The 57,671-nt window shown below is 32.9% G+C and carries 51 protein-coding genes (2 of these 51 cut by a window edge); 33 read left to right on the top strand and 18 right to left on the bottom strand.

Features of this window, described 5'->3' with window-relative positions; all coding sequences use genetic code 11:
* The 12 genes from AAFN75_RS14440 to AAFN75_RS14385 form a co-directional block, all read left to right on the top strand.
* Positions 1-856, top strand: the 3' portion of a protein-coding gene (locus tag AAFN75_RS14440) for a serine hydrolase domain-containing protein (protein WP_411806995.1). It extends 176 nt beyond the left edge of the window; only the last 856 of its 1,032 coding nucleotides appear in the window; its start codon lies off the left edge, out of view; it ends in the stop codon at positions 854-856.
* Position 857: 1 nt separating this feature from the next.
* Positions 858-1,598, top strand: a complete 741-nt coding sequence (locus AAFN75_RS14435; RefSeq protein ID WP_411806994.1) for an NAD(P)-dependent oxidoreductase — start codon at positions 858-860, stop codon at positions 1,596-1,598.
* Between the two features lie 327 nt (positions 1,599-1,925).
* Complete coding sequence (locus AAFN75_RS14430) at positions 1,926-2,300, top strand: hypothetical protein (RefSeq protein ID WP_411806993.1); 375 nt, start codon at positions 1,926-1,928, stop codon at positions 2,298-2,300.
* 61 nt (positions 2,301-2,361) lie between these two features.
* Positions 2,362-2,979 (top strand): hypothetical protein, encoded by a 618-nt coding sequence (locus AAFN75_RS14425; RefSeq protein WP_411806992.1) that lies wholly within the window; start codon positions 2,362-2,364, stop codon positions 2,977-2,979.
* Between the two features lie 178 nt (positions 2,980-3,157).
* The gene (locus AAFN75_RS14420; protein ID WP_411806991.1) at positions 3,158-3,727 is read left to right on the top strand and encodes a hypothetical protein; all 570 of its coding nucleotides are present in this window, start codon (positions 3,158-3,160) and stop codon (positions 3,725-3,727) included.
* Between the two features lie 732 nt (positions 3,728-4,459).
* Complete coding sequence (locus AAFN75_RS14415; protein ID WP_411806990.1) at positions 4,460-5,317, top strand: alpha/beta fold hydrolase; 858 nt, start codon at positions 4,460-4,462, stop codon at positions 5,315-5,317.
* Positions 5,318-5,321: 4 nt separating this feature from the next.
* A complete protein-coding gene (locus AAFN75_RS14410) occupies positions 5,322-6,272 on the top strand; it encodes an alpha/beta fold hydrolase (RefSeq protein WP_411806989.1) in 951 nt (316 codons plus the stop codon).
* Positions 6,273-6,362: 90 nt separating this feature from the next.
* The gene (locus AAFN75_RS14405) at positions 6,363-7,274 is read left to right on the top strand and encodes a hypothetical protein (protein WP_411806988.1); all 912 of its coding nucleotides are present in this window, start codon (positions 6,363-6,365) and stop codon (positions 7,272-7,274) included.
* Between the two features lie 32 nt (positions 7,275-7,306).
* Positions 7,307-8,560: an alpha/beta hydrolase-fold protein gene (locus tag AAFN75_RS14400; protein WP_411806987.1), complete on the top strand. Its 1,254-nt coding sequence runs from the start codon at positions 7,307-7,309 to the stop codon at positions 8,558-8,560.
* Positions 8,561-8,668: 108 nt separating this feature from the next.
* A complete protein-coding gene (locus AAFN75_RS14395) occupies positions 8,669-9,247 on the top strand; it encodes a hypothetical protein (RefSeq protein WP_411806986.1) in 579 nt (192 codons plus the stop codon).
* Positions 9,248-9,316: 69 nt separating this feature from the next.
* Entirely contained in the window at positions 9,317-10,216 is a 900-nt protein-coding gene (locus AAFN75_RS14390) for an MBL fold metallo-hydrolase (protein WP_411806985.1), read from the top strand.
* A gap of 13 nt (positions 10,217-10,229) precedes the next feature.
* On the top strand, positions 10,230-10,499 hold the full coding sequence (locus AAFN75_RS14385) for a hypothetical protein (protein ID WP_411806984.1): 270 nt from the start codon (positions 10,230-10,232) through the stop codon (positions 10,497-10,499).
* Between the two features lie 58 nt (positions 10,500-10,557).
* Here the strand turns inward: AAFN75_RS14385 and mnmE are convergent, their stop codons facing one another.
* The gene (mnmE, locus tag AAFN75_RS14380) at positions 10,558-11,949 is read right to left on the bottom strand and encodes a tRNA uridine-5-carboxymethylaminomethyl(34) synthesis GTPase MnmE (RefSeq protein WP_411806983.1); all 1,392 of its coding nucleotides are present in this window, start codon (positions 11,947-11,949) and stop codon (positions 10,558-10,560) included.
* Positions 11,950-12,369: 420 nt separating this feature from the next.
* Between mnmE and AAFN75_RS14375 the strand changes: the two genes are divergently transcribed.
* Positions 12,370-12,798, top strand: a complete 429-nt coding sequence (locus AAFN75_RS14375; protein ID WP_144116068.1) for a hypothetical protein — start codon at positions 12,370-12,372, stop codon at positions 12,796-12,798.
* On the opposite strand, the gene AAFN75_RS14370 is transcribed toward AAFN75_RS14375, so the two are convergent.
* The 5 genes from AAFN75_RS14370 to AAFN75_RS14350 form a co-directional block, all read right to left on the bottom strand.
* The gene (locus AAFN75_RS14370; RefSeq protein ID WP_411806982.1) at positions 12,783-13,616 is read right to left on the bottom strand and encodes a S1 RNA-binding domain-containing protein; all 834 of its coding nucleotides are present in this window, start codon (positions 13,614-13,616) and stop codon (positions 12,783-12,785) included. The genes AAFN75_RS14375 and AAFN75_RS14370 overlap by 16 nt on opposite strands.
* Before the next feature lie 305 nt (positions 13,617-13,921).
* Complete coding sequence (locus tag AAFN75_RS14365; RefSeq protein WP_411806981.1) at positions 13,922-14,260, bottom strand: DUF2853 family protein; 339 nt, start codon at positions 14,258-14,260, stop codon at positions 13,922-13,924.
* 96 nt (positions 14,261-14,356) lie between these two features.
* Positions 14,357-16,117, bottom strand: coding sequence for a 2-succinyl-5-enolpyruvyl-6-hydroxy-3-cyclohexene-1-carboxylate synthase (gene menD / locus AAFN75_RS14360; protein ID WP_411806980.1), 1,761 nt, complete (start codon positions 16,115-16,117; stop codon positions 14,357-14,359).
* A gap of 210 nt (positions 16,118-16,327) precedes the next feature.
* Positions 16,328-17,443 carry a chorismate-binding protein gene (locus tag AAFN75_RS14355; RefSeq protein WP_411806978.1) on the bottom strand — a complete coding sequence of 372 codons (1,116 nt, stop codon included), beginning with the start codon at positions 17,441-17,443 and terminating at the stop codon, positions 16,328-16,330.
* A 2-nt stretch (positions 17,444-17,445) separates the two neighbouring features.
* Positions 17,446-17,868 (bottom strand): PaaI family thioesterase, encoded by a 423-nt coding sequence (locus tag AAFN75_RS14350; RefSeq protein WP_411806977.1) that lies wholly within the window; start codon positions 17,866-17,868, stop codon positions 17,446-17,448.
* A 119-nt stretch (positions 17,869-17,987) separates the two neighbouring features.
* Between AAFN75_RS14350 and AAFN75_RS14345 the strand changes: the two genes are divergently transcribed.
* Entirely contained in the window at positions 17,988-18,560 is a 573-nt protein-coding gene (locus tag AAFN75_RS14345; RefSeq protein ID WP_411806976.1) for a GNAT family N-acetyltransferase, read from the top strand.
* A 248-nt stretch (positions 18,561-18,808) separates the two neighbouring features.
* Positions 18,809-20,869, top strand: a complete 2,061-nt coding sequence (locus AAFN75_RS14340) for a DUF3857 domain-containing transglutaminase family protein (protein WP_411806975.1) — start codon at positions 18,809-18,811, stop codon at positions 20,867-20,869.
* 24 nt (positions 20,870-20,893) lie between these two features.
* Here AAFN75_RS14340 and AAFN75_RS14335 read toward each other — a convergent pair whose 3' ends face one another.
* The 3 genes from AAFN75_RS14335 to dnaK all read right to left on the bottom strand — a co-directional run bounded on the left by AAFN75_RS14335 (position 20,894) and on the right by dnaK (position 25,430).
* On the bottom strand, positions 20,894-21,841 hold the full coding sequence (locus AAFN75_RS14335) for an NAD(P)H-dependent flavin oxidoreductase (RefSeq protein ID WP_411806974.1): 948 nt from the start codon (positions 21,839-21,841) through the stop codon (positions 20,894-20,896).
* Between the two features lie 71 nt (positions 21,842-21,912).
* On the bottom strand, positions 21,913-23,142 hold the full coding sequence (locus AAFN75_RS14330) for a class I SAM-dependent rRNA methyltransferase (protein ID WP_411806973.1): 1,230 nt from the start codon (positions 23,140-23,142) through the stop codon (positions 21,913-21,915).
* Positions 23,143-23,525: 383 nt separating this feature from the next.
* Positions 23,526-25,430 carry a molecular chaperone DnaK gene (gene dnaK, locus AAFN75_RS14325; RefSeq protein WP_144116077.1) on the bottom strand — a complete coding sequence of 635 codons (1,905 nt, stop codon included), beginning with the start codon at positions 25,428-25,430 and terminating at the stop codon, positions 23,526-23,528.
* A gap of 495 nt (positions 25,431-25,925) precedes the next feature.
* On the opposite strand from dnaK, the gene AAFN75_RS14320 reads away from it, so the two are divergent.
* The 5 genes from AAFN75_RS14320 to AAFN75_RS14300 all read left to right on the top strand — a co-directional run bounded on the left by AAFN75_RS14320 (position 25,926) and on the right by AAFN75_RS14300 (position 31,681).
* A complete protein-coding gene (locus AAFN75_RS14320; RefSeq protein WP_411806972.1) occupies positions 25,926-26,879 on the top strand; it encodes a T9SS type A sorting domain-containing protein in 954 nt (317 codons plus the stop codon).
* Between the two features lie 80 nt (positions 26,880-26,959).
* Positions 26,960-28,381 (top strand): L-serine ammonia-lyase, encoded by a 1,422-nt coding sequence (locus AAFN75_RS14315; RefSeq protein WP_411806971.1) that lies wholly within the window; start codon positions 26,960-26,962, stop codon positions 28,379-28,381.
* 252 nt (positions 28,382-28,633) lie between these two features.
* Positions 28,634-29,452: a 3-methyl-2-oxobutanoate hydroxymethyltransferase gene (gene panB / locus AAFN75_RS14310; RefSeq protein WP_411806970.1), complete on the top strand. Its 819-nt coding sequence runs from the start codon at positions 28,634-28,636 to the stop codon at positions 29,450-29,452.
* A gap of 103 nt (positions 29,453-29,555) precedes the next feature.
* On the top strand, positions 29,556-30,251 hold the full coding sequence (locus tag AAFN75_RS14305) for an RluA family pseudouridine synthase (RefSeq protein WP_411806969.1): 696 nt from the start codon (positions 29,556-29,558) through the stop codon (positions 30,249-30,251).
* A gap of 59 nt (positions 30,252-30,310) precedes the next feature.
* Positions 30,311-31,681, top strand: coding sequence for an aldehyde dehydrogenase (locus tag AAFN75_RS14300; protein WP_411809287.1), 1,371 nt, complete (start codon positions 30,311-30,313; stop codon positions 31,679-31,681).
* Positions 31,682-31,779: 98 nt separating this feature from the next.
* On the opposite strand, the gene AAFN75_RS14295 is transcribed toward AAFN75_RS14300, so the two are convergent.
* The 5 genes from AAFN75_RS14295 to AAFN75_RS14275 all read right to left on the bottom strand — a co-directional run bounded on the left by AAFN75_RS14295 (position 31,780) and on the right by AAFN75_RS14275 (position 35,718).
* Entirely contained in the window at positions 31,780-32,598 is an 819-nt protein-coding gene (locus AAFN75_RS14295; RefSeq protein WP_411806968.1) for a sensor histidine kinase, read from the bottom strand.
* Positions 32,591-33,292, bottom strand: a complete 702-nt coding sequence (locus AAFN75_RS14290; RefSeq protein ID WP_411806967.1) for a hypothetical protein — start codon at positions 33,290-33,292, stop codon at positions 32,591-32,593. Before AAFN75_RS14290 ends, AAFN75_RS14295 begins: the two co-directional genes overlap by 8 nt.
* A 727-nt stretch (positions 33,293-34,019) precedes the next feature.
* Positions 34,020-34,538, bottom strand: coding sequence for a hypothetical protein (locus AAFN75_RS14285; RefSeq protein ID WP_411806966.1), 519 nt, complete (start codon positions 34,536-34,538; stop codon positions 34,020-34,022).
* Positions 34,539-34,632: 94 nt separating this feature from the next.
* Positions 34,633-35,259, bottom strand: a complete 627-nt coding sequence (locus AAFN75_RS14280; protein WP_411806965.1) for a CPBP family intramembrane glutamic endopeptidase — start codon at positions 35,257-35,259, stop codon at positions 34,633-34,635.
* On the bottom strand, positions 35,260-35,718 hold the full coding sequence (locus AAFN75_RS14275) for an Lrp/AsnC family transcriptional regulator (protein WP_411809286.1): 459 nt from the start codon (positions 35,716-35,718) through the stop codon (positions 35,260-35,262). It abuts the gene before it with no gap.
* Between the two features lie 189 nt (positions 35,719-35,907).
* On the opposite strand from AAFN75_RS14275, the gene AAFN75_RS14270 reads away from it, so the two are divergent.
* Positions 35,908-37,122 (top strand): aminotransferase class I/II-fold pyridoxal phosphate-dependent enzyme, encoded by a 1,215-nt coding sequence (locus AAFN75_RS14270; protein WP_411806964.1) that lies wholly within the window; start codon positions 35,908-35,910, stop codon positions 37,120-37,122.
* A gap of 34 nt (positions 37,123-37,156) precedes the next feature.
* Here the strand turns inward: AAFN75_RS14270 and AAFN75_RS14265 are convergent, their stop codons facing one another.
* Positions 37,157-39,229 carry a hypothetical protein gene (locus AAFN75_RS14265; RefSeq protein ID WP_411806963.1) on the bottom strand — a complete coding sequence of 691 codons (2,073 nt, stop codon included), beginning with the start codon at positions 39,227-39,229 and terminating at the stop codon, positions 37,157-37,159.
* 506 nt (positions 39,230-39,735) lie between these two features.
* Here AAFN75_RS14265 and nhaC point away from each other — a divergent pair.
* The 6 genes from nhaC (at position 39,736) to AAFN75_RS14235 (ending at position 47,132) form a co-directional block, all read left to right on the top strand.
* Complete coding sequence (nhaC, locus tag AAFN75_RS14260) at positions 39,736-41,205, top strand: Na+/H+ antiporter NhaC (RefSeq protein ID WP_411806962.1); 1,470 nt, start codon at positions 39,736-39,738, stop codon at positions 41,203-41,205.
* A 144-nt stretch (positions 41,206-41,349) separates the two neighbouring features.
* Positions 41,350-41,994, top strand: coding sequence for a peroxiredoxin (locus AAFN75_RS14255; protein WP_144116091.1), 645 nt, complete (start codon positions 41,350-41,352; stop codon positions 41,992-41,994).
* Positions 41,995-42,086: 92 nt separating this feature from the next.
* Positions 42,087-42,395 (top strand): thioredoxin family protein, encoded by a 309-nt coding sequence (locus tag AAFN75_RS14250; protein WP_411806961.1) that lies wholly within the window; start codon positions 42,087-42,089, stop codon positions 42,393-42,395.
* Between the two features lie 73 nt (positions 42,396-42,468).
* Positions 42,469-42,726 carry a DUF6952 family protein gene (locus tag AAFN75_RS14245; protein ID WP_092853337.1) on the top strand — a complete coding sequence of 86 codons (258 nt, stop codon included), beginning with the start codon at positions 42,469-42,471 and terminating at the stop codon, positions 42,724-42,726.
* A 209-nt stretch (positions 42,727-42,935) separates the two neighbouring features.
* Positions 42,936-45,140: an AAA family ATPase gene (locus tag AAFN75_RS14240; RefSeq protein ID WP_411806960.1), complete on the top strand. Its 2,205-nt coding sequence runs from the start codon at positions 42,936-42,938 to the stop codon at positions 45,138-45,140.
* Positions 45,141-45,413: 273 nt separating this feature from the next.
* Entirely contained in the window at positions 45,414-47,132 is a 1,719-nt protein-coding gene (locus AAFN75_RS14235) for a hypothetical protein (RefSeq protein WP_411806959.1), read from the top strand.
* 305 nt (positions 47,133-47,437) lie between these two features.
* Here AAFN75_RS14235 and AAFN75_RS14230 read toward each other — a convergent pair whose 3' ends face one another.
* The 3 genes from AAFN75_RS14230 to AAFN75_RS14220 form a co-directional block, all read right to left on the bottom strand.
* Positions 47,438-47,908 carry an ankyrin repeat domain-containing protein gene (locus AAFN75_RS14230; RefSeq protein WP_144117347.1) on the bottom strand — a complete coding sequence of 157 codons (471 nt, stop codon included), beginning with the start codon at positions 47,906-47,908 and terminating at the stop codon, positions 47,438-47,440.
* A gap of 244 nt (positions 47,909-48,152) precedes the next feature.
* Entirely contained in the window at positions 48,153-50,327 is a 2,175-nt protein-coding gene (gene katG / locus AAFN75_RS14225; protein ID WP_411806958.1) for a catalase/peroxidase HPI, read from the bottom strand.
* A gap of 219 nt (positions 50,328-50,546) precedes the next feature.
* Entirely contained in the window at positions 50,547-51,143 is a 597-nt protein-coding gene (locus AAFN75_RS14220) for a fasciclin domain-containing protein (protein WP_411806957.1), read from the bottom strand.
* Positions 51,144-51,384: 241 nt separating this feature from the next.
* Between AAFN75_RS14220 and tpx the strand changes: the two genes are divergently transcribed.
* The 6 genes from tpx to ribB all read left to right on the top strand — a co-directional run.
* Complete coding sequence (gene tpx, locus AAFN75_RS14215) at positions 51,385-51,891, top strand: thiol peroxidase (RefSeq protein ID WP_411806956.1); 507 nt, start codon at positions 51,385-51,387, stop codon at positions 51,889-51,891.
* Complete coding sequence (locus AAFN75_RS14210) at positions 51,884-52,252, top strand: diacylglycerol kinase (RefSeq protein ID WP_411806955.1); 369 nt, start codon at positions 51,884-51,886, stop codon at positions 52,250-52,252. Before tpx ends, AAFN75_RS14210 begins: the two co-directional genes overlap by 8 nt.
* Before the next feature lie 160 nt (positions 52,253-52,412).
* The gene (locus AAFN75_RS14205; RefSeq protein ID WP_411806954.1) at positions 52,413-54,827 is read left to right on the top strand and encodes a DNA translocase FtsK; all 2,415 of its coding nucleotides are present in this window, start codon (positions 52,413-52,415) and stop codon (positions 54,825-54,827) included.
* Between the two features lie 47 nt (positions 54,828-54,874).
* Positions 54,875-55,510 carry a LolA family protein gene (locus tag AAFN75_RS14200; protein WP_411806953.1) on the top strand — a complete coding sequence of 212 codons (636 nt, stop codon included), beginning with the start codon at positions 54,875-54,877 and terminating at the stop codon, positions 55,508-55,510.
* A 10-nt stretch (positions 55,511-55,520) separates the two neighbouring features.
* Positions 55,521-57,512, top strand: coding sequence for an LptF/LptG family permease (locus AAFN75_RS14195; protein ID WP_411806952.1), 1,992 nt, complete (start codon positions 55,521-55,523; stop codon positions 57,510-57,512).
* 31 nt (positions 57,513-57,543) lie between these two features.
* Positions 57,544-57,671 carry the 5' end (the start) of a 3,4-dihydroxy-2-butanone-4-phosphate synthase gene (gene ribB / locus AAFN75_RS14190; RefSeq protein WP_411806951.1) on the top strand. It continues 1,018 nt past the right edge of the window, so only the first 128 of its 1,146 coding nucleotides appear in the window; its start codon is at positions 57,544-57,546; its stop codon lies beyond the right edge, outside the window.

The raw sequence follows: 57,671 nt of genomic DNA, 5'->3' as shown, positions 1-57,671 counted from the left end.
CGTCGACCAAGCAGATCAACAACCTCAATATTATGCTTCTGGCTGGCATAATCGAGAAAATAAAATACCTGCCAAACCTAATGCCATGTTCAAAATAGCCAGTATTAGCAAACTATACGATGCAGTTGCTGTAACTAAATTGGTAAGTCAAGGACGACTTTCTTTAGATAAAACTTTAGCTGAGTATTTGCCTGATATTATTGGAGACATCGAAAATGCAGATAAAATCACTTTAAGGCAAATGATTCAGCATAGAAGTGGCATTCCTAATTTTACTGACACTCCTAAATTCTGGGAAGATCCAATAAAAACCTATGAAGAAAACCTAGCATTGATCCAAGGCAAGCCTGCCAATTTTGCCCCTGGTAAGGACTACGAATATTGCAATACCAATTATCTTTTAATTAATAAAATAATGGATGATGAATTAGGTTTTAACAATTTTCAATTCATTCAAAAAGAAATTTTAAATCCTTTAGGTCTAAAAAACACATTCAGTTCGCTCAATGAAGTAAACATAGATAATGTAATGAGTGGCTATCATATTGGATATCCGTATGATATAAAGGAAAATGATTATGGTATGCATGCCACAGCAGAAGATGTTGGTGTTTTTCTTAGAGCTTTAAACAATGGATCCTTATTTAACGAAGGTGAGCAAGACATATATTCCTCAATTTATGAGTATGAACATTCGGGCTGGGTTCCTGGTTACCAAAGTTTTGCAAAATATTATAAGAATAATGATACTGTAATAATTGCATTCTACAGCACAACAGATCCGAAACTGTATAATTGGAACTTATCAGAAATTATTAATAAAAGAATTTATAGAATAGTCAAAAAGCAACAATAAAATGACAGTATTAGTCGTCGGTGCCAGTGGTGCCACAGGTAGCAAGTTAGTAGAACAACTTTTAATGAAAGAATACGAGGTTAAAGTGATTGTAAGATCGCCAGAAAAAATACCAGAATCGTGGAAAACTAATGAAAACTTACAAATTATCTCTGCAAGTATATTAGAGTTAAGCAATACAGAAATGAGTGCTATTACAAGTGGTTGCAATGCTGTAGTATCTTGTCTTGGTCACAATTTAACATGGAAAGGTGTATATGGGAAACCAAGAAGATTAGTAACAGATGCTACGAAACGCTTATGTGATGCCATAAAATCAAACAATGCTCAAAGTCCAACAAAGTTTGTTTTAATGAACACTACAGGAAATCGTAATAGTGACTTAAACGAAACAATTTCATTTGCTGAAAAATGTGTCGTCGGTTTACTTCGCTTAGTATTACCACCTCATGTAGACAATGAAAAAGCAGCCGATTATTTACGAACCCAAATAGGACAAAATAATAAACAAATTGAATGGGTAGTAGTGAGACCAGATGGTTTAATTAATGATGATAAAGTATCAGACTATAAAATTTATCCTTCTCCAATAAGAAGTGCAATTTTTAATGCAGGTAAAACAAGTAGAATAAATGTTGGGCATTTTATGGCAAATCTAGTAAGTAATGACGGTATATGGGAAAAATGGAAAGAACAAATGCCAGTTATTTATAATAAATCATCTTTAAGTAAAGAAGCGTAATAAATTACGCTGTTGGAAAATTAGCGAAAACAAAATTTCTTGAAATGCTTCTTAACTTTTAATTAAAATAGAAAACATCAATCAAAAAAACGAATAATTATAAAATCAATTAAAATGAAAAATCAATTTATTATACTATTTGCTCTGGTAATCCTTAGCGCCTGTAATGACAAAACTAAATCTAGTATAACCCAACAACCAACCTTATCTAATTATACAGTTGGTGAGAAATGGGTCTGGAAATACAAAGGTGTGACTACTGAAGGAGAAGTTCGCTCAGATGGAACAGACACAAGAGAAATAATCAGTGCAAACGGAGTGTTAAGTATGACAATCGGTAAGGATACAATTCCAGTTACTGACATTGTTAAACCAGAAATAAGCGAAACACCAAAGTATGACTGGCCTCTAGAAGTAGGTAAAACGTGGAAGTATGAAAACAATTGGACTAGTCAGGACGGAACTACAGGAAATCAAAGTCAGGATGCCATAGTGCTATCCTACCAGGAAGAAACAGTGGAAGCCGGAACATTTATGGCCTATACAATAAAATATACGGGTAAAACTACCAATTCCAGAGGATATAGTGCAAATGAAACAGAAGTTTGGTTATATGCGCCATCTGTAAAAAATTTCATAAAACTCACTCAACATCAAGGTGATTTTCGATATGTGGAGGAATTAATCGCATATTCAAAATAAAAAAATACCATTTAAATAAAAATAGAAATCATTAATCAAAACAATCAAAAAACGAACAATTATGAAATCAATTAAAATGAAAACAATCAAAAAACAAATCTTATCAAAAATGGCTTGCGTAGCCTTTGCATTAGTATCAAGTATGACATACGCTCAAAACACAAATTCAGAAACCTCAACACAGCGAGATGGCTTTATTATTGAATTTTCAGTAGGTGGAGGTCTAATCAGTTTAGAAGATAGTGAAGGTATTCAAACGTTCGACAAATCTCAGGGAACCTTTGTATTTCCAGATTTAAAGTTTGGCTATATGTTGAACGAAAGACTTGCTGTTACTGCCTCTCTACCAGGAATTATATACGAATTTCAGGATAATGACAGAAATTTTGGAGCGTTTATTCCATCTGTACAATATTGGGTAAAAGACCGTTGGTGGATTCATGGCGGAATTGGTTTAGCAATAGATTCTCCTGCACTATACGATATCAAAGACGATGTAAATGACGATTGGAACTTTGGTTGTGCTGTTATGGCAAGTACAGGTTACGAAATTTACAAAAAGAAAAACTTTGCGCTTAATGTTCAGTCTAAATTAGTTATTGGTCGTGCGTCTTTAGATGGGGATGCACACAGAGATGCAGTCCTTTTTAATGTAGGGTTAGCGTTTAGCTGGTTATAAACTTTAATATATAGCGAATTTATCTATTGACAAAATATAAAAATTTAGCTCTGAACTAAAGTGAAATATAGTGTGTATTTATACACTACGTTTCATAAACAGGAAGTTCTGGGTAATGAGAAAAAATTGGACATAAATCATATTTATAAGTTCAATTATATCTAAAATAAATATTATCATGAAAAAAACTTTAATGACCGTAATTTTATGCGGACTAACTCTAATCGCCAAAGCTCAAAACACAAGTGTAGAAAAATCAACATTCGGATTACAAACTGGAGTTTTAGGAATCTGGGCATATAATGAAGTAAAACTATCAAATAACGTAGCACTGAGAACAGAGCTTGGTTTTGATTTTGGTATTTGGGAAACTACTTTCTACGATGATTATGATTCACCATTTCTACTAACACCTGTTATAGTTGTGGAGCCAAGATTCTATTACAACCTCAAAAAACGATCAGAGAACTCAAAACCAATTGATGGAAATAGTGGCAATTTTATTGCTTTAAAAATGGGTTATCATCCAGATTGGTTCGTCTTATTTAATACAGACAATGCTCCTGTAGTAAGTGATTTCTCCATTATACCCACTTGGGGAATTAGGCGAAATTTAAGTAAACACTTTAATTATGAAGCAGGTCTTGGTGCAGGATTTAGTTACACATTTGCTAAACGCGCTGGTTATTTAAAGAACAAAAGTGAAATAGAATTAAATATGCACCTGCGAATAGGGTATAGATTTTAGCAAAAACCCTAAACAGATACATCCTATGAGATAGGTTCAACTTACGTTCTTTTATGCACTGCTCAAGCTCAGGACGCTGCATTAGTCCATTTAATAATTGGAGTTACGCTTCCAGGGTTTTCTATTCATAAAGAACTGGCCTTTTATAAAGAAGCTAGCCTTTCTAACTATGAAGTTCCAAAAACAGCTACTGTAAACACTTCTAAAACGCATTCAAGAATGAATCAACTTGGGACTATTACAGAAGGCAAAATTGCTAATATATTATTATGAATGAAAACCCGATTGTTAAGTTGTCTTCGCTCAAAAATCCCACCTATGTTTTTGTGAAGGGCCGAACATTGAATAGAGAGACTTTGGATTGTTTTAATGAAAAAGCAAAAAATCGAAAGAATTTAATAGCTACTCCTCTAAGGTATTTGGAAAACTTAATTGTTGAAAAATAATCTGTAGCCAAAAATGTTTATTAAACCAAAAAAAAGGATACGAGATTTAATGGAAAGGCTTGTTTGCATCATAATTTATATAGTTGCGCCATAATTTTCAATTAATCATCAAACTTTATGCATAAGGCTTCATGAAGGTTAAGAGGTATAATGCTTCTTTATAGATATTTGTAAAAAAAATTGTGTTATTAACAATAAAAAATAAAGTTTAATAAAGATCTCTCATCGCTCATCATAAAGTTTTAAATACATCAATCATAATCATCAATCAAATAACGAACAGTATATGTTTTTCAAATCAAAAGAAGGAAAAGACAAAATTATCACCCTTTATAATCAAAAGTTAAATGAGCTGAATATTAACTTTTCCGAAAAAACTCTAGAAACAAAGTTTGGAGTTACAAATGTTATTATTACAGGAAACGTAAAAAACCCACCACTTCTCCTTATTCATGGCACAGGGGGTTGCGCACCTCTAATTTTAAAATCATTCCCCAATTTATCTTTGACATATTGTGTTTATACAATAGACGTACTTGCCCAACCTAATAAAAGTGCTGAAAACAGATTAGATATGAAGTCCTTAGATTACGGAGAATGGTTAACGGAAGTCATAATTTTACTAGGGTTAAAAGCAGTTACTTTAGTAGGATTTTCATTTGGAGGCTTTATTTCTCTTAAGACTTTAGAATTTAACCAAAGACTCATAAAACACGTTTTCTTAATAGCACCTGTATATATTGTAAATGGTAATCCAATAAAGAATTTAATCAATGTTTTTATACCGTTAAAACGTTTTATAAAAAACGGAAAGGAAAAATGCATCAAAAAAGTAATGCATTCGCTTTTCTCAGAATATGACGATTTCGGATTAACATTTATGGCTATGACTTTTCAAAATTGCAATATGGATTTTTCTCCTTTGCCAACTATCTCTAAGCAGTCGGCAAAACATATAACAACCCCACTTACCATTATAGCTGCGGAAAAAGACATTATGTTTCCTGGTGAAAAAATGCTTAAAAGAGCCAAACGAATATTCCCATCCATAGAAGAAGTTGTTTTATTAAAAGTATCTAAACACGTACCTAATTCAAAAAATTTTAAAAAAATAGAAGATTTAATAATAGCTAAAAACAAATAGTAAGATGGAAGCAGAAATAAAATCTTTAAAATTCCCTAATCCAAATTTAATTTCTATAAACGGGATTGAGTTAGAAGTATATGAAGCAGGTAAAGAAAATATTGGCAATCCAATTGTACTTTGTCATGGTTTTCCTGAACACGCTTTTTCATGGCGTTATCAAGTCCCAGTTCTTGCTAAAGCTGGTTATCATGTCATAGTTCCAAATCAAAGAGGATATGGTAATTCATCATGCCCTAAAGAAGTAACAGCATATGGTATCACCCATTTAACAGATGATTTGGTGGCTTTACTTGATTATTACAAGTACAAAGATGCTGTTTTTGTGGGTCATGATTGGGGTGCAAATGTAGTTTGGAACCTTGCACTCTTACATCCAGAGCGTGTCAATAAAGTCATAAATCTTGCACTACCTTATCAAGAACGCGGCAAAAAACCATGGATTGAGTTTTTGGATGAAGTTTTTGGAGACGATTTCTATTTTGTTCATTTTAATAAACACCCAGGAGTTGCAGACGCTGTATTAGAGAACCATGCAGAAAATTTTCTTCGTAATTTATTTCGTAAGCATGTGCATCTTGCACCACCAGAACCAGGAATGTTTATGATGAATCTTGCAAAAGCAGAAAAACCCCTTGGTGAGCCTATTATGAACGACGATGATTTATCTGTGTTTGTAAAGGCCTTTAAAAATTCTGGATTTAATGGAGCCATTAATTGGTATAGAAACCTTGACCAAAACTGGCATTTATTTGCAGATATAGACCCAATTATCAACCAACCTACACTTATGATCTATAGTAATCTAGACATGATACCTAAATTTGAAAGGCTACAGGATTTTGTTCCAAATTTGGATGTGATTAGTTTAGATTGTGGCCATCACATTCAACAAGAGTTACCAAAAGAAACAAACCTATCGATTTTAAAATGGTTGGAACAATTAAATGGTTAAAATAAATGGAAACAAGAATGGTAATTTATAGAGAGGGAGCAGAATTTATTGGAGACTACAGACAAGCTTTAATTTTTAAAACAATTGAACATGAAAAAATCAACTCAAACATCACTAATACATTTCTGCATAATTGTACTTATAGGTATTATAGTTTCGTGCTCTAGTGATATTAACACTTTAGAGTTGCCTAATATTTATTTAAATATTCCTGATGAAAATTTTGAAGCGATACTTATAGAAAAAGGTATTGATTCTGATGGAATTGTAAACCAGCAGATGTTAAAAAGTGATGCACAAAAAATAACTAACCTAGACTTAAGCAATCTAGAATATGGAGTAATTAACGATTTAACTGGAATAGAAGGATTCACTAGTTTAAGAACATTAATTGCTGCTCAGCATGATATAACACAAATTGATGTAAGCAACAATATAAATTTAGATACTTTAAATCTAGCAGGTAACAATTTATCTAGTATTGATCTTAGTTCTAATAATAAACTAGTTTTACTTGATTTAATAGCCAATCAACTAAACTCAATCACTGGCTTATCAGAATTAAGTGAATTAAAAGAATTGGATTTGTCTTGGAATTATTTCGAGAATTTTAGTATTTCTAGTGAGTCGTTGGAGGTATTACACGTGAGTAATAATGATTTGAATGCACTTGATATTAGTGCAGCACCCAATCTAAAAAACATGCTATTAACATCGAATAAACTGCAAAGTTTAGAGGTGTTATCAAATATAAATTTGGAAACATTACTGGTTTCTGATAACGAATTGCAAACTATTAATCTCTCAGCAAATCAAAATTTAACCCATCTTTATATCACCAGTAATTTACTAATAAACTTAGATGTAAGTTCAAATCAATATCTTTTAGATTTAAAAGTAGACAGAAATCCAAACTTATCTTGTATTAAAATTCTTGATGGACAAAATATTCCACTAATTTCTAAATCAGATCATCAAGAACTAAATACTAATTGCAATTAAAAACATAAACAACAACTAATAAAAATAATAAAATGAAAAATCGATTAAAAATAGTATTGACAATAGGACTCATTATTGTCTTTCAAGAAATATCGGCACAATCAAAGTTGATTCAATCGAGTGAATTTCAAACAGAAATTATTGATACCGTATATTCAGAGACATTGAAAGAATATCGAGAGTTTTGGGTTAAACTCCCTGAGAATTATAACCCAAATGGTAATGTAAAATATCCTGTTGTTTATTTGTTAGATGGATTTTCTTTGAAAGAAAATTTAGAAGCAGTTTATGACAATTATTGGGGACATTATTTGCCTCATATAATTCTAATTGGAATTTCTAACAAAACTGACAGGATACGGGACTTAACTACTTCACAAATTAAAATGAGGCGTGGGCAGGCAATGGATAATGAAACTGGTGGTGCTGAAAACTTTAGCCACTTTATTGAAAAAGAACTAATCCCATACATTGAAAATAAATATCCCTCTTCACCTTACCGTACATTAATTGGCCATTCATATGCAGGACTGTTTACGATAAATATGCTGATTAATCATAAGCATCTCTTTCAAAACTATATAGCCATAGATCCAAGTTTGGATTGGGACGACCAAAAATTATTGAAGCAAGCAAAAGAAAAGCTAAGTTCAGAAAATTATGAAGGCAAATCTCTTTATGTGTCTTTAGCAGCAGAACAGCTACATATGTGGGATGAAGAAATAACCATGGAGAATATTATGGACGACGCTTCAGAATTCACTTTGTTTGCACGTTCAATCATTGACTTTTCAACTTTTGCAACCTCTAAAAAACAGAGTGGACTAAATGTCTCATGGAATGTGTACAATGAAGATTTACATGGTACCGTTCCTCTCCCATCGATGAGAGATGGATTGATTTTTCTTTTTAAATGGTACCAGTTTAAATCTCCGCAAAAATATAATAATCCTGAAACGACAGTAGAAGAATTGGTTGAGCTATTGGAAAAACAAGAAGAAATCTATTCAACGCATTTCGGTTATCCCTTCCCTCCAATGATTGAGGAAATGTTTAGTGGCTATGGCTATATGAATTTACAAATGGGGCAACCTGAAAAGGCATTAATGTTCTTCAAATTGAATATTGATTATTATCCCAACAGCGCAAGTGCCTATAATTCAATGGCAGACTACTATGAAGCTCAAGGCGACTTCGCTAATGCAATTAAATATGTAACTAAAGCTTTTGAAATAGGTGGTGACGATGGCTACAAGAAAAGAATCGAGGAGCTTGAAAGAAAATAACTAAATCTGATTTTATCTGAATAGTTGTAGATTATAGGTCTTAAAGGAAACCATCAAGCAATCTAACGCTAACAGACAATTTATGAATAGTATCTATTTGAGAAAAAAATGAAACGATTAAGAAAATTCATAGAAAAGAATATTTCGGGCAAAAAGGTTTTAGGACTTTTTATCTTGACCAATCTAGTTTACACCTTTATGCTGACTGTTACAGTTCCCAAAACAATGGAATTCTCTAACGGTATGAAATTATTGGATATGATGCCCACAGGATATGATTTGAATTATGTAAGTGAATTATTCAACTCGCTCGGAGAAATTGGGCGTGAGACTTATTTAACTAACCAGATACCTGTGGATATGATTTATCCACTACTTTTCGCACTGACATACAGCTTACTTTTAGCATATTTTCTAAAAAAACTGAACAAACTAAACTCTCCATTTACTTATTTATGTTTTATACCAATATTTGCGGGAATAGCAGATTACTTGGAGAATTCAGGAATTATCACAATGTTAAAAAGCTACCCTGATTTGACAGAGATTTCAGTAAAAACGACTAGCATATTTTCACTGATCAAAAGTATTTCGACAACTGCTTTTTTTATTATCCTAATTATCGTTTTAATGAAACTTGCGCTAAAAACCATAAATAAAAAAAAATCAAGTGCTCACAAGATATAAAATGCATAGCCACCCTACGGAATTCTACGACATCTTATACAGACCGTTAAAGCCAATATAGACCAACATATGAGAATAAAAATCGCAATCTTACTATCAATACTAATTCTGATGTCGTCATGCCAACCATCAATAGAAGACACCGTTGATTTAAATGTTCAAAATTGGATTCATGGTTCTGAATACTGTGAAGATAATAATGACCCACCTATTCAGGTCGTTAAGTATAACAGCAATACTTATATTTTACGTCAAAACAAGTGTACAAATTACGAAGCACCATTTATGTTCCTTTTTATTGGTGAGAACAAAGCGCTACTAATGGATACTGGAGCTACTCAAGAAGATGATATATTCCCTCTTTTTGAAACTGTAAATAAAATTATTAACGATTGGTCTGAAAAGAATGGAGCCGTCGAATTAATTGTTGCTCATACTCATAAGCATGGAGACCACTATGCTGGCGATGGACAATTCAAAGGAAAACCGAACACTTCTGTAATCGGTCTTGAGGTTAACGATGTACAAGATTTTTTTAAGATAGCCAACTGGCCCACAGAAGTTGTAGAATATGATTTAGGAAATCGTATGTTAAAGATAATACCAATTCCTGGACACCAAGCTTCTTCAATTGCGGTTTATGATACTTCGACGAAAATTCTCTTGACTGGAGACACCTTTTATCCTGGTAGACTATACATAAATGATTGGAATGCTTTTAAAATGAGTATTGAACGACTTGTAAAATTCACCAACATTTATGAGGTTTCAACCATACTTGGAAATCACATTGAAATGACTCAATCAGCTGGAGTTGATTATCCCATGGGAACTATCTACCAGCCTAAAGAACATCAACTTCCGTTAAGTGTGCTCACATTAAAAGAACTTTCAATTGCTCTAACAAAATTGGGAGATACACCGACAAAAAAAATTCATGATAGATTCATAATATATCCAGTCAATTAAAATAAACTAAGACATGATAAACCTCATAATTAAGCTCTCAGTATTACTAACAATAATATTCTTAAGTGCTTATAAAACTGATAATTCGAATGCAATAGAAAATGATTCTCTGACCATAGAAAACCCTTATCTTGCTCAAAAGCCACCAGGATTAACTCCTATACCATTTGCTCCAGGTCTTGCATCTACAGAAATTTATGAATCCAATAGTGCTTTTACCCCAGATATGAAGGCGTTTTATTTTATTAGAAGAGGAGAAGAAAATAGAATTAATTTTAAATAACTGTTTTTAAGTGTTTTGATATCAATTCAATTCAAATGACATCAAATAAAATGCTTATTTACTTTCCAATACAGAAATTAGCAAAAATATTACCCAACAAATCATCGTTAGTAATTTCTCCGGTAATTTCACCAAAGTGGTACAAAGCCTGACGAATATCAATGGCTAATAAATCGCCAGATAATCCGGAATCTAAACCGTACTTAACCTTATCAATTTCTTCAAAAGCTTTTAAAAGAGAATCGTAATGACGCGAATTGGTAACTATGGTATCATTATTTCTTAAGGCACCCGTGTTAATAAAACTGAGTAACTGATTTTTAAGCGTATCAACACCATCTCCACTTTTAGCAGAAATTAAGGTTAAGCCTTCTATTTGCGACTGAATAACCTGCATAGCATCCGCAGAAAGTTTATCCATCTTATTAGCAATGACAATAAGCGGTTTTAAAGGATACTTGTTTTTTATTTTTTCTATTTCAACTTTAAAGGTTGCACTAGCCGATTTAAACTCTGTAGAATCAAACAAGTAAATAACCACTTGTGCTTGGTCTATTTTCTCGAAGGTTTTTTTTATACCTATACTTTCAACCACATCTTTAGTTTCTCTAATACCTGCGGTATCAATAAATCGAAAACCAATACCACCTATAGAAATTTCATCTTCAATAGTATCTCTAGTCGTTCCTGCAATGTCCGATACTATAGCACGTTCTTCATTTAATAGCGCGTTTAAAAGCGTAGATTTTCCCACATTTGGTTCGCCAACAATAGCCACAGGAATACCGTTTTTAATAACATTACCCACAGCAAACGAATCTATTAAGCGTTTTAAAACAAAACGAATACGCTCCACCAATTCCTTAAACTGCGTTCTATCTGCAAACTCGACATCCTCTTCTGCAAAATCAAGTTCCAACTCTATTAACGATGCAAAATTTAAAAGTTCCTCTCTAAGTTTAGCTATTTCACTAGAAAAGCCACCACGCATTTGCTGCATGGCTATTTGATGAGACGCCTCATTATCACTAGAAATTAAATCGGCAACAGCTTCAGCTTGACTCAAATCTAACTTAGCATTTAAAAATGCTCGAAGTGTAAACTCACCAGCGGTAGCCATTCGGCATCCTTTTCTAACAAATAACTGAATAATTTCCTGTTGGATGTAATTAGAACCATGACAAGAAACCTCTACAACATCCTCACCAGTATAAGAATTCGGGTTTTTAAAAATAGATACTAAAACTTCATCTATAGTTCTGTCGCCTTCAATAATATGTCCTAAATGAATGGTATGCGTTTTTTGAGAGAATAGCGACTTATTAGCCTTAACAGATTTAAAACAGGAGTCTGCTAGTTGTATAGCCTCGTTACCAGAAAGTCTTATTACAGCGATAGCACCAGCGCCAGATGGCGTTGCTAAAGCTACTATAGTGTCTTGATTTATCATGTGGTAAAAATACTAAATTTGAAATGCTATTAATAGCAAATTATTTTTAAAATCATCCTAGCCTTATTTCAAAGTTTAAAAATAAATTAATGAGGCTACTCTCTTATTTTCTACACCCAACAAAAAAAAGTTTAATGTTTTTTAATATAAAATTTTAAGGCTGAGTACAATTATTGAGTTCTTATAGAAAATCTCTAAATGGTAAAAAGAATTCAAAAATAAAAAAATAAAGATAATTTTTTAGAAGAATCTTAACAGATAAATACTACATAACAATAACTATTGGTCTTAAAAATTATAGTTTATTTAACACTTTATTCTACTTATAATGTGACCTGCTAAGTATTTATGTGTCACATAAACAATTAATTACCTCATATTAATCCACCTAGTGCAACGAGGAAAAGATTTGCAAACAAAATGAAAATATTAGAATCTGAATTTTCTGAACAAATTACAAAGTTCGTCGAAAACGAAGTTGGCTATATTTATTTCTTTAACCATATAGCCGTAGTTGAAATAAATGAAGGCGTACATTTAGACATTAATAATGCACCAAAAATTATAAATGAACTAAACAAATATTTTAAAGAAACTATGCCTTATGGTGTAGTTGCAAACCGTATTAATTCGTACTCCGTAAACCTAGTGCACGTACCCTTAATTAGAAAAATGGCTAAAAATCTATATGCTTATGGTGTTGTTGGTCATGATTTAGCAGGAAAAATGAATGCTGCTATAGAAAACGATTTCTGTAAAGCAGATAAAGTAGAATACGACAGTTTATTCGATGCCGTAAATTCCATCTACAATAAAGTACAAAGTAATTCCTTTTATTCTACTAAATAAATCCCATCACTTTTAATCTCTATTAAGCGCTTTTTATATAACGTTCCAATAGCCTTTTTAAAGTTCTTTTTACTCATTTGTAAGGTATCCTTAATAGCTTCCGGACTCGATTTATCTGTTAAGTTTAAAAACCCATTATCATCCTGTAACGCTTTCATAATACGATCGGCGTTAGGTTCAATATTCCTATACCCTACTTGGCCTAAAGTAATATCTAGTTTATTTCCTGGTCTAATCTTTTTAACAATTCCTTTAAGCTTATCACCTACACTTAAATCCCTAAAAATACTATCCTTATAAATTAAACCAATATGTTTTTTGTTTACAATAACATTAACACCAATGTCCGATGGATGCGAAACAATTAAATCAACCTCCTCAAACTCACTAACCGTTAACTCGTTATTATCTAAAAAGCGGTTTGTTTTACTAGACGCCACTAACCTATCGGTTTTTTCATCTATATAGCAATGTACCAAATACCAACCACCTTGCTTCATTTTAAAAGCCTGCTCGCTAAATGGGCAAAACAATTCTTTTACCAATCCCCAATCTAAAAAAGCACCATAATCTGAAACTTGGTTACAACGTAATAATGCAAATTCGTTAATTTTAATATAAGGCATATCGGTAGTAGCAACAGGACGCTGCTCATTATCCAAATACACAAATACATCAAGCTTTTCCCAAATCTTAAATTCTTCAGGAACGTATCGATTAGGCAATAACACTTGGTTATCCTCATCATCAATTAAATAAACTCCATGTTCAGATTCACGAAGTATTTCAAGCGTATTTATTTCCCCTAATTTTATCATGCCACAAAGGTAATAAATTTTAAATCTTACACGATATTAATAAGCACTCAAGTTATACTAATTATACAGCAAAATTTAATTAATTTTTTGGGCGCAACACCTCCTAAGGTCGGTGTCGGGCTATCCGCTACAAGTCCTCGCACCTCCTACGTCGGGCTGTGGGCTTTCCACTACTATCCCTTGCGCATGTCATGGCAGCAACAAAGTACAAACAACAAAAATTCTTAATTACGATATCCATAAAATTAAAAACAAAAAAAAACGCTACAGCAATGTAACGTTTTAAATATTTTATAAACTAGGTTCTAGTAAATAGACTCTTTACCAAAATGCTTAGTAAGCATGTAGTATACAACAGCTCTATATTTGTTACGGTTAGATTTTCCATAAGTTTCCATTACAGATGCAATAGCGTCATCCAACTTAGGTCCATCACTTAATCCTAATTTTTTAATTAAGAAGTTATTTTTAACAGTAGCTAATTCAGAGTCATCCGATCCTGAAACCGTTGCAGCATCCTTATTATAAATAGATGGTCCACAACCAATAGTTACTTTAGTTAATAAATCCATGTCTGGGTTAACACCGCATTTGTCTTTTAAATCGGCAGCATATTTTACAATAAGCTCGTCTCTTTTACTCATAATAATAAAGTTTAAATATGTTAGAAAAAAATTAAATAGTTATCCGTTTTAAAGGTACTAATTTTTTGACACAATAATTATCTAACGGTCACATTATTATCTTACAAACTCGAAGTAATTTAGCAGTATTTCATCATTAATATCCTTCGGTGTAAAAATTTCTAAAAGTTTAGGATGCTCACTTTCAATGTAAAACGATTCCAAGCTTGTTTTAAGGGCTGCTTCATCTGTTGCTACCTCGTAATTTAAACCATACATTTTACATAAGTGTTCGGCAGTTAAATTATGATTGGTCTCAAAATACGTATCAAAATTCTCAGTGTTTTTATGTCCAGGTAAAATTCTAAAAATACCTCCGCCTTTATTATTAACAACAATAATTCTAAGGCTTCTAGGTATGTAATTATTCCAAAGCGCATTGCTATCATAAAAGAAACTTAAATCGCCAGTAATAAAAACGGTTGGTTTCATGCTAGCAACCGCACAACCAATAGCTGTAGATGTGCTTCCATCAATACCACTCGTACCTCTATTACAAAACACATCAATACTTTTATGTATTTTAAATAGTTGTGTATATCTAATGGTCGAGCTATTTCCAGATTGTAATATATAATTATCTGGAATCGATTTTAAAACACTATTAAACACTTTAAAATCCGAAAACGGAATTTCTGCCATATAGGCTTTATGTCTCTTACTTCTATGTTGTTTTACCGCTGTCCAAGTAGCTTTATAATTACTCTTTACGTAATGCGTAACTCTAGGCAAAAACAATTCAAAAAACGCGTTTGGCGACTTTTTAATATGCGTATCCAAACAGAAAAACGTATCGTTGGCCATTTTAGCATCAATATGCCAATGGTGTTTAGGCTGGTATTGTCGTAAAAACTGCTTAATTTTTTTAGAGATAATTAAACCTCCAAATGTTACTAGAATATCTGGTTGCAACTGCTTTTTTTCCTCCGGATTTAGCGGTGCAATTAACTTATCAATACTAGGGAAAAAACTTGGGTGATGTAGGTTTGATGTGCTTTCGGTTAAAACAATTACACTATCATCTTCGGCTATTTCGTCTAACCATTTCTTCTCTATTTCATTCGGTCCGTTTACACCTACCAATATCATTTTTTTCGATGCCGAATTCCAATCTTCAAAACAAGATTTTAAAACATAATCTTCAACATCCTCTTCCTTAGCTACAGCTTCAATTATTTTTGGCGAAACGCTCAAGGTTTCAACCATATCATATAAAGGCTCATCAAAAGGCACATTAATATGTACGGGACCTTTTTTTATGTTTGCCGCATTTATGGCTGTATTTATTTCTTCTTCATTATTAGTTTGAATATCTTTTTGCAGTCCTAATAAACGTTCAAATTTATCTTCTAGGTTTTTAAAAATAGGCAGTTCTTCGTGACTTGGCACCTGTTTTTCATCTTTTAAATCTAGCTTTAAATTAGCCGAATATAAAATATGATTTTCAAAAACATTTTTCTGATTAATGGTTTGTCCATCGCCAATACCTACTAAATGTTTAGGTCTATCTGCCGAAATAACTATTAACGGAATATTACTAAAAAAAGCTTCAGAAACTGCCGGATAATAATTTAGTAATGCGCTACCCGAAGTACAAACTACAGCCGTAGGTTCCTTTAATTGTTGCGCTATTCCTAGTGCAAAAAAAGCTGCACAGCGCTCATCAACAATACTATAACATTTAAAAAAAGGATCGTTAGTAAAACCAATAGTTAAAGGTGCATTTCTACTTCCTGGTGAAATAATAATGTGCTTAGCACCTTTAGTTTTACAAAGTTGAATAACGGTTTGGGCAAGCGGAATTTTAGGGTAAATCATGTAGCAATTTTATAAAAGAACTCTTCTTGATTTTTTAAACTCCATAAAAACTGGCTATAATCCGCCCATATTTTGTCTATTTCATTATACTTAGCGATGCTTTGCCTAAAAAAACAGTTTTATATAAACATATTTTAACTCCTTTCTGGATATAATAAAAAAGTCAAGATGAGTGCTGCAAAAATACAAAATAGCCCTTTAAATTACCATTTATAAAACAGATTTAATAACTACCGATTTTGATACCGTTTCTTCCAACTCGCTAACCGCATTGGAGCTTTCGGTTACACCACCACCAACATAAATTATGGCTGCTTCATTTTTTAGCTGCATACAGCGTAAATTAACATATAACTGTGTGCTTTTGCGCTTTACAGCATAGGCTCTATTTTCTATATTACGTTTACTTGATCTTGGTGCGATAATGGTTTCGCAATTTAACTCACCTAAAAAACCTGTGTAAAATTCGCGGTTATAATTTTCGTTTTCTAATATAAATTGTTTCGCCATTTGCTTTGGCAATCCACAAACTGCAGGTGTTGGATGCAAGGCTTCAATAACTTGTTTTAATGGCGTATTTGCTTTTAACTGCGCCATAATCATTGTTTTTAAATGCACTAAATTTCCGGCTTTTACGGTTTCGACTTTCGAAACTTTAAAATCCTCCACCAATGGTTTAAGGTTATCAATTATAAAATCGGTTACAAATTGCTGTTCTTGTTTTTCTTTGTTTTGCCAAACTACATCCAAACTACCATTATACTCTTGCGTGCCTGCTAACGCCATAATTGAAAACCGTTGGCCTTCAATTTTAATTAAAGTTTCTGGCGTTGCACCTAACCACAACCCTACTTTTGGATGATACCAGCAATATACAAATGCCGATTTATAGGTATTTAAAAGCCGTTTAAAAATCTTAAACGGGTTATCTTCTTTTAGTTTTACCGTTTCTTGTCGCGATAACACCACTTTCTTTAAATCTGAATTTAAAATCGCTTCTACGCCTTTATTAACCAAATTAATATGAAAATGCTCCGCTTCGCTTGATGCGCCTGGCAACGATTTAGAAGCTTCATCGGATTGTTGAATGACATAAGACGTTGAAATAATTTCGGATGAAGCACTGGGTATTAACACTGTTTTTGTTATATCATCGAACGGCGAAAACACAAAACCCTCTTCTGTAAAATCTGCAGTAAAATGTAAACTCGAATCATTTTGTAATCGTACCGAAACTTTATCTTGGTTAGGTTTCCTGTAGCTTACAAATGGTAATTTATTTTGAAAATGCGATTCAATACGCTCAAAAAAATCGTTTGAAATCATTCTTATTTTTTAGGTAAAGCAATAGTTGAAAGCTTGCAAAAAGAAATTAAATTATCGGCTTCATCCGTTATACGAATTTCTAATAATTGGGTGGTTCTGCCTTTGTGAATAAACGTTGCTTTTGCATAAACAAATCCCTCCTTAACACTTTTTAAGTGATTTGCCGAAATTTCTATTCCGCGAACAAAAAACTTATCGGTATCAATAAAAATATGAGAAGCAAAACTACCAACACTTTCTGCTAAAGCTGCTGTAGCACCGCCATGCAAAACACCATCTGGCTGATATACTCTAGAGTTAACGGGCATTCTTGCAATTAGAAAGTCCTCACCAAAGTCAATCATTTCAATTTGTAATGTTTCCATTAAAGTGTTTTTACACGCCAATTTAGCGCGCTCCAGCGTATCTTTTTTAGATAATTGCATATAATAGTTTATTTTTATTCGCAGTTGTAAAAGTACAAAATGCTAGAACAATCATTCATAAATTTAAGTTCAATTTAAGAGATTCATTCCCTTTAGGGCATGCTAAAAAAGACCTATTAATGAAAACACCAATCTTAGAAAATAACCGCGTAAAACTACTACCCTTAAGTTTAGAAAATTACACGCAGTTAATAGACATTGCCAAACAAGATAAATTGGTGCAATATTCCCCTAGTAAAATTGATTCGCCTCAAGATTTAGAAATTTATGTAAAAACAGCTCTAGAAAGAGCCGAAGCAAATAAAGCTATGCCGTTTATTATTTTCGATAAAGAAAAACAAACCTATGCTGGCTGCACGCGGTATGGATTTATAAATACCGCTAACAAAGTTTTATACATTGGTTGGACTTGGATTGGACGAGAGTTTCAAAGTACAGGATTAAACATGAATATGAAGTTTTTAATGCTACGATATGCCTTTGAAACCTTAAAATTTGATAAAGTTGGATTTACAATAGATGAACGAAATATAAGATCTAGAAAGGCTGTTGAAAAAATTGGTGGTACTCTGGAAGGTATTTTGAGGAACGATGTATTAATGCCCGATGGATTTAAACGCAGTACGTGTTGTTACAGTATTTTAATAGAAGAATGGGACACTATAAAAACAACTATTTTTAAGGGTTTTTAATCATTAAAACTTAAACACAGCTCTTAAAATATTGAATTAATTAAGCTGAATAATTTTAGTAATCCCTTATAAAAAGAGACTTAATTTTCCATTTGTTTGGAACACTAATCAGTCTTTTTTCCAAATTCTTAAGGCTGTAATAATTAGCTTTTTATCGAAAATAAGAAAATTTATACATCGATTTTCCTAAAAACAAATATAAAGTTTACATAAAAAATTAACTTTACCACTTATAAGACCAACCTTTTATGAGATCATTTTTTATTGCACTACTAGTAATTACTATATCCACAACTAAACTTTTTTCGCAAGTATTAAAAGAAAAAACACCCAATTGGGTTGATACTATTAATTACACTGAAGATGTAATGCATATAGATGATGTTTCAGATGGTTCATTTATTTTATTATATGACAATCAAATACATGCATCGAAAAAAATAGAATACTCACGATTGGTAATGAAAATTACAGACAATGTAGGTATTCAAAATGCATCAACAGTAAGTGTATCTTACGATCCAGCGTATCAATCTTTAAAATTCCATAGCATTAATGTTATAAGAGACGGTAAGATTATTGATAAACTAGACCTATCAAACTTTCAAGTTATGCGCCGCGAACTTAATGCAGAGATTTACTTGTATGATGGATCGCTATCGGCAGTTATGAATATTTCGGATGTAAGAACGGGCGATATTATTGATTACTCCTATTCCATTTATGGTTTTAACCCGCTTAGTAAAAAGTACTCTCAATCGTTTTATTTAAACGATATCGATCCTATTGGGAAAATAAATGTTTCTATTTTATCAAATAACGAGCTAAATCATAAAGCATTTAATACGAGTCCTGTACTTGAACTTACTAAAGTTAATAACCTTTATAAATACAACTGGGTCGTTTCTAATACTTCAAAATTGGATTACGAAGATAATATACCTTCTTGGAAATTTATATATAACACACTGTTTGTTAGTGAGTATAAATCTTGGGCAGAGGTTGTTGATTGGGGAATAAAATTATACGAGGTTAACACAAAAATTGACAACAAATTACAATTAAAAATTAATGAAATTAATAAGGCTTACACCTCTAAAGGTGAAAAAATAAAAGCCACACTCGATTTTGTGCAAAATGATGTTAGATACCTTGGGTTTGAATTTGGCATAGGTGGCTACAAACCATTTACACCAAACCTTGTATTTGAAAGACGCTTTGGAGATTGCAAAGATAAAAGTCTATTAATGATAACGATGCTGAAAGAAATGGGAATTGAAGCTTATCCCATGTTAGTGAATACTACTTTAAAACACTCTATAAAAGAGCTATTACCATCTCCTAAATTTTTTGATCATTGTGTGGTAAAGGTCGTTGATAATAAAAGCAAATATTATTACGACCCTACTATAACGAACCAAGGAGGTGATTATGATAGTACTCATTTTCCTGACTATAGATTTGGTTTAGTTTTACAAAAAGGTAATACGGAGTTTGATGAAATTAAACCCAAATCTGAAAATAAAGTTGAAGTTTTAGAAGAGTTTACTATTGATACTATAGGCAAAGGTGCAATACTTAAAGTTGTTAGTACGTATTATGAATCTGAAGCAGATAATATGCGTAATTACTTTAAAAACAATGGTAAAAACGCAATTAAAAAAGAATACGAAAACTTCTATTCTAATTACTATTTTAACGTGTCTTCACCTAATGCTCCTACTTTCAAGGATCGAAAAATCAGCAATATTTTTAAAGTTTTTGAAACCTATAAAATTGATAGTATTTGGGAGCCTATGGTTGAAAAGGAAAACCACATAGCGGCTTCATTTACAGCAACCAATCTTTTGAATTCGCTGTATATGCCCAACAAGCAAAAAAGAACATCTGAAATAGCTATAGTGTACCCAATAATTAGAAAACATAAAATTAAAGTAAACTTGCCTACAGCTTGGGACATAACAAATAATAAACTATTTGTTAACTCTCCTGGTTTCTATTACGAATGGAAAGTAAATTATGATAGATCGCAAAAAGCTATAAATTTATACTATTATTTAGAAACCAAAAAAGACCACATTACTAAAGGTGAGTTTAAACAATATTTAAATGATGTAAAAAAGGTAGACCAAAGTTCAGGCTATTTGCTTTTTATACCTAAAAACTTCTCCAGTTCTTCAACCATTTTTGATAGTAACACCAATAATTTTGCAGGAATAATTGATATAGTAAAACTTATACTGGTATTAGGTTTTATAGTAATTATAGGGTTATTAGTTTTTATGTACTTTCAAAATAAGAAAAGGTAAGTCTACACGAATATAAGTCCTCTTTTAACTTACCAAACGCTCTATTATCGCTTTAGTTGGTAAAATTTTATCGGTATGCTCTATACTTGGTCCTGCAACCCAAACGGTTTTATATGTGGCTTTGGTTGCTGCATTTTTAGTCGCATTCATACCAATTGAAAAGCGAATCATTTTAACCCACTTTTTAAGTTTTTTGTTCTTGTTTAAAACAGACTCTAACCACGTTTGTTTAGTGCCAATTTTTTGAACATAATCTGTATTTATTACTGTACATGGTGTTCCAGAAATACGCTCGGTCATAACAATATCTTCAGCACCATAATCAACACACGCTTGTTTATACTCGTCTGTTACGCCTGCTTCAATAGATGCAATAAACGGACTTCCAACGGATACGCCTTCTGCACCATAACTTAACATCTTATCAATATCGGCTTTACATCCTACACCACCCGCAGAAATAACAGGAATATTACAATTTGCACTTAAATCTTTTATTAAAACTTCTGGCGATATGTTTCCTCGATGTCCGCCAGCTAAATTATTAACAGCAATAATAGCATCGGCTCCTAAGCTTTCCACTTTTTTGGCAAAACGTAAATCGGTAACATCACAAAAAACTTTAATCCGTGCTTTATGGGCTTGATTTATGGTTTCTTCTGGACTTCCTAGAGAGGTAATTATAAAATCGCAACCTTCTTCACAAATGACTTCTAGTTGGTTTAAATATTTTACATTCGATTTGTTTACAATAAGATTAAACCCAAAAGAACCACCTTCTGGTTTGGCAGATTTTAACTCTCTTAAAGCCATACGTAACTCCTCTAAAGTCCTGTAATTTAAAGCAGGAATACAACCTGCAATACCGCCATTCATAGCTTCTTTAACCATAGAAACGTTAGAAACCAAAAACATTGGTGCTTGAATTATTGGATATTTAATTTGTAGAAGTTGCGTGATTTTAGTTGTCATGGTATCATCTTATTTCGACAAATATAATCATTATTTTATTATGCACGCATAGCAAAATAAACATTTAAAAACTACCCTTTAAACCTATAATACCCACATTTTAAATAAGCGCCTTCTGGAAAGCCAATAGGATGATCGGTATCATGACCCGTTTTTAAAACCACTTTATAAGGTCTTTTTGTAGCCCCTAAGGTTTTATGGTTAATTTCAAAAAACTGATCGGCTAAAACTCGTGATGAACACGATGCTAAAACCAACAAGCCATTTTTAGCTGCTAATTGTTCGCCTAATTCTGCCAATTGGGCATATTTCTTTTTAGCTAAATCAATTTCCGAAGCTTGTTTTGCAAAACTTGGCGGATCTATAACCACCACATCAAAAGTCACGTTGTTAAGTATAAGCAGCTTCAATTCCGCAAAAGCGTCGCCAGCAATAGTTTTATGTATTCCAGAATAGCTATTAAGTTTTCCATTTTCCAGAGCTATTTCTAGAGCTTGTTTGCTAATATCTAAACTTGTAACTTCTTTGGCTCCATTGGCTAAAGCGTGTACCGAAAATCCGCCAGCGTAACTAAAAACATCTAAAACGGTTTTGCCTTTGCTCCACTCGCCTACTTGTTTTCTATTGGCTCGATGATCTAAAAAATAGCCTGTTTTATGTCCTTTAATAACGTTGGCCGAAAAGTTAACACCATGTTCTACAAATTCTACAACTTCATTTTCTAAAACGCCATAAACCACTTCTCCATTTTCAAGTTTATGTGCTTTAGATTGCTCTAAACTTCTGCTTAAACGCACTACAACAGTTTCGGCTTGAGCCCTTTGCTGTAAACTAGGAATAATACTTTCTAGATAGGGCAACCAAATTTCCGAATAAATTTTAACCACCAAAACCGAGGCATAAACATCGGCAATAAGACCTGGAAAACCGTCATTTTCTCCAAAAAGCAAACGGTAACTATTGGTATTAGTGCGTAATAAGGGTTCTCTTTTATGGTAAGCTAGCTCAATTTTACTTTTGAAAAAAGCGGCATTAATTTCTGCTTTTTCATAGCTACTATGTAACATTTTAATGCGAATGGGCGAATTGGCATCATACAAGCCTAAACCAACTACTCGGTTTTTATTTTTACTAAAAATGATGGCTAAATCTCCAGATTTTGCATCGTCATTTATTTTTATAATATTATTGGAAAACACCCATGGATGTCCTTGCACAACAAACTGCTCGCCTTTAGAGTTTAACTTTACAGCTAATCGTTTTGGGATGTAATTAGATTTTATTTTTGATGAAAAGGACATGCTTTAAATTTCTGGTAAAAATAAATATTTTGAATGGATATATGTGAAGTTTTATAATGAGTTATAAATTAATAAAGCGCTTGACTTTGTAAAAAAAATCAACTAACTTCGTTTAACGTCGGATATAAAACATTAAAACGATTTCATATCCGTAAAAGCATTAAACGAACCTATCCAAAAATTGAAATAACTTTCAATTAAAAAACAAACCTAAGTTGATAATTACGTTAGGGATTGAGGCATTTGTTGAAGCTCTTTTTGTGTTGTTGCACCTATGCAACACAAAAAAGCGACTGCCAAAAGCCCGACCCTTGGGTAACGCCATAAAAAAAACGCAACCAAATTAATGATTGCGTTTTTATATTAACATTAAGTAATTAAACTTATTTCACTTCTTCGAAGTCTACGTCTTCAACATCACTTCCTTCAGCTTGAGCATCTCCTGCTCCAGCATCTGGTCCTGGTTGAGCACCACCCTGCGCTTCCGCTTGTGCTTTGTACATTTCTTCAGAAGCCACTTTCCATGCTTCGTTAATTTTATCTAAAGCTGGAGTAATTACTGCTAAGTCTTTAGACTCGTAAGCTGTTTTTAACTCTGCTAAAGCATCAACGATAGGTTGTTTTTTATCTTCCGATAATTTATCACCAAACTCTTCTAATTGTTTTTCCGTTTGAAAAATCATAGAATCAGCTTCGTTTAATTTCTGAGCATTTTCAGCTGCAGCTTTATCTGCTTCAGCATTTGCTTCAGCATCAGCTTTCATTTTCTCGATTTCCTCTTCGCTTAATCCAGAAGAAGCCTCGATACGGATATCTTGTTTCTTACCAGTTGCTTTATCTTCAGCCGATACTTTAATGATACCATTAGCATCAATATCAAAAGTTACTTCAATTTGTGGAGTTCCTCTTCTTGCTGGTGGAATATCACTTAAGTGAAAACGTCCTATTGTTTTATTATCGGCAGCCATTGCTCTTTCACCTTGTAATACGTGAATTTCTACAGATGGTTGATTATCTGCTGCTGTAGAGAATACTTGCGATTTTTTAGTAGGAATCGTAGTATTAGCTTCAATAAGCTTAGTAAATACGTTACCCATAGTTTCAATACCAAGAGATAAAGGTGTTACATCTAAAAGTAATACATCTTTAACATCTCCTGTTAATACACCACCTTGAATACCAGCTCCAAGAGATACAACTTCATCAGGGTTTACACCTTTACTTGGTGCTTTTCCGAAGAATTTCTCTACGGCAGCTTGTACTGCAGGAATACGTGTAGAACCACCTACTAAAATAACTTCGTCGATATCAGATTTAGATAAACCTGCTGCTTTTAATGCAGATTGACAAGGCTCGATAGTACGTTTTACTAAATCGTCAATTAATTGCTCAAATTTACTACGTGTTAATGTGCGCACTAAGTGCTTTGGTCCACTAGCTGTAGCAGTAATATAAGGTAAGTTAATTTCTGTTTGCGCAGAAGATGATAATTCAATCTTCGCTTTCTCAGCTGCTTCCTTTAAACGTTGTAAAGACATTGGGTCTTTACGTAAGTCCATATTTTCTTCAGCATTAAACTCATCGGCTAACCAGCTAATAATTTTCTCATCAACATCATCACCACCTAAGTGTGTATCACCATCTGTTGAAAGTACTTCAAATACACCATCTCCTAATTCAAGGATAGATACATCATGTGTTCCTCCACCAAAATCAAATACTACTATTTTTTGGTCAGTTCCTTTTTTGTCCATACCGTATGCTAAAGCAGCAGCAGTAGGCTCATTAATAATACGCTCTACTTTTAAACCAGCAATCTCACCAGCTTCTTTAGTAGCTTGACGTTGGCTATCGTTAAAGTAAGCAGGTACAGTAATTACCGCACGAGTTACATCTGTACCTAAGTAATCTTCGGCAGTTTTCTTCATTTTTTGAAGAATCATTGCACTTAATTCTTGAGGTGTATATAAACGACCATCAATATCTACACGAGGTGTATCATTATCTCCTTTTACCACTTTATATGGTACACGTTCTGCTTCGTTTTTAGACTCAGAATATTTGTTACCCATAAAACGTTTAATAGAATAAACTGTTTTTGTTGGGTTAGTTACCGCTTGTCTTTTTGCTGGGTCACCAACTTTAATTTCACCGCCTTCAACAAAAGCGATAACAGATGGTGTCGTTCTTTTTCCTTCTGCATTAGGAATAACTACTGGCTCGTTACCTTCCATTACAGAAACGCAAGAGTTGGTTGTTCCTAAATCGATTCCAATAATTTTACTCATAATATTTTTTTATTTATTGTTTATAGATTTCCGTCTTCACAGAAACTTTGTATTCATTTTTAATTTCAGGTTGTATAAGTCAATCATTATGCCAACTGAAAATTTATGACATAGTGTCATATTTTTAGTCTGCAGTAGTCAGTATGCAGTCTTCAGTCACTTATAAGTAATAAAACTTTGGTTTTCTGTCACTTTAATTATCGCGCCAAAGCGGAATGTATCGAGAATTTGGGCGCAACCACAAGGGTCGGGCTTTCACTACTCGCTCCCTCCTAAAAAGTCGGGGAGCTCAAACATACCGTTCAATCCCTTGCACAACTATCTAAAAACCTTGTCCTTAATATTTAAAATGGGTTTTCAATTAAGTATATGTAAAAAAACGCTTCATTTTTTACAACTAATTATAAATCAAAACTTTAACACGTAAGAACATTCACATAACACTTTGTTTTACTATCTTTAAATCAAGCTATTAACACAAAAAACTTTATTCTCATGAAAACATTTACAATCCATCTATTTCTTTTATTTACATTTTTAACCATGTCTACTTTTGGTCAAGAAAATACAGCCTTAACCTGTGCCGACGGTATTGATAATGACAACGACACACTTATTGACTGTAACGACCCAGATTGCCAAAATTTAGGGTCTAATAATGGTTGCGAACTATGTACAGACGGTATAACCTTTGCAGACGTACTTATTGATTACAACCCAGGATGTGATAATGCCGACCCCGATCCAGAGGGCGCTATTGGCTTAAATGATTTTGTCTCTGGAGATCCTTACAGCTATGTTTATTTAGGTCAGGGTGGCTCTATAAAACTAGGTTTTACAAACAATCTCTTAACCAATAGCGGCACAGAGGAAAATGATGTTTATGTTTTTGAAATTGGACCGCAAGTAGAAGCCAGCGATTTAGCCATTAGACCAGCCGATGCATTTACAGAAACGCAACTCATTAACAATAACCTACCAGATATTGATGATGATGGGTTTTATGAAATAGGTTCCATAAGCGGCTCAATACGCGGATTTGATATAGACGCTGTAATAACCGGATATTCTCAAAAAACTTTAAAATTTAATGCCATTCAAATTACAGATATTCCAAACGGTTCTTGTTCTAGCACTACGCCTGGAGCAGATATTGATGCCGTTTGTGCTTTATCCTCCTTTACCTTATCCACATCCAATAATAGTATTGATAAGGATTTCTTGAAAATTTATCCAAACCCAGCTCAAAACAAAATCAACTTACACTTTAGTAATAATAATCATGATTTAACACACTACAATCTCGTAAATCTAAGTGGTCAAATTTTACAAAAAGGACTCATTAATAATAAAAGAGAAATTAGTACAGAAAATTTAGAAAGTGGTGTTTATTTTCTTTCCATAAAAGGCACTAAGACAGTTATAACTAAAAAGATTTTTAAACTCTAATATTTTTAAAATAACAAGGCTAAACAACTTTACACTTATGATTATTTTTTGATATATCTTTACAGCAAAACGACTAATTTATGGAGTGTATATCGGTTTTCGACATGCTAAAAATAGGCGTTGGCCCTTCAAGTTCACACACACTTGGACCTTGGCGAGCTGCCGAACGTTGGATTAAAGAACTTAAAGACGCCAAAAAGTTCGACGCTGTGCAAAGTATCACAGTCGATTTATATGGCTCCCTATCTTTAACCGGAAAAGGACATGCCACAGATTATGCTGTAATACTAGGTTTATACGGCGCAAATCCAGAAACCATTCCTACCGAAACCATTAGCGACATTATTTCTAAAGTAAAAGACACAAACACCTTAGCTTTTAATAATGAACATAACTTAGAGTTTAACCCAAAAACAGATATCGTTTTCAATAAAAAGTTTTTGCCTTTTCATGCCAACGGATTAAAATTTACAGCAGTATGTCATGGTAAAAAAACAGCATCAACCTTCTATTCTATTGGTGGCGGATTTGTTGTAAAAGAAGAACGAAAAAACTCAAAACGTAATTTCGAAATAAAATGCGCATTCCCCTATCCTATTGATAAAGGTACAGAGCTACTTCAATTTTGTAAAACACTAAACAAACCCGTATCGCAGGTTGTTTTAGAAAACGAAAAATCCATTCGGGAAGAAACCGAAATTGATGCAGAATTAAAACGCATTTGGGACACAATGCTAGATTCTATGTACACCGGTTGCCATACCGAAGGCAGTCTTCCTGGTGGTTTAAATGTAAGACGACGTGCCTTCGATATGCATAAAACCTTAGTTGGTAAATCGCCATACACCACGCCCGTAGAGTGGATTTATAGCATACGAGATACCGAAGTTAAATTTCGCCAAATCCTTAAATGGGTAAGTTGCTTTGCCTTAGCCGTAAACGAAGTTAATGCATCATTAGGTCGTGTAGTAACAGCGCCAACAAACGGAAGTGCTGGTGTTATTCCCGCGGTTTTAATGTATTATTTGGTTATAGAAAACCACGACGGCGATTTCGAGGATATTAAACGATTTTTGTTAGTTGCAGGCGAAATAGGAAGTATCTTTAAAAAAGGCGCCACAATAAGTGCAGCAATGGGTGGTTGTCAAGCAGAAATTGGAGTTTCGTCTGCCATGGCAGCCGGTGCATTAACCGAATTACTTGGAGGCACACCAGAACAAGTTTTAATTGCAGCAGAAATAGCCATGGAACATCATTTAGGGTTAACCTGCGATCCTATTGGAGGCTTAGTACAAATACCATGTATTGAACGTAATGCCATGGGAGCTATTAAAGCTATAAACGCTGCAGAATTAGCCTTGGATACCAATCCCGAAAATGTAAAAGTACCTTTAGACAAAGTGGTAAATACCATGTGGGAAACCGCAAAAGATATGCATTCTAAATATAAGGAAACTAGCGAAGGCGGTTTAGCTGTTGGTGTTTATTTAACAGATTGTTAGAATTCAGTTTATAGTCACAGTCTCGGTTTTCAGATATACTCAAAATTTCACTTTCAAGTCCGCATTTTCTTTTCTCTATTTTATTTTCTCTTTTTATCTAATTCAACTTTGCGAGAAATATATTTTGGAATATCGGTATCCTGAAATTCAACCAAAACAACTGATAATCAACTCTCAAAATTCACCTGAAAGAAAACTATAAAAGTATCTTCTTTATTTAGTATTTTTACGGACGAACTAAATTTAAAATACATGTCTGTAGCAAAAAAAGAATACAAACGCATTACCGTTAAAACATTAGTAGATATGAAAGCCAATGGCGAAAAAATATCTATGCTTACGGCCTACGATTATACTATGGCCAAAATAGTTGATGGTGCTGGTATTGACGTTATTCTTGTGGGCGATTCAGCCAGTAATGTTATGGCTGGACACGAAACTACATTACCTATTACATTAGACCAAATGATCTATCATGCCTCTTCTGTAATTCGTGCTATCGACAGATGTTTGGTTGTTGTAGATTTACCTTTTGGAAGCTACCAAAGCGACCCTAAAGAAGCCTTACGTTCTGCTATTAGAATCATGAAAGAAAGTGGCGCACATTCGGTCAAACTAGAAGGTGGTAAAGAAATTAAGGAATCTATCAAACGTATTTTAAACGCAGGAATCCCGGTAATGGGACATTTAGGTTTAACGCCACAATCTATCTATAAATTTGGAACTTATACCGTTCGTGCTAAAGAGGAAGAAGAAGCAGAAAGACTAATTGAAGACGCTAAAATGCTCGAAAGAATTGGTTGTTTTGCTATTGTTTTAGAAAAAATACCTGCTAAACTTGCTAAACAAGTGGCCGAAAGCGTTAGCATTCCAATTATTGGAATTGGTGCAGGACCAGATGTAGATGGACAAGTACTTGTATTACACGATATGCTAGGTATGACACACGAATTTAATCCACGTTTTTTACGCAGATATCTAAGTTTGTATGATGAAATGACCACTGCTATTTCTCAATATGTAGATGATGTAAAAAGTGCCGATTTCCCTAATGAAAGTGAGAAATATTAAGTTTTCAGTCACAGGCGAAGAATACAGTATTACTCATGCGCTTTAAAACTTTGCAAGGGTAAAAAAACACAAGAGTAAGCATCCGTGAAAATCAGTGAAATACGTGTCTAAAATACTATCAAACAAATCCAACCTCCAAGTCTTATTCGAGGACAACCACATAATCGTGGTAAATAAACGAGCGGGAGATATTGTGCAAGGCGATAAAACTGGCGATAAACCACTAAGTGATGTTGTAAAAGAATATTTAAAAGACAAATACAACAAACCAGGAAACGTCTATTTAGGAACCGTACATAGGCTAGACAGACCTACCACAGGACTTGTTATTTTCTCAAAAACCAGTAAAGCTTTACCTAGATTAAATAAGTTATTTGTTTCAAAAGATATTAGCAAAACCTATTGGGCACTTGTAAAAAACGAACCACCGAAACAAGAGGACATGCTTGTTAATTGGCTAAAAAAGAATCCTAAAAATAATAAGTCTAAAGCACACACAAAGGAAGTTCCGGAAAGTAAGAAGGCTATTCTTCATTACAAAATAATTAAAAAATTAGACAATTATTTTCTATTAGAAGTTAACCTTGAAACAGGAAGACACCACCAAATACGTGTGCAGCTATCCAATATAGGCTGCCCTATTAAAGGGGATTTAAAATATGGGTTTGATAGAAGTAACAAAGATGCAAGCATTAGTTTACACGCCAGACATATTGAGTTTATGCATCCGGTAAAAAACGAACCAATCTCTATTGATGCGCCTTTACCAGATGATGCCATTTGGAATGCTTGTCTGTAATTAAAACAACTTCGCTTTCTTTATTTTTTTCATACCTTTAAAAGAAAACTTTGAAATCAATTTCAGAACTTATTTCGGTACAACACTCTTTTTTTAAATCGCAGAAAACAAAGGATATCGACTATCGACTATCCCTTTTAAAGGCCTTAAAGAAAGAAATTCTAGCTAGGGAGCAGGACATTTTAGATGCGATACATAAAGACTTTAAAAAATCGGAGTTTGAAGCTTACTTAAGCGAAATAGGCATTGTCCTTTCAGAACTCAACTTAGCTATTAAAAACCTAAAAAAATGGGCAAAACCTAAACGCATTAAAGCGTCGCTGTTAACCTTTCCTTCTAAAGATTACATCTATAAAGAACCTTACGGAACAGTGTTAATAATTGCACCATGGAATTACCCTTTTCTGTTAGCCATAGAACCTTTAATTATGGCTATTGCCGCAGGTAACACGGTTGTATTAAAACCAAGCGAACTAACTGTAAATACTTCAAAAGTAATCACCTCGATAATTGAACATGTTTTTCCAGAAGACCTTGCTATTTCAATTGAAGGTGGTGTAGAAACGTCTACCGAGTTATTAGCCCAAAAGTGGGATTTTATATTTTTTACTGGCAGCACAACAGTTGGTAAAATTGTAGCAAAAGCGGCAGCAAAACACTTAACGCCTACTATTTTAGAGCTTGGTGGTAAATCGCCTTGTATTATTGACGACTCTGTTAATTTAAAATTAGTAGCAACACGCTTGGTTTGGGGTAAACTTTTAAATGGAGGCCAAACCTGTATTGCACCAGATTATGTTATTGTAAAATCTAATATTAAACAAGATCTTATCAAGGCTTTAAAAGCCGAAATAATTAATAGATACAGCGATAACCCTAAAAATTCTGTGGACTTCCCTAGAATTGTAAATACTAAAAACACTAAAAGACTAGCTGAATTAATTAAAGACACTACCATAGTGCATGGTGGTGAAATAGATGAAACAACGTGTTACATCGCTCCTACTATAATTGATGAGCCAAATCTAGAATGTCCAATAATGCAAGAAGAAATATTTGGTCCTATTTTACCAATATTAGTGTATGATACGCCATCCGATATTGAAAAAATTATATGGAGTTTAGATAAGCCGTTATCGCTTTATGTATTTTCTAGCAACTCATCTTTTATAAAAGAAACTATTAATAAATTTAGTTTTGGTGGTGGTGTAATTAACGATTTACTAATCCACTTTGGAAACCACAGATTACCTTTTGGAGGTGTTGGCGCAAGTGGCATTGGAGAATATCATGGCAAACATGGCTTTGAAGCTTTTTCTAATACAAAACCAATAGTAAAACGAGGTAATTGGATTGACCCATCATTTAGATATGCGCCTTATAAACAAAAAGTTAGTTTACTAAAAACCGTTTTTAAGTATTTTGGATAGCATTGCGTAATATTATAATAGTCTCGAATGTTTAGTAATACATTACGCTTTCTTTGGTGAGCAATACGCCCTGTAAAAGAAATAACGAAATGAGCGCACTAGTTTAAAGGATAATTAAGAACCAATTGCACACCGTTACTTGGTTTAGAATTCAATTCGAAATCTGCATGTATTAGTGTGGCTCTACTTTTCATATTAATTAAACCAGAACCCTGCTCAATCTCTTTAACATCAAAACCTTTACCATCGTCAGTTGCAGTAATAATGATGCGTTCCGGCTTATAATTTAAAGTAATTCCAATATTTTTTGCATCAGAATATTTTACTGAATTGGACAAAAACTCTTGAAGTATTCTAAACACAATTATTTCATGTTTTCGATCAGCGAAAGGTACTTTATCTCCAATAATTTTTAGTTCTGCAGATGTAAACTTCATCTTTTTCATGCGATCTAACTCATTGGTAATAGATTTTTCAAAACCTATATTCAAAATAACATCGTTATTAAGCGTTTTTGAAAGTGCACGAACTTCTTTTAAACCATTACTAAGTGCCTCTGAGGTATCCTTAAACTTATCTTTAACATCATCTGCTACTTGCATTTTTAATATACTAAGTTGCATGCTAGCAAAGGACAATAACTGTCCCACATTATCATGTAACTCCCAACCAATATTTTTTAAAGTTTGTTCTTGCGCTTCGGTTTGTGCCAATATAATTTCAGCTTCAAAAGCCTGTTGTTGCTTAATTTTATCTTGAAGCAATTTGTTTTTACGCTTTTGAAAAACCACAAAAAACACAATAACTAAAGATGTAATAATAATCAAAACTATTATCATGTACACCAATAAATAGCGTTCTGAGGCTGTAGATACCGCTGATTGAATAAGAAAAAAAAGATTAAATAAATTAAGCATTAATTGGTTTTGAAATTATTAAACCTAGTGTAAAACAAGAATACATAAATATATTGGCAAATAAAAAAATGAGTCTTTTTAAATTAACAAAATCCCAATCTGATTCTGTATTATAGGTATCAAAAAATAAAACAGGAGTTATTATTAGCCACCATAAAAATAGACCAACACTAGCGTAAAAGCTAAATATTTTAAACATATTTAGAATAGAATCACTATTTGTTAATTCAATAAAATATGTGATTATACAGACAAAGGTAGTTATAAGGCCAGCTATTTGATAAAAAATGGAACGTGAATTTAAAAATACTTCAAAATTAAATATAAAATGTGATAGCATAATTATTGAAAATATAACCCCTACAACACGTATTACAAGTTTAAGTTTTTTTCGTCTTAAAATAGCATGAAAATAGAAGACCACAAATACAATACTTCCATAAAGCCATAATAAATTATACCAATTATAAACGCGCACCCCCATTTTTCTTAATAATTGAATTGGTAAAAAATTTGGAGTGTAAGCAAGCATAGCACCAATAACTTCCACGAAAAAAATGTAAAACAAAAAGTAAATAAAATAACGTGTTGAAGTATTTCTATATTTTTTTATACATAACAGCCCAACAAATGCCGCTAGAAACTCCAAAGCGTAAGTGATAAAATTAAAATTACGCGTTAAAAAATCAATCATTATGTAAGTTTATTTTTTATTAATTCTGGTTTACACCAAATTAACGCGAAAGTAAATGTTGAATACATAGTAATATTAGCCAATAAGTAAATCAAAAATCTTAATTTAATATAATTAAAATCTTTGTGAAGCATATATATATCATATAACACAATTGGAGTTATAATTAACCACCAAATAAAAATAGCGAAACTAATGTAAAAATTCAATGATTTATAAAAAACTAAAATCTTATCACTTAGTAGAACCTCAATGAAGTAAAATACGGTACATAGAAATATAATAAATGCACCTAGAATACTAATTGGAGGAAAGAATCTAACAAAATAATCATTAAAATTTAAGAGAATATAAATAACAGAAAAAAACAGAAAAAATAAGCCACTAAATTTTATTATGTTTTTAAATTTTTTGTTTGAAAGTATTTTATGGTAGTAGAAAACAAAAAACATAATAGCTCCAATTTTCCAATATAAAGTAGACCACCAATAATTATATTGTAATGATGTCCCCTTTAAAAAATGAAAAAACTCCCCTTTTCCAGTAAATAAAGTATAGGTGTTAATAAAATCACAAATGGAAAGATAAATCAGAAAATATATAAAATACTTCGCGTTAGTAGATTTATATTTCTTAAAAAACACAATACCAGTAAGAGCCGCAATAATTTCTACGGCTCTTGTTATTATCCATCTGTGTTGGTATAAAAATTCTTCCAAAAAAACGCCTAATTCGGGTAACCACTATCACCTCCACCACCATCGTTTAAAGGCGGTACAGGAATGTCTGGATCACTTGGTGGAAAAAACATATTTACACTACTAGCTTTAGATGTCGATTTAGGGCCTGTAGGCACAATAAACATAGTGTTTCTGTTCTTTTTAGATCCTTTTTTTCGATCCCCATAGTTCCCTAGATAGATTCGCACACCTGTCATTTTAAATCCTAAGGTGTCCGATTGTGCTTTAGCATAAGCTAAATATTGGTTTACTTCTTTTAATGACCACCATACCGAGCGCATTTTCTTTCTTGGGCCTTCCACTTCAATAGTAGAATCTATTTCTGTTTCGTTATTTTTTTCCCAATTAGCACTAAATAATTTGGCTTCCTTTACCGAAATAGTGTCTTTTGGCACTACATATTCCGATCCCATAGTTGGCTTATCTCCAAGAGGTCTCGGACAAAAATAATAAGTTAAAATTGCTCCAATAATAAATCCGAAAATGACTGGTCCTAATTTTTTCATGTTTTGTTAGTTAAGGTTGTTAATAGCTCCATAAAAGTAATAAAAAGATTTAACTATAAGCTATTAATCATTTTTCTATTTAATTATAAAACGATTATGTTGGAAAACCAAGCATACTTCCCATACCCACTGTAAATAACCAACAACCATAAATAGCATGTTCTATAGAGACTAAAAGTGTAGATTGTGTTTTTTTAAAAGTATAAGCAAATAATAAGCCCCCAATAAAAGTTAGTACTAGCACTAATATACTCCCAAAAAACAGATGAGCTAAGGCAAATAAAACAGCATTTAGTAATAAGAAAAGAGATTTGTTTTTAAACAAACTTTGATACCGCTTAAAAAAGAATGTTCTATACAATAGCTCTTGTGGATATACTGAAAAGAAACTATAAATAAAAAGCAGCATAAGCCATTTTAAAGGTTTGTTTAATAAAACAGTAAATAAAGACTCACTATCCGTAATCCAAACAAATATGGTCGTTAAAAAAGCAATTAGCACAAGTTTAATACCTGTTATTTTCCAGAAGGGTTTCCATTTTATGGTTTTAGATACTTTAAATTTTAACTGCTCTACTCTTAGCAATATATAAATAACATAAAGAAAACCTAACAGCCCAAAACTTAATTTTAACCAAGGAGAATAAGGCACCGCAAAGCTTATTGGGATTATTAAAAAAATAATTACAAACTCAATAATTTTATAGGTAACAGATTTCATTTAAAAATTAATGGCATTAGTATATTTAACTTCCGAGATTACAAACATACTATGTGTACTCCCAATATGGTTAATATTAGTAAGTTTATTTACCATGAACTCCCTATACTCTGCCATATCTTTTACGATAATTTTAAGTAAATAATCGTAATCACCACTTAAATGATAGCATTCTAACACCTCGTTAATAGAGGTTACCTCTTTCTCAAAACGCTTTACAAATTCTTGGGTATGTTGCAATAGCTTCACATGACAAAATACCACAAAATCTCTTTCTACCTTTTTTTTATTTACAATAGCTATGTAACCATTAATATAACCTTCCTTCTCTAGTTTTTTTATCCGTTCGTATACGGCAGTAACAGAAAGCCCTAATTTATTGGAAAGCTCCTTGTTAGTCTGCTTACTATCCTGTTGGATATATTCTAATAATTTTTTATCGGTAGCATCAAAAATCATACTTGAAAATATTTCGTTAAAACGCTTGCTAACACGTTTAAACAAGTTTTAAAATCTTTAAAAGCAACATATTATAGTTTTATATTCTAATTATACATCATTCTATTGTATTTTATTCTAAATATAACGATTTTTAATTTAATTAATTTTAAACTTCTATACGATAAACGTATTAAAAAACTATAAACTATGGCATTTAAACCAGCAAACAACATTCAAGATTTACAGTATTTTGGCGAATTTGGAGGTGTTAATCCTTCCATTTCAGACTCTTCTACATATACCTTTCTTTCGGCAAAAACCATGTTTGATACTTTTGAAGGTAATGCTGATGGTTGCTACCTCTATTCGCGTCATTCAACACCTTCAAATTTATATTTAGGCGAAGCATTGGCTGCTATGGAAGGCACAGAAACCGCTAATGTATCTGCTTCTGGCATGGGAGCAATAACGGCCACTATCCTTCAATTATGTGGTGCAGAAGATCATGTTATTTCTAGCAGAACCATTTATGGAGGAACCTATGCGTTTTTTAAAAATTTCACCCCACGATTTAATATTAAAACGACTTTTGTAGATATAACGAAACTTGAAAGCGTTGAAGCCGCTATTACCAAAAATACAAAAGTTTTATATTGTGAATCTGTAAGTAACCCGCTTCTTGAGGTTGCAGATGTTAAAGGTTTATCCGAAATTGCTAAAAAACACAACTTAAAATTAGTAGTCGATAATACATTTTCACCATTATCCATATCACCAGCTACTTTGGGAGCTGATGTTGTAATACATAGTTTAACTAAGTTTATTAATGGATCTAGCGATACTGTTGGCGGTGTTGTTTGTGGTACTCAAGAATTTATAAATGAATTACGAAATGTAAACGATGGTGCATCCATGCTACTTGGCTCTACGATGGATAGTTTAAGAGCTGCGTCTATTTTGAAAAACTTAAGAACGTTACACATTAGAATGCAACAACACAGTAAAAATGGTCTGTTTTTAGCTGAAAAGTTTGAAGCAGATGGTTTAAAAACGGTTTACCCTGGATTAAAATCGCATCCTTCTTATGAATTATTTAAAAGTATGATGAATGAAGCCTATGGGTTTGGCGGTATGTTAACTATTGATGTTGGCTCTTTAGAAAAAGCAAATGAATTAATGGAATTAATGCAGCATAGAAATTTAGGATACCTTGCAGTTAGCCTTGGCTTTTATAAAACATTGTTTAGCGCTCCGGGAAGTTCTACATCATCAGAAATCCCTGAAGACGAACAAAAAGAAATGGGACTAAGCGATGGTTTAATTCGGTTTTCTATTGGGTTAGATGCTGATATTAAGCGCACTTATAAAATGATGCGAACTTGTATGATCGATGTCGGGATACTAGATTTACAGAAAGCATAATTTATTAGCAAACGAAAATAACACTTTTAAAGCTCTATTTTTCAAGAAGTTTTTCAATTCTGGTTAAGCGTTCTTCAAGCGATTCAATTTTTGAATTTTGAGAGTTAATTAATTGCTCTTGAGATTTTATTTTCTTGTTAAGCTCTATAATATACAAAAACTGCTCTTCAATTTTTTCTAGATTAGTTATTGTAGCTTCAGTAATATCTAATTTAAACCCACTGCGTTTTACTTCCGCATATGATTTTACACCCGGTAAATGACCATTTTCACTAACAAAAGTTTCTGCTTTTTCTAAAGTATTAAACTTATAATCAGCTTTAATTTCAGAGAAACCTTTAAAATAATCCTCAAAAACATAATCGGGATATGTAGTAGTGTTGGATATAAAAGAGTTAGCTCTAACTGCTCCCGATGTTACAACTTCAGTAACAGCCCCATTACCCAACATTATTTGATTGGACGCTGTTGGCGATGCTTGGTAACCAACACCCGTAGCATTAGTTTTTGAGCCTGTAATAGTAATATCATTACCTATTGCGATGCTATTTGTAGAACTTCCTGAAATAAGAGATGAATTACCAAGTATTATGGAATTTAAACTTGCTCCTGTTACTTCTGAATAACTACCAACTACCACTGAAGACTCGTCTGCCGCATGAGCTAAAAACCCCAAAGCTAAACTGTAATCTGCTGTAGCTTCAGCTTTACTACCAAATGCAGAACTGGACACCCCACTAGATATAGAATTCTCTCCTACAGCACTTGAGTTTTCTCCAGATGCTTCCGCTATTCTACCTAAAGACAAACTTCTTACACCCGAAGCAACTGTTCCACTTCCAAATGCCAAGGCATTCGCCGCATTTGCTACAGCTTGTTCACCCACACTAGTTGTGCGGTCTGCCGATGCAATTGTAGAACTTCCAATGGCAACAGAATTCCCTGCTGTTACAGATGCCGAATTTCCTATGGAAACAGAATCTGTTCCGGTAGTTTTAGATGAAGATCCAATTGAAACACCATTTAACCCTGAAACTTGACTACTACTTCCAATTGCCACGCCATCTGTTGCGTTAGCATCACTACTATAACCTAAAGCCGTAGATCTTGTTCCGATGGCTTGCGCAAACGAGCCGTAAGCCGAACCATATTGTGAACTAGCATCACTATTAGCTCCAACAGCAACGGCACCTAGACCATTACTACCTGTACTGCGACCTATTGAAATAGAATTTATTCCAAAGGCATCGCTATTTCTTCCTATTGAAATGGCATCTTGCTCTGTAGCCTCTGCATTATTACCAATAGAAACAGTAGCTGTAGCACCTACTCTAGCCCCATTTCCTATTGCTATAGCAGATTGTAAATTGTTATTTGTTGCATCTGCATTCTCACCAATATACGTGTTAAAATCTCCATTAGTATTAGTATCTCCTGCTCCATATCCAATGGCGGTATTTCTTCCTCCTAAATTATTTAGTAAGGCATTATGACCTATAGCAGTGTTTCTAATGCCCGATACGTTGGCAGCTAAAGCACTACTACCAATAGCCGTATTGCTAGACCCTCCAGAATTACTACTCAAAGCATTAACACCAATAGCAGTGCCATTAATACCAGATGCATTAGCAGCTAAACTACTAACCCCAAAAGAGGTATTGCTAGTATGTAACAAACCTGCAACTACATTATTTCGTTTAAAAACTAAATCTTGATTATTCGTGGTTCCTAAAAAATTTAAACTGCTGTCTGTATTGTCATTTCCATTAATAGTCCAATCTGTTAATTGAAGAAAGCGAATCCAATCCGTTTGAGCATTATCCCAGTAATAAAATCCAGAAGAGTAATCTTTTGCAGTTCCGTTAATATTAATCGAAATTTGATCAATATTAAGATAGACCATCATAGAATTTTGATCGGCAACAGGATTAATCAACGGAAAAGCATCAATTCTAGGCACTAATAAACCATCATTAGAATTTGGTGATGCTGCTGATGTTGAAGTTATATCTAACAACGCCTTTGGGGATGCTGTATTTATACCAACTTGAGCATTATTTGAAATCCAAGTTAAAACCAATAAGGTAAATAACAATATTTTTTTCATAACTATTTTTTGAGAGAAGAATAGAAGACTAGAATTCAAATATAACTATAGTCCATTTACGCAATAAGTTTTAACCTAAACTTAATTAATAATAGCTTATACATTAAAAAAAACTTCTCTATTAAAACTATTGTATATACGACTTTAATTACTTTTCAGTTTTTAAATAAAGCACTTTTACAAGAGAGTGGCCATAACCTTTTAATAAGGAAAATACAATTCGTCTGGAAGTAAAACAGCCGAAACGCAAGACTTGGTGTGTGATATGATATTTTCTTTATCGGTTAAACCTTTATTTTTAAGAAGTTTTATAGAATTGGCCTTTGAACTATATTTTAGATAAATCAAAAAATATATTGCGGCTAAAAAAAATACTATTATCGCAGTCAAAGTCATGGTCTAATAATTTAGATATTATACAGTTAGGACGCTAATCTTTCAAATAAGTCACATAATTTTGAAAGAATTTAAGAAAATCGTAACATTACAACACCAAAAAAAATCACATGGAAGACCAAGAAAACATTTCTGAAATTAAGGCAGACCACGAAACTATTATAGAAAATAAAGAACTTAATTTCATAGAAGCCCTTATTCCTGTTGTTCTTCTTATGGCACTCTTGTTTTATAATATCTTTTTTGCCGATGGCTCACTTTTAGGCGATTACTCAAATCAATTTATCTTATTAATTGGTGGTGCTATTGCTGCCATTGTGGGTCTATTTAATAAAGTATCTTTAAAACGCATGTATACCGAAATTTGGGAAAATATAAAAAGTGTTTTTATCCCAATCATGATTTTATTTCTAGTAGGTGCATTAGCAGGAACATGGTTAGTTAGCGGTGTAATACCTGCCATGGTTTACTATGGTTTACAAGTGTTAAGTCCAGAAATATTTTTACCAGCTTCTGTAATTATAGCAGCCATAATTTCTATTGCAACGGGAAGCTCCTGGACCACATCTGCAACCGTAGGTATTGCGCTTGTAGGTATTGGCACAGCTTTAGGTATAAACCCAGGCATGATAGCTGGGGCTGTAATTTCGGGTGCCTATTTTGGAGATAAAATGTCGCCATTAAGTGACACCACTAACCTTGCTCCTGCTATGGCCGGAACCGATTTGTTTACGCATATTAAATACATGACCATTACTACGGTACCAACCATAATTATCACGCTTATTGTTTTTGCCGTTATAAGCGCCTCAATAACAACTACTGGTAGTGCAGATATTAGTAATTTACTAAGTACTATAGACACTACATTTACTATTACACCTTGGTTATTTTTGGTTCCAATAACAGTTGTTGCATTAATTCTTTTAAAAACAAAACCTTTAATAGCATTATGTTCTGGTGTTATTTTGGCAGCTATATTTGCCTTTATTTTTCAAGGTAACATACTAGAAGGATTAGGAGATTCTAAATTCTCGGCTATAATAACTTCTATTCTTACAGATACTCAAATTACTACCGATAACGAGAAACTTAACGATCTTTTTTCTGCTGGAGGCATGCAAGGTATGTTATGGACCATTTACTTAATTCTTTGCGCCATGGTTTTTGGTGGAATTATGGATGGTATTGGTGCTCTTGCCAGAATTACAAGTGCCTTACTCTCAGTGGCTACTTCTATTTTTGGACTATTTGCCAGTACCGTAATAAGTTGCTTAGGTTTAAACGCCATTGCTTCCGATCAATATTTGGCCATAGTAATTCCTGGGAAAATGTTTAAAAGAGCCTATGAAGACCGTGGATTAGCCCCAGAAAACTTAAGTAGAACCTTAGAAGATTCTGGTACAGTAACATCGGTTTTAATACCTTGGAATACCTGTGGCGCATACCAATCTGGTGTTTTAGGCGTTGGTGTTGGCGAATATTTCTTGTATGCTATTTTTAATTGGCTAAGTCCTTTTACAACACTACTTTTTGCTGCTTTAAACTTAAAAATTAGACAGTTAAAAACAAGCAAATAAACCTAAGCTATACAAGATTAACTTCAGTATAAATTATATCTATTCCTAGATAAAAATTTAAAATTTTATTAATTCTGATAACGCATTTTCAAGTGTATATTTGCACAAGAATAAAACAATCAGTAATTATAAAATTTTAATAAAATGGCATTAGTAGGAAAAAAATTTCCAGATTTAAACGTTGACGCAATGAACGAAATGGGCGATACTTTTAAAGTAAACGTTCTAGAAGAAGCGGTAAATAACAAAAAGAAAGTTGTATTGTTTTGGTACCCAAAGGATTTTACTTTTGTTTGTCCAACAGAATTACATGCTTTTGAAGCTGCTAAGGCAGAATTCGAAAAAAGAAACACTATCGTAATAGGAGCATCTTGTGATACTCCAGAAGTACACTTTGCATGGTTAAGTACTGCTAAAGATAATGGCGGAATTGAAGGTGTAACTTACCCTATTCTTGCAGATAGCAACCGTAATTTATCTAGCATCTTAGGTATTTTAGATATTACTAACGAAACTTACGACGAAGCTACAGGAACTGTACAAGTTGAAGGCGATAACGTAACATACAGAGCTACATATATTATTGACGAAGACGGTGTTGTACAACACGAAAGCATTAACAATATGCCATTAGGTAGAAATGTTGGTGAGTACCTTCGTTTAGTAGATGCTTTAACGCACGTTCAAGAAAAAGGAGAAGTTTGTCCTGCAAACTGGGAAGAAGGAAAAGACGCTATGAGCGCTAATGCAAAAGCAACTGCAGAGTATTTAGCTGCACATTCTAACTAATTAATAATTACAAGTAGTAAAATCCAAATTCCGAAAACTACAGATTAACAGCTTTTGGAATTTGGAATTTTACTCCTATAAATTTAAACATTATGGTACAAGAATTAAGTCAAGATAATTTAGCCGAAATTATTGCTGCTAACAATACTGTTGTAGTACAATATTCTGCAACTTGGTGTGGTAACTGTCGTATTATGAAACCAAAAGTTAAGAAATTAGCTAGCGAGTTAGAAAATATTACGTTTGTTATCGCTGATGCGGAAAAATTTCCAGAATCAAGAAAATTAGCTACGGTAGATAACTTACCAACTTTTGCAACCTTTAAAGGTGGTGCTTTTGTAAACCAAACGCAAACCAATAAGTTAGAGGTTTTAAAAGAATTAGTTGACGAAGTAGCATAATAAAACAACTTACGTTTTCGTAATTTACACTAAGTCTAGTAAAAGTGCGGAAATGAAAAAAATATATTAATCAATGAAACTACCAGTAATAAAACACTTAACACAATTTATAGAAGACAATGATGAAGACTATATAGTTGAAACCATTGAAACTCTAGAAGCCTTAACCGAAGTATCTTCGTTAAAAGATGAAGAATTAGACGTTATTGGAGAGCTAATCTCTAACATGTATGGCGCCATTGAAGTTAATAAAATGATTAAAGAAGGTACCTCTAAAAAGGATGCCGTTAATAACTTTATGAAACGTGTTTTAGGTTCTATTGATAAATAAATTAGAAAAAGAAAAATGACTATTTAAAAACCACTTTGCGAAAGCAAGGTGGTTTTTTGTTTGTATTGAGTTTTGTAAGAAAAATTATTTATATTTACCGGATAACAACAAAAAAAAACTTAGCATATTCTGGTTTATTTGCGGGATATCGTTAATGAATATTATTATATAACGAGTTACCAACAAGCTAAAAACCAACCGCATCTCAAATGATTAAATCTATATCCGTAAAACAAATTGCAACATTTGATAATGATGGAACAACAATAGATAATCTAAAAAAAGTAAACTTTATTTATGGGGCAAATGGTTGTGGAAAAACAACACTTTCAAACTATTTACACGATATAGAAGAAACAAAATTTGAACATTGTTCATTAGATTGGGAAAGTGAACCGATAAAGACTTTAGTCTACAATAAAGAATTCCGAACAAGAAATTTTGGTAATGGAAAACTTGGTGGTGTTTTTACTTTGGGAGAAGCAACCGCAGACCAAATACAAGTAATTGAAGAAAAAGGAAATCTATTAAAAGAACTGAAAACCGAGAGAATCAAAAAAAAAGAAACTCTTGAAGGAATATCAAAAAAGAAAGATGAATTATTAATAGCTTTTAAAGAGTTTTGTTGGTCTAATATTTATAAAAAATACGAAACCACTTTTAAAGATGCTTTTGTCGGTTTTCAAAATAAAGAAAAATTCAAATCCAAAATTCTATTTGATACTAAAAACAATACTTCTGACCTAAAACAACTTGATTACTTAAAAGAGAAATCTAAAACTGTTTTTGGAGAAAGACCTGAAAATATATCATTATTAAGTTCTATTCAATTTGCTAGAATTATTGAAATTGAAAAATCTATTATTTGGCAAAAAATAATTATCGGAAAAGCTGATGTTAATATTGCAAAATTAATTCAGAAATTGAACATTAACGATTGGGTTAACCAAGGTCAAAGTTATTTGCAAGAAGATGAAACTTGTCCTTTTTGTCAAGAAAACACGATAACTGAGGATTTCAAAAAACAATTAGATAGTTTTTTTGATGGAGAATTTATAGATGATATAAAAACTATTAAAAATTTAAGGGAAGAATACCTTTTGTTGTCTTCTAACTTGATAAATGAACTAAATCAATTAGAAACGAATCAAAAAAACGACAAAAACAATAAGCTTGAATTAGAAAAATACTCAGCCTACTTAAAAACACTAATAAGCCAAATTACAGCAAACAAGGAGCTATTAAGCAATAAAGTTAAAGAACCTAGTAGAAGTGTTGAACTAATTAATTTAGATGAGCAATTTGAGCTTATATCAAATCTAATTGGCAATGCAAACTCTGAAATAACTAAAAACAATCTTATAGTAAGTAATTACAATACCGAACGAGAAACATTAATAAAACACGTATGGAAATACTGTTGTAACGAATTCACAACCCAAATAACAAAATTCAATGCAGATAACTCTGGTATTGAAACAGGAATTACTGCATTAAAATCACAAATTCAAGAAAAGCTAAATGCTTATAACACACTAGATACTGAAATTAAAAATTTGAGTAAAAATGTCACTAGTATTCAGCCTACAATTGACGAAATTAATAGACTTCTAATCAACTATGGTTTTATTAATTTCAAAATTGTACCTGCAACAGAAGATGGTTTTTACCAAATACAAAGAGAAGATGGAACAATTGCAGAAAAAACTTTAAGTGAAGGAGAAGTTACGTTTATTACATTTTTATACTACCTACAATTAACCAAAGGCGGACTTAATGAAGAAAGCGTAAATGATGAACGAATACTTGTTATTGACGACCCAATATCTAGTTTAGATAGTAATGTTCTTTTCATTGTTAGCACATTAGTTAAAGAAATAGCAAAAAAAATAAAAATAGATGAAGGAAATATTAAACAATTGATTTTATTAACTCATAACGTCTATTTTCATAAAGAAGTGTCATATGAAGGACTTAATCGAAGAGGTCAAAAACCTTCTTTTTGGATTTTACGAAAAAACAATAATCAATCTATAATTCATTCATATGGAGAGCAAAATCCAATACAATCTTCATATGAATTATTGTGGCGTGAAATAAAGGAATGGGAACACAATTCGGGAATCACTATTCAAAATACTATGAGAAGAATTTTAGAAAATTTCTATAGTATTTTAGGTAATAAAAGGGATGATTTTCTAATTAACAAATTTGAATCTAGAGAAGAAAAAGACATTTGTCGCTCTCTTCTAAGCTGGACAAATGAAGGTTCTCATACTCTTCCTGATGACTTATATATTGAAGCACCTGATGATACGATTGTCAAATATATAGAAGTGTTTAAGAATATTTTCTATCACACAGAAAACAAAGGACATTACTTAATGATGATGGGAATAGAAGATGAAGAATAAAGCCAGTTGGTAACACTGTATAAAAATAATAAGGGTTAAGTGCCATACCCAAAGTTGGTGCATATTAACAAAGTCCGCCAAATTTACAATTTGACAGTTAAAAGAAAAATAACGGTAAAATTGTAAATTTGGCTAAGCGCTAAATCCGAAAGTAAGTGCATTTTTAATCCCTTACTATTCTTATACTAACCGTTAGCAAACATAAATACCCGACAATGGGTATTGACTTATCGACATTTAATTCACATTTTTGTAATCTTAAAACTAAATCTGATGAAAAAAATATTCTTAATTTTTATTTCAATTCTTTTATTCGGTTGTTCTGAGGACGAACAAAATCCTGAAACAACAATAAAAGAAAGTTTCAATTTGACAACTGAAAATTCATCTGTGATGCCTTTAGGCTTTGTTATTGTGAATACAGATGTTCCTCTTAGTCAAGACACATACAGCGGAAAGTTTGGAAATCAAGAAATTGAATTGAAAAAATCATCTGATAATGAATTGGTTTTTCTTATTCCAGAAATTAATCAAGGAAATCAATTATTAGAATTGACTATTGGCAATAAAAGTGGAAATTTAGATTTTCAAGTTTTAAATAACGATGTTCAAAATATTGAACAAGTTATAGCCAATGAAGTAATTACACCATTCAATTCATTTAATAATGAAATAACCAATTTATTAAACAGCAACGTTTATAACGAAGAGATAACTACACAACTAGAAACATCCCAACTCATTTTAAATAATTATCTCACTCAATTATCTCAAATTTCGAATGATGAGAAAAGAGAAGTAGCGAGATTTTTTAATGCTAATCCAATTTTCACGACCGATTATTTAAATTTAGAAAAAAGAAATTCAAGTTTTAATCCAGCTTGGGATTGTTTAAGAGATAATAAAGCAAAAATTGTTTTAACCTCTGTTGGCATTGTCGCATTTGTAAAAATAATTGTGTTGTCTGGGTCAACACCTATTGGCCCAATTGCAGCAGCTGTGGGTGTAACAGGAGGTATTTATGCTGCTGTTTCTATAGTTAGCGCTATAAATGAATCGGTTTTAGACGAATGTTTCTTGCCAATAGAAAATCTACTAAATGACTCAGAGGGAAACTCCGATAATTTTGAAATAGATAATAATTCTTTTGAACCTTTTTCAATAAAAACAAAAATTCGTCATCTAATTTCAACTGATGTGAATGGAAATAATGCAATTGTATCTATACTAATTAGTAAACTTAATTATATTAAGTCCAAATGGCTGGATATTAAAAACTATATTAATGATAAAGTATCTAACGCAACAAGTTGGTTTTGTGGTTGGTTTTCTTCTGGTTGTCCTAATTATAACTTAATAACGTATGATTTTGAAGGAATTCCTAACAGTTCTGATGAATTTGAAACACCTGGGGATAGTGAATTTATTTTTATAGAAGATTTTCCGTCTGATGTAGATGTTGAAGTCAACATTGCCTCTGATAATTCGATAAATTTAAAATTTAATTCTGATGAAAATTCATTGCCCAGAACTGTCACTGGTAAAATAAAATATGATGATGGCGATTTTATTACGACAAATGATTTCTCTGTAACTATTGAAGATGTTGATATTCACCCATCTTGGGCAACTGGAGCTTGGTTTTGGTGGCATAATCAAGGATTTGAGTCAAATGATGGAACAGGTTGTTGGACAACTATAACAAGAAATATTGATGGTCAAACCATCTATTTTAGATATTATCCAGAATCATTTTTTAGATACATATTACTTTCAGATGGTACAGCTACGCAAAGACAGCCAACTCAAGGTTGCGAGGATGTACCAGGCGATATTGAAAATGGGACTTGGTCGGTAAGAAATAATGTTTTGGAAATAATTATTAATGGTGAATTATACTTTCAACTAAATGATTTCAATGAGAATAATCAAACTTATGAAAAAATAGATGAATATTCTGGAGTGTATTATCTTGATTATTTTCAAAGATAAATCAACTCAATTTATTGAACTACAGAGCTTTGTTACAACTGTTACGACCAAGTTACGTTTGCCAACACCCGTATAAAACAAATAAAAAAACAATAAACAATTTACTTATAGCTCATTAAATTCACCTATTTTCACGCGTTAGGGATTGCAGTGAAAAGCCCACAGCCTGACGAAGGAAGTGCGAGGACTTGCAACCTTTCGACTTTGCTCAAGACAGGCTTCAAGCCCGACCCTTGGGGGGTGCCCAAATTTTCACAAAAAACACATCTCATTTTTAACCGCTATACCAACAGGCTGTAAAAACCCTATTTTAAAAGTTCTACAAGCTCACTAAACCCTTTTTCCTGTGCATAATTTAAAGCTGTTTTACCTTTAAAATCTTTAATTGTTTTATCGGCCTGATGTTCTAAGAGTAATTTTACGCTTTCAATTTTATTGTATTGGGTTGCAAAAGACAAGGCTGTGGTTCCGTTAATATTAACTTCGTTTACATCTGCCCCATGCTCAATTAAATACTTTGCAAATGCTATATTGCCTTTAAAACTCACCCCAATTAAAGCGGTATTACCCGAGGCATCTTTTGCATTTATGGGTGCATTATGCGCTATTAATATTTTGGTTGCCGCTTCGTTATCAAAATAAGTAGCCAGAATTAATGGTGTAAACCCACGCTCGTCTTTGGCTTCGGCTAATTTAGGGTTGGCACTTAACAAGGCCTTTAACACGCTGGTTTGTCTGTTTTTTATACTCTCAAAAAGGCTATCAATATTTTCCATGTTTTTAATTGTATTATACCTGATTTTCACTTTATGTTAATTAGTTACGCTGTGTTAGTTCGAGTGATTTTTTTATTAAAAAAATTGTATCGAGAACAAGTAAAACTCGTTATTTAAGTTATAGCGCCTACACGTTTTTTAAAGCATAACATTAAAATGTAAAACGGGATTATTTTTATTTCTATTCAATAAAAAAGGAATGAATTTTTAAATCCATTCCTCTTTTCTGCTATGTTAATTATTATTATTTTATATCGAAACGATCTGCATTCATTACTTTAGTCCAAGCAGCTACAAAATCTTTAACAAAGCGTTCTTTGTTATCATCTTGCGCATATACTTCGGCATAAGCACGTAAAATGGCATTAGAACCAAATACTAAATCTAGTCGTGTTGCGGTATATTTTACAGCACCTGTATTACGGTTTTTAATTTCGTAAGTACCGTTATCCAATGGTTTCCATTCGTAAACCATATCGGTAAGGTTCACAAAGAAATCGTTTGTTAATGCGCCTACTTGCTCTGTAAACACACCGTGTTTTGTACCGCCATAGTTGGTTCCCATAACACGCATACCTCCAACTAAAACAGTCATTTCGGCAGCCGTTAAACCTAATAGTTGCGTACGATCTAACATAATTTCTTCTGGACTAACCGTATATTGTTTTTGTTGGTAATTTCTGTAACCATCTACCAACGATTCCATAGATTCAAAAGAATCTACATCGGTCATCTCTTGCGTAGCATCTCCTCTACCTGGAGCAAAAGGCACAGTCATGTTCATGCCTGCATTTCTAATGGCACGCTCAACACCTACATTACCGGCTAGTACAATGGTATCGGCAACACTAATTCCAAATTCTGCTGCAATAGGTTCTAAAACAGCTAATACCTTTTGTAGTTTTGCTGGCTCATTACCTTCCCAGTTTTTTTGAGGCTCTAAACGGATACGCGCTCCATTGGCGCCACCTCTAAAATCACTTCCTCTAAATGTTCTTGCACTATCCCAAGCCGTAGTAACTAATTCTGAAATACTTAAATCTGCTGCTGCAATTTTAGCTTTTACCGCCTCAACATCATAATTGGCATTACCTTTTGGAATTGGATCTTGCCAAATTAATTCTTCTTGAGGTACATCTGGACCAAACCAACGGTCTTTAGGTCCCATATCGCGATGTGTTAATTTAAACCAAGCACGAGCAAAAGTATCTGAAAAGTACTCAAAATCATTCATAAACTTTAATGAAATCTCTCTGTAAATTGGGTCCATTTTCATGGCCATATCTGCATCGGTCATCATTGGGTTTAATCTTGTAGTTAAATCTTCAACATCTACCGGTTTATCTTCTTCCTTAATGCTTACAGGCTCCCATTGATCGGCTCCCGCAGGACTTTTTCTAGATTCCCACTCGTGGTTAAATAGCATTTCGAAAAAGCCATTATCCCATTTTGTTGGATGCGTTGTCCAAGCACCTTCTAAACCACTTGTTACAGTATATCTGCCTTTACCTGTTTTAGTTGGATTTGCCCATCCTAAACCTTGTGCTTCAACCCCTGCAGCTTCTGGCTCCGGACCTAAAATACTAGCATCGCCATTACCGTGTGTTTTACCTACAGTATGTCCACCGGCTGTTAAGGCCACAGTTTCCTCATCGTTCATGGCCATACGTTTAAATGTTTCACGAACTTGTTCTGCTGTTTTTAATGGGTCTTGTTTACCGTTTACACCTTCTGGGTTTACATATATTAACCCCATTTGTACGGCTGCTAGAGGGTTTTCCATGGTATTTGGAGCTTCTACATTGGTATAACGCTCATCACTAGGCGCTAACCATTCTTTTTCTGCACCCCAATACACATCTTTTTCTGGATGCCAAACATCTTCACGACCAAAAGCAAAACCATAGGTTTTTAAGCCCATACTCTCGTAAGCAATAGTTCCTGCTAGGATAATTAAATCTGCCCAACTTACACTATTGCCGTATTTCTTTTTAATGGGCCAAAGCAGACGTTTAGCCTTATCTAAACTTACGTTATCTGGCCAAGAGTTAAGCGGTGCAAAACGAATGTTACCTGTGCCTCCGCCACCACGCCCGTCGGCTAATCTGTAAGACCCTGCAGAATGCCACGCCATTCTAATCATTAAGCCTCCATAATGTCCCCAATCTGCTGGCCACCAATCTTGACTATCGGTCATAAACTCATGAAGATCTTTTTTAAGCCCTTCAACATCTAAGCTTTTTAAGGCTTCTTGATAATTGAAATCTTCTCCTAAAATTTTTGTTTTAGTATCGTGCTGATGCAAGATATCTAGGTTTAAGCTATTAGGCCACCAATCGGTTACTGTCTTTTCGGTTGTTGTAAGTGCGCCTTGCATAAAAGGACATTTACCAATGTCTCCAGAATTATTATGATCCATAATTATATATTTTTTGTAGTTTATTGCTTTACAATGTTACCGATTAAATCTCTTGAAAAACCATAAATAAAATTGATTGTTTTTATTTTAACATAACAAATACTTATAGTTTTAAGATTTAATTGCCCCATAAATTTAATCAAACTTAAGGTAGGGAACAAAAAAACTGCTTCAAAAAATGAAGCAGTTTTTACACAATCTTAATAAATCCCTAATAAATTAAGATTTTGGTAACAATACCGTATCAATAACATGAATAACACCATTATATTGGTTAACATTTGCTATAGTAACCATAGCAGAATTGCCGTTTTCATCGGTTATATAAACGTCTTTATTTTTTAACCAAGCCGTAATGGTTCCGCCACTTACAGTTTTAATTGCTGCTTTACCATTTCCTTTTTTAATTAGTTCTAAAACTGCTTTAGCATTCCATTTTCCTGCAACAACATGGTATGTTAATATACCTTGTAACATGGCTTTATTTTCGGGTTTTACTAAAGTTTCAAAAGTACCTTCTGGTAATTTTGCAAAAGCTGCATTTGTTGGAGCAAATACGGTAAACGGCCCTTCGCTAGATAAGGTTTCTACTAAATCGGCTGCTTTTACTGCTGCTACCAAAGTAGTATGGTCTTTAGAGTTAACTGCATTTTCTATTATATTTTTACTGGGATACATTTCTGCACCACCAACCATTACGGTTTGTTCTTTCATCATTTTATCTTTCTTCATCATTTTTTCTTGGGCGAATCCTGATATTGAAGTAAAAATAACTGCGGCTAATACTGTAGATTTAAATAATTTTGACGTTTTCATAATATTACTTTTGTTTTAAAATTTGATTATTATTTATTTACAGTTACACTAACGAGGTTTAGTACTATGCGGTTTTTAAATAGTACTGATTTTAACAGGACCTTAACGATTGCCTTTCGTTAAAAACCAATTTAAAAGCAAGAAACACGCACATTTTTAGAGGATTAAAAAATTATAAAACAAATAGTTTAAACATCTATTTATTCTTAATTTTACGAAACTAATAAAAAAACAAATAATCATGGCAACAGTAACCTTAAAAGGAAACCCAATAAACACATCAAGTAATTTACCTGAAGTTGGAACAAAAGCACCAGACTTTTTATTAACTACAACCGATTTGGCAGTGCATAGTTTAACCAACTATAAAGGCAGTAAGGTGGTTTTAAATATATTTCCTAGTATTGACACAGGCACTTGTGCACAATCTGTAAGAACATTTAACAAGGAAGCAAGCGAATTAGGAAACACCAAAGTATTATGTGTTTCTCGCGATTTACCTTTCGCTCAAGGTCGTTTTTGTGGTGCCGAAGGTTTAGATAATGTTGTAAATTTATCTGACTTTAAAGATGGAAGCTTCGGTAAAACCTACGGTTTAAATATTGTTGATGGCCCATTAGAAGGTTTACACTCGCGTTGTGTAGTTGTACTTGATGAAAACGGCACTGTAAAATACACGGAGCAAGTTGGAGAAATTGTAGACGAACCAAATTACAAAGCTGCCCTAGAAGCGCTTCAAGATGCCTAAAAAAGAATCATTTTTAGTAAACCGATTAAAAAGTGTTGGATATGCCTTTAAGGGCGCTGTCCTACTTTTAAAAACCGAGGCTAGTATAAAAATTCAGTTCGTAATAGCTATTTTTGTTACGATTTTGGGGTTTTATTACAACATTTCATCAACAGAATGGATTGTCCAGATATTAGCCATAGGTTTAGTTATGAGTGTTGAAGGTGTAAATACTGCTATTGAAGAAATTGCAAATTTTATTCATCCAGAACGTCATGACAAAATTGGTTTAATAAAAGATATAGCTGCAGGGGCTGTTTTTATAGCCTCTGTTTTTTCTAGTATTATTGGGCTTATTATATACATTCCTAAAATATTTTAAGGGCAATTTAAAAGTGCCCCTTGTCTTCTTATCGCACTTTTAAAAAAAATTACATGCCTTGCTTAGCAATTTTTAAAAATAAAGTTTCGTTAACGTTAGTAATTTGTATTTTTGTTCAGTTATAAAATACAATCCAAATTTTTGAAATCGCACACCATTAATGGCTAAAAGCAAACCAAAGACTAAAAAAGAACCTAGAAAAAAATTAAAAGCACCTAGTTTTAAATTGTCTAGTCAACAAAAGTTGGTTTTAGGGAGTTTTCTTGTTATTACAGGACTATTGCTTTTTATTGCCTTTGTTTCTTTTCTATTTACAGGAGAAATAGACCAAAGTACACTATCCGACTTTACATCTCGAGAAGTAAAAACACAAAACTGGTTAAGTAAATCTGGCGCTTGGTTAAGCGACTTTTTTATACAACGTGGTTTTGGCGTAGCATCCTTTATATTTTCGGGATTAATATTTTTATCTGGTGTTTATGTTTTAATGAACATCGCGACTACCAAATTAAGAAAACACTGGTTTTGGGGGGTGCTTATAATTATTTGGTTGTCTATTCTTTTTGGATTCTTTGGAAATAAAAACGATATTTTAGGTGGTGTAGTTGGTTTTGAAATTAATAGCTTCCTACAAGACTATATTGGCAAAATTGGTACTTCTCTCCTACTTTTATTTGGGTTAATAACCTATTTAGCCATTCGATTTAAAGTAACTTTCGAGAGTATTACAAATCTTTTTAAATCGGCCAAGAAAGATATTAAAGATGAGCTTCAAGACATGAAAGATGATGTTGTTGTTCCTTTTGATAATAGTTTATCTGATGAAGCTGAAGCTATAAAAACAGCGCACGAATTAGCTTTAGAAACTAAAACACCAGAACCGAAACCTATAGTTACCGAACCTAAACCTGTAGTTACTAAACCAAAAATAGAAACGGCGCCTTTAGAAGTAAAAATACCAGAACCAGAAATTGAAGAAGAACCCGAAGCCTTAGAAATAAAGGTTGAAGAGGTTATTGAAGAAGGTTCTGAAAATGATAATTTAGCTAACAAGCTTGTTGAAGACTTTGGGCAGTTTGACCCCACTTTAGAGTTATCAAAATACCAATACCCACCGCTCGATTTATTAAAAAAGTACGATACCGAAGGTATTACTATTAACCAGGAAGAGCTTGAAGAAAACAAAAACAAAATTGTTGATACACTAAACAATTATAAAATTGGTATTTCTAGTATTAAAGCAACCATAGGACCAACAGTTACATTATATGAAATTGTACCCGAAGCCGGAATTCGTATTTCTAAAATTAAAAATTTAGAAGATGATATTGCATTATCACTTGCCGCATTAGGGATACGTATTATTGCTCCAATTCCTGGAAAAGGTACTATTGGTATCGAGGTACCAAACAAAAATTCTACTATAGTTTCAATGCGCTCTGTTATTGCTTCAAAGAAATTTCAAGCCTCAGAAATGCATTTACCTATTGCTTTAGGTAAAACCATTAGTAACGAAACTTTTGTAGTCGATTTAGCTAAAATGCCTCACTTGCTTATGGCTGGTGCTACGGGTCAAGGTAAATCTGTTGGTTTAAATGCCGTTTTAACCTCGTTACTTTACAAAAAACACCCTGCCGAAGTTAAGTTTGTTTTGGTCGACCCTAAAAAAGTAGAGCTTACGCTTTTCAATAAAATTGAACGTCATTATTTAGCAAAACTTCCAGACGAAGCCGATGCTATTATTACAGATAATACTAAAGTTATCCATACGCTAAACTCGTTATGCATAGAAATGGATAACCGTTACGAAATGCTAAAAAATGCACTTTGTAGAAATATAGCAGAATACAACGTTAAGTTTAAAGCTAGAAAACTAAACCCTAACGATGGGCACCAATATTTACCATACATTGTTTTGGTGGTTGATGAGTTTGCCGATTTAATTATGACTGCTGGTAAAGAAGTAGAAACACCAGTTGCCCGATTAGCCCAATTAGCGCGTGCCATTGGTATTCATTTAATTATAGCAACGCAACGTCCTTCCGTTAATGTAATTACGGGTATTATTAAAGCAAATTTCCCTGCACGTATTGCCTTTAGAGTATCTAGTAAAATCGATTCGCGAACTATTTTAGATGCTGGAGGAGCCGACCAACTTATTGGTCGCGGAGATATGCTATACACTCAAGGAAACGACATGATAAGGATACAATGTGCCTTTGTGGACACGCCAGAAGTTGAAAAAATAGTAGACTTTATTGGTGCACAAAAAGCATATCCAGATGCTTATTTACTGCCAGAGTATGTTGGCGAAGAAAGTGGCACAAGTCTTGATATAGATATATCCGATAGAGACAAACTGTTTAAAGATGCGGCTATAGTTATTGTAACAGCACAACAAGGTTCGGCCTCGTTATTGCAACGTAAATTAAAATTAGGTTATAATAGAGCTGGTAGAATAATCGATCAATTAGAAGCAGCAGGAATAGTAGGTCCTTTTGAAGGTAGTAAGGCAAGACAAGTATTAGTTACAGATTTAATTGCCTTAGATCAACATTTAGAAAACGAAATATAATTAAGTACCTTTTTCGCATACGCGGAATTAAAAAATTTAAATTTTCAATGAAAAAATTATTAACTGTATTATTAATTACACTTTCAATAAACGCCTTTGCTCAAAACAAGGCTAAAACATTATTAAATGAAGTTTCAGAAAAAGTAAAAAGCTATGACAATATTTCTCTAGATTTTAAATACACTTTAGAAAATATATCAGAAAACATAAAGCAAGAAACTAAAGGTGATGTGGTTATGCAAGGTGAAAAATACCGATTAAACATACTTGGTATTACAAGACTTTTTGATGGTAAAACCATGTACAGCATTAGCACTGAAGATGAAGAAGTAACCATTACATCAAACATCGATGAAGAAAATGATGCCATTACACCAAGTAAAATGCTTTCGTTTTATGAAGATGGTTATACATACACTTTAGATATCGTTCAAAATATAAACGGCAGAAAAATACAGTACGTTAAACTTTTACCGATCGACTCGAATTCCGAAATAAAAAGTATTCTTTTAGGTATTGATGCACAAACAAAACACATCTATAACCTGATTCAAATAGGCGAAAACAGTACAAAAACAACACTTACTGTTAATTCTTTTAAAACTAATGAGCCTTTATCAAAAACCTTATTTACCTTTGATGCTAATAAATATCAAGATTATTACATTAATAAATTAGATTAGGCCCAAACGAGTGAAAATTCTAGATCGCTACATAATAACAACATACCTTAAAACTTTTTTCAGCGTGTTTATCATACTCATGCTGATTTTTGTTTTACAAACCATATGGCTTTACATAAAAGAGCTAGCCGGTAAAGATTTAGATATTGTAATAATTTTTAAGTTTTTGGCTTATTTTATGCCTAAGCTTATCCCTTTAGTTTTGCCGCTTACCATTCTTTTAGCATCTATTATGGTGTTTGGTAGTTTTGCAGAAAACTATGAGTTTGCAGCCATGAAATCCACAGGTATTTCGTTACAACGTGCCATGTCTGGGTTAAGTGTTTTTATTGTAGGCTTGGGTATTGTAACTTTTTTCTTTTCAAACAATGTTATTCCTTGGGCAGAGCTTAATTCATATAACCTAAGAAAAAACATTGCTAAACTAAAACCTTCAATGGCTATTGCCGAAGGCCAATTTAACCCCATAGAGTCTACACCATATAATATAAAGGTTGAAAAGAAAAGTGGTGATAGAAACCAATATTTAGAAGATGTTACCATACATCTTAAAGGCGATGATGGCAGATCTAATGCTACCGTAATTACCTCTAAAACTGGCGAACTTGCTAGTCAAGAAGACTCTAATGTTTTAAAGCTTATTTTAACCGATGGTTATTATTATAGCGATATTAACCCTAAAAAGAGAGCCGATAAAAATAAAAAGCCCTTCGTAAAAAGTAAGTTTGAAACTAAAATTATAAACATCGATTTATCTAACATGAATGATGTCGATTTTGATGAGCAGTCGCAAACCGACAAATACAACATGTTAGACGTTAATGGATTAACCAAAACAATCGATTCATTGGTATTAAAATATAACGATGAAACTGAAGCTTTTTCTAAAAATCTATTCACTCGTACCGGAATTACGCAGAAAATGCCAACTAGAAAAAGAATTAGTGATACCATCAATTATGATGGCCCCATTCTCGATCTATTCGATACGAAGCAGAAAATACAATTGGTGGATGTTACTTCAAAATCCATGATTAGCTCCAAACAATTTATAAATACAAGAGATGCCTCAATGAAGGTTTCTAAAACATGGCTTAACAGACATGTTATTTCTCTCCATGAAAAATTTGCCTTAGGTTTTGCCTGTGTAATTTTATTCTTCGTTGGTGCACCTCTAGGCGCTTTAATTAGAAAAGGTGGTATTGGCTTACCGTTAGTTATTGCTATACTCCTATTTTTAACCTATCACTTTATTGGCATTTTTGCTATGAATAGTGCTAAATCTGGAGATTTCAATCCCATTCTAGCACCTTGGTTCTCAACATTACTCATGCTTCCATTGGGTGTTTTCTTAACTAAAAGAGCAACGGCCGATAGAGGTTTAGTGGATTTTGGAGGTATTGTAGAACCTTTTAAAAAGCTATTTAAAATAAAAGAAAAAGATGCTGTCGATTTTAAATTTTTACAAAATTATAATAATGAAGAGCTAATTAACACCATTAATAATTTTGATACGTTAAACCATGATGAAGCTGTAAAACATCATGATGAAGCTGTAAAACATAAAGCGCTTGAGTTATTAACCTCAAGAGGTTTAACCACTTCAGACTTAAGAGCAAGCCATTTAGCTATCAATGAATGTTACGACACTACTGAAGCTATAAGCACAAATTACAAAGAACATTCTAAATTCGCCATAGTGCTTTATATTATAGGTATTGTATTGCTAGTCCTGTTCTTTGTGTTTAAAAATAATAAATTAGTACCGCTGGCAACAGCATCTATACAACTTAGTATTATTTCATTGATATTATTTGTTGTGTATTATATAAAATCGATAATTAACAGCTATCAATTTTATAATCAAATCAATAAAACAGAAAACAAACCTAGTATTGGACTTTTAATACTTGGACTGCCTTTATACTTTATTGTTCATTTTCTATTAAGAGAAAAAATAAAAACTGACTTAAAGGCCATTTGTTTAGAATCCTTAAAATAAGCCATATCTTTGCATTATGATGGTTAGCACTATGACACAAAAAGTAAAACAAGAGTTTAAGCTAAATACTATACACGAAGCTATAGACGACATAAGAAACGGAAAAGTTATTATTGTGGTCGATGATGAAAATCGTGAGAATGAAGGTGATTTTTTGGC

It is taken from the genome of Algibacter sp. AS12, from assembly GCF_046736315.1.
GTDB lineage: Bacteria > Bacteroidota > Bacteroidia > Flavobacteriales > Flavobacteriaceae > Algibacter_B > Algibacter_B amylolyticus.
Note: the sequence above shows the minus strand (reverse complement) of the source record. Positions and strands in the feature narration are given on the sequence as shown.

Coding starts and splice junctions, on each gene's coding strand:
- AAFN75_RS14390 (WP_411806985.1), top strand. CDS start 9,317: ATGAGAATAAAAATCGCAATCTTACTATCAATACTAATTCTGATGTCG.
- AAFN75_RS14280 (WP_411806965.1), bottom strand. CDS start 35,259: ATGAAATCTGTTACCTATAAAATTATTGAGTTTGTAATTATTTTTTTA.
- AAFN75_RS14230 (WP_144117347.1), bottom strand. CDS start 47,908: ATGGAAAATATTGATAGCCTTTTTGAGAGTATAAAAAACAGACAAACC.
- AAFN75_RS14200 (WP_411806953.1), top strand. CDS start 54,875: ATGAAAAAATTATTAACTGTATTATTAATTACACTTTCAATAAACGCC.
- nhaC (WP_411806962.1), top strand. CDS start 39,736: ATGGAAGACCAAGAAAACATTTCTGAAATTAAGGCAGACCACGAAACT.
- AAFN75_RS14415 (WP_411806990.1), top strand. CDS start 4,460: ATGTTTTTCAAATCAAAAGAAGGAAAAGACAAAATTATCACCCTTTAT.
- AAFN75_RS14340 (WP_411806975.1), top strand. CDS start 18,809: ATGAGATCATTTTTTATTGCACTACTAGTAATTACTATATCCACAACT.
- tpx (WP_411806956.1), top strand. CDS start 51,385: ATGGCAACAGTAACCTTAAAAGGAAACCCAATAAACACATCAAGTAAT.
- AAFN75_RS14285 (WP_411806966.1), bottom strand. CDS start 34,538: ATGAAAAAATTAGGACCAGTCATTTTCGGATTTATTATTGGAGCAATT.
- AAFN75_RS14220 (WP_411806957.1), bottom strand. CDS start 51,143: ATGAAAACGTCAAAATTATTTAAATCTACAGTATTAGCCGCAGTTATT.
- AAFN75_RS14395 (WP_411806986.1), top strand. CDS start 8,669: ATGAAACGATTAAGAAAATTCATAGAAAAGAATATTTCGGGCAAAAAG.
- AAFN75_RS14405 (WP_411806988.1), top strand. CDS start 6,363: ATGAAAAAATCAACTCAAACATCACTAATACATTTCTGCATAATTGTA.
- AAFN75_RS14355 (WP_411806978.1), bottom strand. CDS start 17,443: ATGATTTCAAACGATTTTTTTGAGCGTATTGAATCGCATTTTCAAAAT.
- AAFN75_RS14420 (WP_411806991.1), top strand. CDS start 3,158: ATGAAAAAAACTTTAATGACCGTAATTTTATGCGGACTAACTCTAATC.
- AAFN75_RS14400 (WP_411806987.1), top strand. CDS start 7,307: ATGAAAAATCGATTAAAAATAGTATTGACAATAGGACTCATTATTGTC.
- AAFN75_RS14270 (WP_411806964.1), top strand. CDS start 35,908: ATGGCATTTAAACCAGCAAACAACATTCAAGATTTACAGTATTTTGGC.
- katG (WP_411806958.1), bottom strand. CDS start 50,327: ATGGATCATAATAATTCTGGAGACATTGGTAAATGTCCTTTTATGCAA.
- AAFN75_RS14375 (WP_144116068.1), top strand. CDS start 12,370: ATGAAAATATTAGAATCTGAATTTTCTGAACAAATTACAAAGTTCGTC.
- AAFN75_RS14235 (WP_411806959.1), top strand. CDS start 45,414: ATGAAAAAAATATTCTTAATTTTTATTTCAATTCTTTTATTCGGTTGT.
- menD (WP_411806980.1), bottom strand. CDS start 16,117: ATGATTTACCCTAAAATTCCGCTTGCCCAAACCGTTATTCAACTTTGT.
- AAFN75_RS14410 (WP_411806989.1), top strand. CDS start 5,322: ATGGAAGCAGAAATAAAATCTTTAAAATTCCCTAATCCAAATTTAATT.
- AAFN75_RS14335 (WP_411806974.1), bottom strand. CDS start 21,841: ATGACAACTAAAATCACGCAACTTCTACAAATTAAATATCCAATAATT.
- AAFN75_RS14385 (WP_411806984.1), top strand. CDS start 10,230: ATGATAAACCTCATAATTAAGCTCTCAGTATTACTAACAATAATATTC.
- AAFN75_RS14250 (WP_411806961.1), top strand. CDS start 42,087: ATGGTACAAGAATTAAGTCAAGATAATTTAGCCGAAATTATTGCTGCT.
- AAFN75_RS14290 (WP_411806967.1), bottom strand. CDS start 33,292: ATGATTGATTTTTTAACGCGTAATTTTAATTTTATCACTTACGCTTTG.
- AAFN75_RS14265 (WP_411806963.1), bottom strand. CDS start 39,229: ATGAAAAAAATATTGTTATTTACCTTATTGGTTTTAACTTGGATTTCA.
- AAFN75_RS14315 (WP_411806971.1), top strand. CDS start 26,960: ATGGAGTGTATATCGGTTTTCGACATGCTAAAAATAGGCGTTGGCCCT.
- AAFN75_RS14435 (WP_411806994.1), top strand. CDS start 858: ATGACAGTATTAGTCGTCGGTGCCAGTGGTGCCACAGGTAGCAAGTTA.
- AAFN75_RS14240 (WP_411806960.1), top strand. CDS start 42,936: ATGATTAAATCTATATCCGTAAAACAAATTGCAACATTTGATAATGAT.
- AAFN75_RS14370 (WP_411806982.1), bottom strand. CDS start 13,616: ATGATAAAATTAGGGGAAATAAATACGCTTGAAATACTTCGTGAATCT.
- dnaK (WP_144116077.1), bottom strand. CDS start 25,430: ATGAGTAAAATTATTGGAATCGATTTAGGAACAACCAACTCTTGCGTT.
- AAFN75_RS14350 (WP_411806977.1), bottom strand. CDS start 17,868: ATGCAATTATCTAAAAAAGATACGCTGGAGCGCGCTAAATTGGCGTGT.
- panB (WP_411806970.1), top strand. CDS start 28,634: ATGTCTGTAGCAAAAAAAGAATACAAACGCATTACCGTTAAAACATTA.
- AAFN75_RS14430 (WP_411806993.1), top strand. CDS start 1,926: ATGACAATCGGTAAGGATACAATTCCAGTTACTGACATTGTTAAACCA.
- mnmE (WP_411806983.1), bottom strand. CDS start 11,949: ATGATAAATCAAGACACTATAGTAGCTTTAGCAACGCCATCTGGCGCT.
- AAFN75_RS14255 (WP_144116091.1), top strand. CDS start 41,350: ATGGCATTAGTAGGAAAAAAATTTCCAGATTTAAACGTTGACGCAATG.
- AAFN75_RS14365 (WP_411806981.1), bottom strand. CDS start 14,260: ATGAGTAAAAGAGACGAGCTTATTGTAAAATATGCTGCCGATTTAAAA.
- AAFN75_RS14210 (WP_411806955.1), top strand. CDS start 51,884: ATGCCTAAAAAAGAATCATTTTTAGTAAACCGATTAAAAAGTGTTGGA.
- AAFN75_RS14320 (WP_411806972.1), top strand. CDS start 25,926: ATGAAAACATTTACAATCCATCTATTTCTTTTATTTACATTTTTAACC.
- AAFN75_RS14295 (WP_411806968.1), bottom strand. CDS start 32,598: ATGCTTAATTTATTTAATCTTTTTTTTCTTATTCAATCAGCGGTATCT.
- AAFN75_RS14425 (WP_411806992.1), top strand. CDS start 2,362: ATGAAATCAATTAAAATGAAAACAATCAAAAAACAAATCTTATCAAAA.
- AAFN75_RS14205 (WP_411806954.1), top strand. CDS start 52,413: ATGGCTAAAAGCAAACCAAAGACTAAAAAAGAACCTAGAAAAAAATTA.
- AAFN75_RS14275 (WP_411809286.1), bottom strand. CDS start 35,718: ATGATTTTTGATGCTACCGATAAAAAATTATTAGAATATATCCAACAG.
- AAFN75_RS14245 (WP_092853337.1), top strand. CDS start 42,469: ATGAAACTACCAGTAATAAAACACTTAACACAATTTATAGAAGACAAT.
- AAFN75_RS14330 (WP_411806973.1), bottom strand. CDS start 23,142: ATGTCCTTTTCATCAAAAATAAAATCTAATTACATCCCAAAACGATTA.
- AAFN75_RS14345 (WP_411806976.1), top strand. CDS start 17,988: ATGAAAACACCAATCTTAGAAAATAACCGCGTAAAACTACTACCCTTA.